The organism is Vibrio ichthyoenteri ATCC 700023, from assembly GCF_000222605.1.
Lineage (GTDB): Bacteria > Pseudomonadota > Gammaproteobacteria > Enterobacterales > Vibrionaceae > Vibrio > Vibrio ichthyoenteri.
This window is the reverse complement of record NZ_AFWF01000011.1, coordinates 1-47,499: the sequence shown is the minus strand read 5'-3', so window position 1 is coordinate 47,499 and position 47,499 is coordinate 1. Positions and strand designations below refer to the sequence as shown.

The window sequence follows — 47,499 nt, the reverse complement described above, 5'->3', positions numbered from 1 at the left end:
ACTTCGAAAGACACTTTTTGGCCTTCGTTAAGAGTTTTGAAACCTTCAGAAGCGATAGCACGGAAGTGTACGAATACGTCTGCGCCGCCGTTATCTTGAGTTAGGAAACCGAAACCTTTAGTTTCGTTAAACCATTTTACAGTACCAGTAATTGAGTTAGACATTTTATGCCCCTTATTTATTTAATTTAAGAAGAGTTCATTGTTAACAGTATGTTAACTTCTTGAATTATATCATGTTTCGCTAAAATAAAAGGGAAACGCCTAGCGACAAAAACTGTGTTTTGATACTTGAGGTTTTACTTGTACTTGATGCTGCATTTAATAACTCTTTGAACAACTGAGCGGTATAATAACGACTGCTTGTTTTTTGTATAGTCTTTTTTTTACTTTTCTTATGCTTTTCTGTTCAATAATGTTATGAATGTCTAACTTTCAACCTCCTAGAGCAATCTTTGCTCTGTTCGATCGAAAATGCATCGCTATGTTTTGCAAACTCTAAACGTTCTGTCGCAATAACAATGGAAAGTTACTGGTGTTACCGCTCTATGGCATTTCTCTTTTACCTTCTGACCTAGTTTTAACTCGCGGATTCTCCCTAGACGTCCCTCTGTAATAGGTAAGACTCAAGCTGAGTGTCAAAAGCCACGGCGAAAATTATACACAGCAGATTCGAACCACAATCCCGTTTCAGCCGAATGTTAAACCAATGGCACTACAAGTATAAATCCTGTAAATACAGTCGGTTACATTCAAGGCTAGCGACGCATATTTTGTTACCTAGCTCATAACCTGTTTACTTAACTTGAAAACTTAACTTTCACTCTGCAATTGTTTATTGTTTTTCCGCACAATCAGGATTAAATTTCGCATCACTTTTCATTTTAGATGTTTCGCCTGTGCTGCGTATTCGCCCTCAATTAGATTATCCACTGCTCGCTGCGATTTGTTTTTTAATTGCGGCTGGTAGCATTAGTGTTTGGAGCGCTAGTGGCTTTAGTGAGCCCATTTTAGAGCGCCATTTAGCCCGTGCTGTCATTGCCATTGGCGCACTTGTGGTTCTTTCTGCCGTACCGGCTAAAAAGCTGTGCGATGTCGCCCCGCCGCTATTTACCTTAACAGTATTATTGCTATTGGCGGTCGTCATCGCTGGCGATGCCACCAATGGCTCTAAACGTTGGTTAGCACTCGGCCCAATACGCTTCCAGCCTTCTGAGTTAGTGAAGGTCGCCGTACCCATGATGGCAGCTTGGCTAATTGCCAAAGATCCCGGAGCGCCAACATTTAAAAAGATTGGCCTGTGCTTAGCGCTTACCGCAATGCCTGCGGGCCTTATCGTCATACAACCCGATTTAGATGGCGCCATTTTCACCGTCATCTATTCACTATTCGTATTGTTTTTAGGTGGGATGAGTTGGAAAATCATCGCCTCTGTGATTGGCATCGTCGCCACTGCTATCCCCATTTTGTGGATCTTCTTTATGGAGAGTTATCAGAAAATGCGCGTGACACAATTCCTCAATCCAGAATCAGACCCACTTGGCGCAGGTTACCAAATTATTCAGTCGCTCGTTGCTATTGGCTCTGGCGGTATTCGTGGTAAAGGCTATATGAATGCGACCCAAGGTCAGCTGGGCTTTATTCCTGAAAGCCACACTGACTTTATCTTTTCTACCTTTGCGGAAGAATGGGGATACTTTGGTAGCGTCGCACTGATCACAACCTACCTCTTTATTGCCGGTCGTACACTGTGGCTTGCAAGCCAAAGTGACTCAGCTTATGGCCGTTTAGTCATTGGCGCATTGGCCATGAGCTTTATGCTTTATGCGTTTATTAATATGGGAATGGTGAGCGGCTTGCTACCGGTAATGGGCAGTCCACTTCCCTTTATCAGCTACGGTGGTACCGCGATGATCACTCAAGGCGCCTGTTTTGGCATCATCATGGCACTAGCGCCAAGAAGACGTAAAGCCGGAACCCCATTCTCAGCAATGGGCCATGCTAACTAAACGTCGATTCATACCTATTCAATGCCTTCTAAAGCCAGAGCCTCGCTCTGGCTTTTTCGTTCTGTTTAACTCCCCCGACAATTACAAATTCACGTCATAACGTAAAATTATCATTTTAATAATCAGTGATAATTTTACGTTTAAGCTGAATGAGCATATTGTTTCCCTCAGATTCGGGTTGTCGAGACACTACAGCCCTTTCCCATGTTGAGGTGAACGATGAAATTTCTCCATACTATGATTCGAGTTACCAATCTCGAAAAATCCATTGAGTTTTACACCCAAGTGTTAGGCATGAGTGTATTGGACCGCATGGATAATACTGAATACCGCTACACATTAGTGTTTGTTGGTTACCCAGACCAATCAGATGCAACAACGATAGAACTAACCCATAACTGGGATACCGACCAATATCAACTCGGAGATGCATTTGGTCACCTTGCATTGGGTTGTGAAGATCTCTATGCCACCTGCGATCAGATCCGCCAGTTAGGGGGCAATATCACTCGTGAACCCGGCCCACTAAAAGGCGGCGAAACGCATATCGCGTTTATCAAAGATCCCGACGGCTACGCCATCGAACTGATTCAAACCAGCAAATAAGGCCTGATCATGAAAAATGCATTGTTCCAACCGATTCAGCTAGGCTCATTAACGCTAAATAACCGCATTGTGATGCCACCAATGACCCGATCTCGTGCAAGCCAACCTGGTAATGTCGCGAATGACATGATGGCGACCTATTATGCACAACGTGCGTCAGCGGGTTTGATTGTCGCTGAAGGCACGCAAATTTCACCGCAGGGTCAAGGCTACGCTTGGACTCCTGGTATCTATTCAGCTGAGCAAATCGCTGGATGGAAGAAAGTCACCGATGCTGTTCACGCTGAAGGCGGAGCAATCTTCGCTCAGCTTTGGCATGTCGGCCGAGTCACTCACCCAGACAATATTGGTGGTGAGCAACCTATTTCTTCATCTGCTCTAAAAGCGGAGAACGTAAAAGTATTCATCGATAATGGCACTGATGCTCCTGGTTTTGTGGATGTAGTCGAACCACGAGCTATGAACCATGACGATATTAAACAAGTAATTGAACAATATCGCCAAGCGGCACTTAATGCGATTGAAGCTGGCTTTGATGGCATCGAATTACACGCTGCGAATGGTTATTTGATCAATCAATTTATCGATTCTGAAGCGAACCTACGCACTGACGAATATGGTGGTTCAATTGAAAATCGTCTACGTTTTCTTGCAGAAGTCGTTCAAGCCATGACTGATGCTATTGGGGTAGAACGTGTGGGTGTACGCCTTGCTCCTTTCACTTCATTAAATGGCACAATAGATAAAACACCGGTGGAAACCTACACCGCGGCGGCGGCACTACTCAGTAAACTCAACGTCGTTTATATCCATATTGCAGAAGTAGATTGGGATGATGCACCCGAGACACCCGCCCATTTCAAGCAAGCGGTGCGCGATGCTTATCAAGGCACGATTATCTATGCCGGCCGTTACAACACCGACAAAGCCGCACACGCTGTACAATCTGGTTTAGCTGATATGGTCGGTTTTGGTCGTCCATTTATTGCTAACCCCGATTTACCTCGTCGCATCGAAAACAACTACCCGTTAGCACAGCATGATCCGGCCACACTGTTTGGTGGCGCAGAGCAAGGGTTGCTCGATTATCCGGTGTATAACGCCAATTAATCAGCCAAGCTGAACACGGTTTATATAATCAAAAGGCGAACACTGCCCCCCAAGTGTTCGCCTTTTTTTCGTCTGCATTAACCTAAACCATGCGATGTTTTGTTTCGGCTCAGCAACGGCATTCGCCTTTATCTCACGCAACTATTTACTTAAAAACTCATAATAATTAAAATTGAATTAATTATGAGTTTTTAAGTAATCATTTTTACTGTGTTTACTTCTATGATTAGTCCTGTAGCCGAAACCTAAAAAGGAACTAAGATGAAATTTTTCAAACTCGCACCTGTACTACTTCTTGCTTCATTTGCTAGTTCAGCAATGACCTTAACCAGCCAAGACATTCAAGAAGGCTCGCGAATTGCTGATACGTTTGCTTTTAATAGCTTTGGTTGTAGTGGGGATAATTTATCGCCACAACTTAGCTGGAGCGATGTGCCTGCTGGAACAAAAAGCTTTGCGATTACCGCTTATGATCCTGATGCACCAACGGGCAGCGGCTGGTGGCACTGGGTTGCGGTCGATATCCCTGCGAACGTCACTACGCTTGAACGAGGCGTTTCAGGTAAATCAATCAAAGCAGACGAAATGAAAAATGACTATGGCTTAAAAGGCTTTGGTGGCGTTTGTCCTCCAAAGGGAGACGGAATGCACCGCTACGAATTTACCGTATTCGCCTTACCAACTGAGAAACTAGAGCTGCCACAAGGAGCATCGAATGCTCTGATTGGCTTTATGCTCAACTCAAGTGCACTCGATAAAGCGAAAATTACTGCGACATACGTCAACGAGTAACTCGTACAACGTAAAGAAACAAGGATTAGGGCATGAACAAACCACTACTGCACATCACACATTTCCAAGGTAAGCGAGAGCAGCCTTTGCACAACGTGTTCATTCATGCCCCTACCCTTTATTGGGTAGAACAAGGCCACAAACAACTTTGGTGGCAAGAGCAATCCTATGAGTTCAATCGTGCAAACTGGCTTGTGGTTCCCGCAGGTCAGTATCTCACTTTCGTTAATACCCCAATGCAGAACAGCTTCCATGCGCGGGCAGTCACTTTTTTCCAACCCCCTCCAGCAGAGTGGTTAAATCAAGAGGCATCCTCTGGCGGCAGCGCGCCGATGGTGAAAGTGAATGACGCTCTGCGCTATTGCTTTGAGATCATTTGCGACATGTCCAACAAAGATCTCTCTGTACACACTCAACAACAGTTGCTACTGGCATTCTATGCTGAACTTCGTCACATCGGTGCTCTACATCTACTTTTTCCTAATGATAATCAGCAAGTCCGCGATAAACTCGCCACTTATTTGAGTGCCGCTCCCGGTGATGATCATAAGATCGAAGTCGCTGCGCAGCACTTGGCGATGAGTCGTGCAACTCTAACTCGTAAACTTGCTGCAGAAGAGACCAGCTTTCGACATATATTGACCGAAATTCGCATGTCTCATGCGCTCGGTTTGTTGCAAAGAAAGTTTAGCCAAATGGACACTGCGCTGGCCTGTGGCTATCAGTCTGAAGTGCGCTTTACTCAGCGATTTAAAGAGCAATTTGGTTTAACACCGCGCCAATATCAGATGACACTATAGCCATCATTGAGTTGGGTAAATGCCATGTTGTTGTCCACATTCTGGCATTTTCCCCAAGCTCATCACCCAACGACTTTTCACCCACTTCTTGCTCGTTTCCTTACAACGTTTCACGCCTTAATTTGTCGCAATTCACTCGAGTTATTTACCCATTTTTAGAATAAATAATTTCGATTAAATCGATATATCAATATATAACAAAACTGTAACATCACTCACTAAACCCCAATGCCACATTACCTACGCTGTAACAGCCAGCGCTGTCAGGAAAAGGCCGTCATACGGACAAGTAAAAAGGAAGAGCTTTAACTGGCTTCATTTCAATACGAGCGACTTATAGGACCTACGTTATGATCATCTCCGCTTCTACAGACTATCGTGCAGCCGCAAAAGCTAAGTTACCTCCGTTTCTTTTTCATTATATTGATGGTGGGTCATATAACGAGCATACGTTAAAGCACAATACTGCCGACTTATCTGCGATTGGACTAAGGCAAAGGGTATTAAAAAACATGGCTGATTTAAGTTTGGAAACCGAATTATTTGGAGAAAAACTTTCAATGCCAATTGCCCTTGCTCCGGTTGGATTAACCGGCATGTATGCACGTAGAGGCGAAGTTCAGGCAGCGAAAGCCGCTGAGAACAAAGGCATCCCTTTCACTATGTCTACGGTTTCCGTTTGTCCGATAGAAGAAGTGGCACCAGCGATAGAACGACCAATGTGGTTCCAATTGTACGTTTTGAAAGACCGCGGTTTTATGCGCAATGTGCTAGAACGGGCTAAGGCAGCGGGCGTAACAACCTTAGTTTTCACCGTTGATATGCCTGTACCCGGCGCTCGCTATCGCGATATGCGCTCAGGCATGAGTGGCCCAAATGCAGCAAGTCGCCGTATGTGGCAAGCGATGTGTCATCCACGTTGGGCTCTTGACGTCGGACTACTGGGCAAACCACACGATCTTGGTAACATTTCAGCCTATCGAGGTGAACCGACAAAGCTCGAAGATTACATCGGCTGGCTGGGTAACAATTTTGATCCTTCCATCAGTTGGCAAGACCTTGAATGGATTCGCGACTTTTGGGATGGACCGATGATCATCAAAGGGATTTTAGACACTGAAGATGCAAAAGATGCGGTGCGATTTGGCGCCGATGGCATTGTGGTATCAAATCACGGAGGAAGACAACTTGATGGTGTACTTTCCACTGTAAAAGCGCTGCCAACCATTGCTGATGCAGTCAAAGGCGATCTTAAAATCTTAGTCGACTCAGGTATTCGTACCGGCTTAGACGTAGTGCGTATGATTGCTCTGGGGGCAGACTGCACCCTACTAGGGCGGTCATTCGTCTACGCCTTAGCAGCCCAAGGGCAAGCGGGCGTTGAGAATTTGCTCGATTTATACCAAAAAGAGATGCGCGTGGCGATGACACTAACCGGAGCTAAAAGCATCGCAGAACTTAATCACGACTCTCTGATTAAATAGCCCAAAAAAAAGCGAACCACATGGTTCGCTTTAAAATTGTTGTTAACTCGCGTTATTCGCCGAGCCCTGCTGAGCAATTTTTAGTTCTTGCTGCTTAAGCATGTTATCCAGTTTGTCACGTCGTGCGACAAAAGCCGGCATATCCGCTTTTGATACCGAACTCGCCATTGGGATGTTCGCTTTCATTGCATTCACCGCTCTGCCACGCACAATCAATTCATAGTGAATATGCGGCCCAGTAACACGGCCAGATTTGCCCGATAAACCAATGCGTTGACCCCGTGTTACCTTCTGACCTTTGCGTACCAATATCTTACTCAAATGCAGGTAACGCGTTTTATAAGTGCTGCCATGTTGAACAACAACATAATTACCCGCATATGGGTGGTTACGCGTCATGATAACCACACCATCACCTGTAGATACGATGGGTGTTCCTACCGGCGTAGCCCAATCAGTTCCGTTATGTGGAGAGACTCGGCCCGTCACAGGATGCTTGCGATGAGCATTAAAATTAGAACTCAGTCGATAGTTACCCGCAATTGGTTTACGCTGAAATGCGCGTTGTAAGCTATCGCCATTTTTATCATAGTACTGGCCATCTTCATGCAGATATGCCGTATATTCGCCACCTCGATTCATGATCTTAATCGCTTGAATTTCACGATTTCCCGTCAGTTGATCATCCACATACTGACGAAACTGCACTACTTCAAAGGTATCGCCTAGGCGTAAATCACGGGAGAAATTGATTTTGTCTTTCAACAAACCGACAATTTGCTCAATCTCTACATTGCCCAACCCGAGTTTATTGACTGATTGGGAGAAGCTACCATTTATCTCACCAACCAAAGCGTATTCTTTCCACACGCCCGGGATTTTAACATCGGTAAATTCGTAGTCGCCATCAACCGTGCGCGAGTACACCGCACGTTCAACAAGGCTGAACTCTAATTCCATCTTAGCAAGGTGGTTCGTTTGCTCATCACGCCAAAAGCGCAGAGTATTCCCCGGCTTTAACGTATCGAGCGCCAAGTAGTTAAGATCTGTCTCCATGATTTTCATCATGTCACTGTACGCAAAACCAAGACGATCAAAAATAGAGCTCAAATTGTCACCGGCTTGAATATGATATTCATAATCCGGCATATCGACATTCTCAACGCTGTCATTAAGAATGGTATCAACTAACTGGGTGTCATTTAGAGAAAGATCAATCGTGCGGATTTTGTTGGTTGTGCCACCAAGGGTAGTCAATACGACAATCGCTACCGCAGGTAAGCTCAAAAGCATCATTCTCTTGCGTTTCGTAAGCTCAGAAACGCGCGCTTTTATTGTTCTCGCTTGCACTGTTTGACCTTATAACAATTTAATTATTCATTAATTCATGTAATACGTTTTTATAGCCACACGTTACGTATGGGAAAAATCGCTATAAGATTACGGATTTCTGCTTCTTTTGTCACCCCATCCGACTAGGTATGCGATCAAAAAAGGCGCAATAATGCGCCTTATTTTATTCACTTGATGGGTAAGTAACCACCAACTTATTGAATTTATTATTGATACGTGGTTAGCAAACCATTGTCTTCACCAAAACCATTTGGCGTATATTGATCAGCGCTTGGGTCGTTAATCCAACGACTTTCATCAACAAGGTAACGAAATTCAAACTGTTGATCTTTTGGTAAGCGTGTTTTGAATCGATAGGATTTCGTTTTAGCTACTTTTTTCATCACGATTGGTTGCCAATCAGAAAAGTCTGCTACTAGGCAAGCTGACTGTTCAACTTGCTCTTCCGGTAACTCAAACGTTACTTCCACTTCGTCCTTGGTTTTAAAGAAACGTTTATTAATCATGTATTACTCCATTAACAACAAGAAAATTTGCTTAACCAATATAGGCAATTAATGGAATAGTCACAAGCGGAGGCTTAAGGTAATGAAATAAAATCTAATTTTTCGTCAAGACGATAATTACCAATCAAAGCATCGGCAGGTAAATCTGCATAAGACTGTTTAGCTCCATGTTGACGGTAACTCAGTTGCACTAACGAGGATGCGTAACTGAGATTATCAACGGCAATGCGATCGCCAAGTAACACCGTATCAATTAGCACCAATCGCTGACGCTTAAGATCATATTCAAAGCTGGTCAAATAGTAGAAAACTCCGCTGCCTTGATTTGATACTGTCATCACCGACACATATTGATGCTCTGCGACCTCCACCAGCCTTTGCAAGCTCACGCTAACTTGGCCGCGATCAGAACCCGAATCGTAGCGGCCTGTTGCCCAATGATTTTCCGCATCAATATGATCAACAAGGGCAAACGCATGACTTTCCGGCACGCTTATAGTCCAAGGGTTAGGCGTTGACAGGGCAAAGACTTGCTGCATCACACTATCTTGGCGCTCAGCTTGGCTTTGTGCTTGAGCAGGAAACTTGGCCAATATCTCTTCATCATCGAGACTAAAACGGTAGACACCAGCAATAATCACAACCACCAGCAATACAATAGGGATCAGAAGAATCAATGGAATAGGAAGTAGACGTCTTTTCATTTTTACGCTCAGATTGTAAATAGCTCAGCTTGGTGATAAACCTTAACAGTAGCAGTTTGTTATCTCAAGGATTGGCCATGACTCATCACAGCTTACATCACACTGTTAATCCGCTACCCACACGCATTGCGCAATGCAGTTGTGGGCAAGTCAACCTCATCTGTCACGGCGACCCGGTTCGTACTGCAATATGTCATTGCTTTGAATGTCAAAAAAGAACCGGTAGCGTATTTGGCGTTCAAGCGCGTTTTCACCGTTCTCAAATCAACCATAGTGGCGAACTCACAGAGTACTCTCGGATCAGCGATTCTGGTCATCAGGTGACGTATTCTTTCTGCCCTCGCTGTGGCACTACAATGCTATTGGCGCTTTCTTCAGCACCGGAAGATTTCGTCGTCCCTGTAGGCGTTTTCAATCAACAAGACCTTCCTCAACCCAGCTTTTCGATATACGAACAACACAAACAAGGTTGGGTGAAATTTGATTGCCAAATTGAGCAGATTCAATAGTTTGCCAACCAAGATAAAGTAAGCGTTTACCAACCTCACCTAAGCTTGATTAATTAGTTTCTCACCCTTATTGATTGCAGCAGTTCAATAAGGGACAGCGCCAACTTACAACGGCCATAATGACATTGTCTTTATCAGCAAATTTTATCGACAAGGACAATCAAAATTTAATTTAGCGAAAGATCGCGCTAACTTTCACTACCGAACTGCTCTTACCAGCGCTATAATCCACGCCTAGTTTTTGGGAGTAAATTTGTGATTTCTCGACTACCACGCTGGGTGGAATACGGAGCATTCCTACTTGCCCTTCTTGCAGGAATAGTCAACGCGATTGGCTTGCTTGGTTTTCAACACCAAGCGGTTTCTCATATCTCCGGTACAGTAACGCTGATCGGCACCAGTATCGAAGCACTTGACGGCATGACCAGCCATCTCTTCATGATTTTGTTGAGTTTCTTAATGGGTGCAACCTTAAGTGGCGCGTTTATGGAAAGCACGGCGCTTAAGTTAGGCCGTCGTTATGGCTTTGCGCTGTGTATTGAAGCCGGTTTACTGTTCGTCGCTTACTTGCTGTTAAAGCAAAACATCACTTCTGGGCAATACTTTGCTTCCGCAGCGTGTGGTTTACAAAATGCCATGATCACCACTTTTAGCGGCGCGGTAGTGCGCACCACGCACATGACCGGTATCATTACCGATCTTGGCATTATGATTGGCGCGCGACTGCGCGGTGAGCGTTTTGACTATCGTAAAGCCAAACTTTTTCTGTTTATTTTTGCCGGATTTCTATCTGGTGGTATTGCTGGCGCGAAACTGTATAGCCTCTATGCAATCGGCTCTCTGATGGCGCCAATCGCCCTCGCGCTTATACTTGCCATCGCCTATTGGTTTTATCTCTTTCAGAATCGAGCGCGTTGATTTCGCGCTCCACTTCTCATTGCAACATCTCCCCGAGCCAACTAACCTTGACTCAACGATCTGCTTTCGATGGATGATGAGATCAAGTCATTGACTTCTAAGTAACCATTCACAATTAGATTCACAAACTCGGCGTTTGCATCTTTTATTCTGTTTACGATGTATTCATAACCTACGTATCGCCATTTCTTGATCGTTACGCAGCGCAATGATGAAGCACATCGAGATATAATACCTTGTTTTACTGCTTAGAAAACATTAAATCGTGAATATTTAGCGAACATTAATGAATAGTCTTGCGATAAAAGCAGAAAACCAGTAGTCTTGCCTGCAATGACTGAATAAGGATGTTTAGTGAATATATATGCCAAGGACTCGGTGTATATTGACTAGTTGTAACATGAGATTCCTAATGAAAAACAGTACTCAAACCACCGAGACAAACAAAACCAAAGGCAACTTTTGGGTCTTCTTTATCCCATCGTTGATCGGTGTGTTCCTTTTCATGGCCCCTGTAAGCTACAACGGTGATATCACTATCCCTGTTGCTATCTTAGCGAAATCAGTTCAAGCCCTATTTGGCGATTTCCTGATTGAGATGATCACTGCCATCGTTGCTTTTATGGCAACCGCTTCTCTACTATGCCGAATTAAAAATCCAGCATTCATTGCTAACAGCCATTTTTTGAATGGGTTATTTAACCCAACCCCACTTTGGTTAGCGGTGCGCGTTCTTGGCGGTGCCGCCATCGTGATGACTTATTTTCAACTCGGTCCAAAAGCGATTTGGGAACCAAACACTGGTGGCTTAGTTCTTGAAGGCTTGCTACCAACACTGTTCTCAGTCTTTATTTTTGCGGGCTTGTTACTGCCACTACTACTTAACTTTGGTCTACTTGAACTGTTTGGTACCTTACTCGCAAAAGTAATGCGCCCTGTATTTAACCTACCGGGTCGTAGTGCTATTGACTGTATGGCCTCGTGGTTAGGTGATGGTAGTGTTGGTATTCTATTGACCAGCAAACAGTACGAAAACAAATTCTACACGGAAAGAGAAGCGGCCGTTGTTGGCACCACATTCTCAGCAGTATCGATTACTTTTAGCCTTGTGGTCATTGCGCAAGTCAATCTTGAACACATGTTCTTACCTTTTTACGGCGCGGTCTGTTTAGCCGGTTTTGTTGCAGCGATCATCATTCCTCGCCTACCACCGCTATGCTACAAAAAAGACACGTTCATTGATGGTACTAAGCCTGCACATGATGCCGATGCGATTCCTGAAGGTCACTCTAGCTTCACTTGGGGCATGGAACTTGCGCTACTCAAAGCTGGCCGCGTTAAATCTTGGAAAACCATTCTCACTGAAGGCGTACATAATGCCGTTGATATGGTGTTTGGTGTGCTGCCAGTTGTCATGGGCTTAGGTACTGTTGCCTTAATCATTGCTGAATACACTTCGGTATTTACCTTCTTGGGTCAACCGTTCGTTCCATACCTAGAATTACTCGGTGTACCGGAAGCAGCTGAAGCATCTAAGACTATCGTAATTGGCTTTGCTGACATGTTTATTCCATCAATCCTAGCAGCGTCTATCGATAGTGAAATGACTCGTTTTGTGATTGCGGCAATGTCAGTAACTCAGTTGATTTACATGTCAGAAGTAGGTGCGTTACTGCTTGGTAGCCGTATTCCTGTGAACATTTTTGAACTGTTTGCCATCTTTATTCTTCGTACGTTGATCACATTGCCTGTTATCGCTGGTGTTGCACACCTGATTTTCTAAGCAAGTCTGTGATGCCATTAATCAAACGATGGCATATCGATACAAACACAAAGGGCAGTCCATTGGACTGCCCTTTCTTTTTGCGTTGGATTTCGCCTAAGGTGTGAACTGAATCGGCGACGCCTCAGCGCACCAAGTTATCACGACGAAAGTGGTGTTATTTACGTGGTTTGATGCTGCGATAGGCAACATCGGTCAGATAGTCATTGAGACGATGAGACGCCGCAACGGCCTCTTCAGCATCGGTGTGACTCACAGCTCTTAATACTGCGGCATGCAGCGATGATGCGGCAACAAGATCTTGCCCTTCATCCTTGTAAGCAAACCAAAAACGGCGTGACAAGCCTTGCAATGGAGCCATCGCCAATTCCAGATATTCGTTATCAGCTGCTTTGACTAATAGCGTATGGATCTCTTTAAGCAATTCCGCGTATTCAAAATCGTCACGATTTTGCGCACAAATTTCTAAGTCATCGGCGAGTTGCTGCATTTGTTGCTTTTCATCCACGCTGGCGCGTGACGCAGCATAGCGAACACAGAGCGCCTCAATATCACGGCGTACTTCCAATATTTTCAATTGGCTTTCCACTGAGATCGGTGGAATTTGAATACCTCTACGTGGGTGGATTTCTGCCATACGCTCATAGGAGAGTCGCTGCAATGCCTCACGTACTGGTGTTCTTCCTAGGCCTAAATTTTCGGCCAATTGCTTTTCACTCACCATACTTCCCGGCTCTAGTTCGCGGAAAATAATCATTCTCTCAAGCTGATGATAAGCAACTTCATTCTTATTTACGGGGTTAATTTTCATTCCCTTTTGTTCCCTCGATAAATTCTTTAGTGAGCAATCTCACATTAAGGACGAAATTAATTGTACCACAAAAAATACGGGCATATATTAAAAACATACAACTGATATATCAGATGAACATCAGTCATCTATTAGCGAGGCAACAATGAAATCTTGGAACATTATCCGTCGTTTTGAATCTCTACCTGATCTGCCAATCCTGGCAGAAGCTGAGGTATTGGTTATTGGTGGTGGCCCTGCAGGTGTAGCCGCAGCGGAAACTGCTGGTCGTATGGGTAAGGACACCTGGCTGATTGAGAAATATGGATTTTGCGGTGGTGCCGCTGTAGCGGGCCTATCGGGTACTATCTGCGGCATGTACATGGCAACAGAAGACGAAAATGCACAACCAGAGCAGGTTGTATACGGCTTTACTGAACGCTTTCGTCAAGAGTTAGATAAGCGCGGTGGTGTGACGCCGCCACAAATTTACGGCAAGACCTTCACCGTAACACACGATCCGTTGGTATGGCGCGAAGTCGCCGATGACCTTCTTGAGCAAGCTGGCGTAACTACGTTATTCCATACTGCGGTTACTGGCGTGATCATGGATGGTGATGCGTTCAAAGGCGTGGTGATTGAATCAAACGCTGGCCAAAGCATCATCCTAAGCAAACAAATCATCGACGCATCAGGTGATGCTGCAGTGATTGCTCGTGCAGGCATGGACTACTACTTTGGCGACAATGGTCGTATTCAAAACCCAACTATGTTCTTCCGCTATGCGGGGGTGGATATGGATAAGTACCTTGCGTACTACGGTGAAGATACTATCTGTCCGTCAAAAGTAACCGAGAACATTCTCGCGGCGAACGCAACCGGTGACTACGATCTTCCACGTCATAAGATCTGGATTTTCCCAACCACTCGTCCTAACGAGCTTATGGTGAACGCAACACGCCTAGCGGGTCAAGATGGCCGCACATTGAACGTTATCGATCCGAAAGATTTCACGGAAGCGGAAATTTTTGGCCGTCGCCAAGTTCGTGACTACGCACGATTCCTTAATAAGTATGTTCCAGGCTGCGAAGATGCTTACGTGGTGGATACCGGAGTGGAAGTGGGTATTCGTCAAACCCGCTCTATCGTTGGTGTAGAAACGCTGACTAACGAAGATGTCGTGAACTGCCGCAAACGCGAAGATGGTATTTGTCGTACTCCTTGGCCGATCGAATTGCATTCTGGTGACAAACCTAAACTGCATTGGCTACTGAACGATTACTACGACATTCCATTCCACACACTAGTCCCTGTTATTGGTGAAAACATTATCGTCGCAGGCCGCTGCCTAAGTGCAGAGCACGAAGCTCTTGCATCAGCACGCGTGACCGCACAATGCTTTGAACTTGGCCACGCAGCTGGGGTTGCCGCGGTACAAGCAATAAATACAAATACCGCTATCCGTGACCTTGATGTGTCGACTATTCGCGCCACCATGATTGAAAACGGCAGCAAATTATAATTAGCAAGGAATTGCAATGAAATTCAATAACCTAGATCACAAACTGTTCTGGCCTGCCATAAGCTTTACGTTTTTGGCACTCGGGCTCGCTGTATTCTTCCCTGAACAATCAGGCGCGGCTGCAAATGCTGGCATGAAATGGGTAACCAACGATATCGGTTGGTTTATCCAGCTTGCTGGTTTTTCATCTTTGATGTTCCTTCTTTACCTTGCATTCAGCCGTTTCGGTAACATCAAACTGGGAACTGATTCAGACACTCCTGAATTTAGCTATTCAAGCTACGCGTTTATGATTTTCTCCGCCGGTGTTGGCGCGGCGTTGATTTTCTGGGCCGTTGGCGAACCGATGTACTACATGCAAAGTCCACCGATGTTTGCAGAGCAAGGTTCTCCTGAGGCAGCACAATGGCTTATCACCTACACGTTATTCCATTGGGGACCAACGGGATGGGCTATTTTCTGTTTACCAGCAGTTCCATTTGCCTACTACTTACACAAGATGAAACGCCGTAATCTTCGTCTTAGCCAACTACTTGTTGATATTATTGGCGAAAAACACGCTAAAGGCATCGTTGGTTACATCATCGATATCGTTGCTATTTTCGGTACACTCGGTGCGTTTTCTACCTCGATGGGACTTGCTGTAGACCTAATCGGTGCGGGTATTGAAAACCTAACCGGCATTCAAAACGGCATCGAAGTGCAAGTGGGCATTATTGTTCTCTTTATCGCTTTCTATGCGCTGGTTATGTTTGCAGGAATGAAGAAAGGTGTGTCAAAACTTGCTAATGCCTGTGTGTACGCTGCGTTTGCGCTAGGTTTGATCATTTTAATCTCTGGTCCAACAGCCTTTATTTTCTCTTACTTCTTCGACAGCTTAGGCGTGATGTTTAACAACTACATCCGAATGAGCTTCTGGACCGATCCAGTACAGAAATCTGGCTTCCCACAAGCTTGGACTATGTATTACTGGGCTTGGTACTTCGCTTACCTAGTGATGATGGGTGTTTTTCTTGCTCGTATCTCTAAAGGACGTACGATCAAGCAGTTAGTCCTAACTACTATTACTTTTGGTTCTGCAGGCTGTTCATTCTTTATTGCTATTTTTGGTAGCTACTCTGTATTTAACGAAATCACTGGCGCATTACCTATTTTACAATGGATGACGGAATCCGGCGTATCAAGCGCAATTATTCAAACCATCAAGTCTTTGCCATTTGGCGGTATCATTCTGGTGACGTTCTTAGTCGTTGAGTTCTTCCTTATGTCGACAACAATGACATCAGCAGCAATGGCTGTATCAATGATGACGACTAAAGAACTTGACCATGACGCAGATCCTGATGTTTCAGTACGTATGATTTGGGCAATTGGTATCGGTGCGGTATCAATGGCAGCATTCTTCATGGGCGGAAGCATAGATACCATTAAATCAATGTGTGTGGTTGTTGGCCTACCAATGATTGTTCTTTATTTCATGCTAGTCGTGTGTTTAATGAAATGGATTCGCCGTGACCATCCTGAGCTTTTTGCACAAACGGTTGCGGCACCAGCACAAGTAAGCGATAACGCTGTAGAACTAAATAAAGTTGAGGCATAACAATGTCTATTGCAAAAATCACCTCTGTTGAATTTATTCCAGTCAATGTTGAAGCGACAAACTGGAGTGAAAATACCGTCATCGTTAAAGTGACTGATGAGAACGGTATGTACGGTATTGGCGAAGCCGATGGCTCCCCTGAAGTAATCAAAGCCTTTGCTGAATTAGAAACCGAACACAAATGGCTTAAAAATATTAAAGAAGCGGTGATTGGCCGTGAACCAATGGCATTCCGCTCTATTTGGGAAAACATGTACGACACCACTCGATGGGTGGGCATGCGTGGCCTAGGTATGTTTGTTATTTCTGGTATCGACATGGCACTGTACGATCTTGCTGGTAAACAGCTTGGCGTCCCTGCATACCAACTGATGGGTGGTAAGAATCGCGACAAGATTACCCCTTATTTCACTCTGTACCCGAGTGTTCCGGCTGACGCTTCACTTCAGCAAATCATCGATGCTTATGCATTGCTCTTTGAGAAAGCGAAATCTGTAGGCGCTAAAGCGGTAAAAGTGTGCATCATGCCAAGCTGCCCAGCAACTGATAGAGAAATCGTATGGTATCTTCGCGAACTGCGTAACATCCTTGGGTATGATATCGACATGATGATGGATTGTTTATACCGTTGGCACGATTGGCAAGCTGCACGTTGGACATTTGAACAATTGAAAGATATCGACCTTTATTTTGTCGAAGCAGCACTTCAACATGATGATCTAATTGGTCATAAAAAGCTCGCAGCGTGCCTATCGACACGTTTATGTGGTGCTGAAATGTCGACGACTCGCTTTGAAGCACAAGAATGGTTAAACACGACTGGTATTTCAGTGGTTCAATCTGATTACAATCGCTGCGGCGGTCTAACTGAACTGTTACGTATCGAAGAGCTATGTGAATACCACAATGCGATTCTAATGCCACACAACTGGAAAACCGGTATTACCTCTGCAGCAGCGCGCCACTTTGGCGCAGCTATGAAAACAGATCACTACATTGAGTATCTGCATCAGGAATTCTGGCAAGGTGAACTGACTCAAAATCTAACCCTAAATGAGCCGCCAATCATCGACGGTATGATTGCCGTAAGCGACGCTCCGGGTTTAGGTATTGAACTAAACATGGATTACCTGAACAAAATCATCCAATAATTTCAAACTCGTTTGGAAACAAAAATAAGTTATAAGTCAAAGGCACCTTCGGGTGCCTTTTTATTTAAATCAACAATCTCGCAAAGCCAGTTCCATAGTAAGCATACAAAAAAGGCCACCCTGAGGTGACCTTCGATAATTAACGCTAGAGTGTTTACTCGTCGTCCACTTTTGGTGCGACTTTCTTCTTAGGAATGAATACTGTGTCACCCACTGCCACGTGTTGGTAGAAGCTCTTATCGCGCTTAACTGGCTTCTTCGCCACTTTCTTCGCTTGAGAGTTACCTTTATTGCGGTAATCCTTCTTGCCTTTTTCTACGGCAGGCTTAGGTGGTTTAATCCCTTTGAACTTACCTTTCAAACCTTCAAAAGTCGAGAAAGCAAGATCTTGATGCAGATACGCTTCAACACGCTTAAAGCTGTCCCAGTCTTTTGGGCCAACCAATGATATTGCATCACCTTTATTACCAGCACGGCCGGTACGGCCAACACGGTGTACATATTCTTCAGTATGCTTTGGCATATCAAAGTTAACAACGTGGGTTACGTTAGCGATGTCCAGACCACGAGACGCGATATCGGTCGTCACAAGGATCTTAAATACCGCACGCTCAAACTGGCTCATAATGGTGTTACGTTGAGTCTGAGTCAGACCGCCGCTTAGTGCCACCGCTTTCAGTTTTTGCTCGTTCAACTTAATCGTTAGACGTTCAGTATCAGCACGTGTTGCAGTGAAGATGATCAGCTGGCGATAGTTCGCTTCTTCCAACACGCGATCTAAAATCGCTTCTTTGTGGTCAAGGTGATCACAAAGGTAGAATTTTTGCGTGATATCTTGGTGTTCTTGGTTCGAGACACCAATCGCAATGCGTTTTGGCGAGTCTTGCATCTCTGCCGCAATCTCATTCATCTCTGCGTGATCAAGCGTTGCAGAGAACATCAACGTTTGACGACGACGGTGTTTTGCCGCTTTGTGAATGCGACGCAACTCAGGCGCAAAACCAAGATCAAGCATACGGTCTGCTTCATCCAAGATCAGCGTTTCTAGGCCATCAAGGAAAAGCGATTTGTGCTCAAGGTGATCCGCTAAACGTCCTGGCGTTGCCACAATGAATTTCGGGTAACGACGCAGTGCTTTTTGTTGGTCGTTAAAGTTTTCACCACCCACAACCAATGTCGCATCGTAGCTCAAGCCACCCAGCATAGAGCGTAATTCGCCATATACTTGTTTAGCCAATTCACGAGTTGGTGCCAAAATCAAACCACGAGGATCTTTTGCTGAGAAAGCTTTGCTCTTTAGGGATTTATGCAACATTGGCAGCACAAACGCTAAGGTCTTACCCGAACCTGTTTTTGATGACGCCAACAAATCTTTACCCGCGATCGCAACAGGGATCGCTTGTTTTTGAATGTCGGTCGGCTTCTTAAAGGCATAATGGTTCAAGGTCTTTAATAAGCGATTATCTAAGCCTAAATCTTTAAACTGCAAAGTCTTCTCCAGGGCAGGTGTTATTTGGCAAACGAGCTTGTGTTGCCATCAATCAAAAATTAACACGTAATGATACATCGAAGCTGACAATAGGGATAGAGATCACAGAAAATATTCATACATTACAAGTGGCAATTTTTTAGACAGCAACAGCAAAGCTTAGCTCGAAATTTAGCCAAACGAACTAAATTACTCTAAATTCTTGGATTATTTTGACTTTTCCCTAGTGTGTAAACTATATAAATCAGGCTACACTTAGGTGGTTGCTATACAACACAAGGTATAGCGCATCAATGATACTAACAAATGCAAGGAGTTCATCCATGAACAAAATGATTATCGCAGCTGCGGCATCTTCAGTTCTTCTACTAGCTGGCTGTGCATCAGGTCCAGATGAAGCAACAACTGCAAAACTTGACGAACTAAGCAACCAAGTTAGTCAACTAAGCCAAGACGTAAATGCACTTGCTGGTGGCGTTCAAGCTTCTGGCGATGCAGCAATGGCAGCTCAAGAAGAAGCAGCTCGCGCTAACGAACGTATTGACAACATCGCTCAGTCTTACACTAAGTAATTCTCGCGTGTTTGATACTATGAATTAACTCTTTGCGAGTTTAAATCATGGTTGAATTTAATCCGATACCAGTTCGCTGGTATCGGATTTTTTTATGCCTGTTGTTTATTATCGAGCATGTTTAGGATTTCAACCTGAATGACCAAAAGCATAGCGATAAAAAAACCGCTCAGTTGCCTAAGCGGTTATCGTGAGGTTTTACGATTCCCTAATGAAGCGATTTCAATGAGGAAATAACCGATGCTATTTTTCCAATGCTTTGATCAAAACAGAGGTATCCATTCGGCCTAAACCTTGCTCTTGCAACTCTGCATAGCGCTGATCAACTTGCTGAGTCAACGGCAGTTCTAGACCAACACGCTGAGCTTCTTCAAGGCAAAAACCTAGATCTTTACGCATCCAGTCGATAGCAAAGCCAAAATCAAACTTATCTTGCGCCATGGTTGTCGCGCGATTTTCCATCTGCCAAGAACCTGCAGCGCCGTGCTTGAGGGTATTCACCACTTGCTCGATATCCAAGCCTGACTTTTGTGCCAGCTGAATCGCTTCACTCAAGCCTTGCAGCACGCCTGCAATACAAATTTGGTTGACCATCTTGCAACGTTGGCCTTGCCCATGCTCGCCTAACAACGTCGCTTGCTTAGCGTACACATCCATCACTGGTGCAACTTGTTCAAAAATCGCCGCTTCACCACCACACATGATGGTTAGCACACCATTTTCAGCGCCGGCTTGACCACCAGAAACAGGAGCGTCTATGAACGCATTACCAGCTTGTTGAGCGGCTTCAGCCAGTTCAATCGCAAGGTTTGCAGACGTTGTCGTATGGTCGACTAACACAGCACCCGGTTTCATGCCCGCTAAAATACCGTCTTCACCATAAACCACGCTGCGTACGTCGTTATCATTACCAACACAAACAAAGACAATGTCACTACCTTCTGCTGCTTGTTTTGGCGTTTCACAAGCAACACCTTGGTATTCATCTTGCCATTTTTCAGCTTTAGCAAAAGTACGGTTGTACACCTTGGTGCTATAACCCGCTTTACTCAAATAACCAGCCATTGGGTAGCCCATTACGCCTAAACCAATAAAGGCCACTGTTTTCCTTTCCATAATCACTCCGATAATAAGGCCAGTTAAACCTTGAATATTCTATGGTTTAAACTCTGACATTGGATAATTTTAATTGCTTTAGTGTACCTAATTTCAAACCTCTTAATGAACCGTTTTTACAATATTTCATTAAGTTGCTCAGCGCTTTTATGTCACAATGAAGACCCCTGCATCTTATTTAGCTCTACTAAACAAATGAATTATAAAGCTGCAATCTTTGATATGGATGGCCTTCTCCTCGACACTGAACGTGTCTGTATGCGCGTGTTTAAACAAGCATGTCAAACCGTTAATCTGCCATTTTATCAAGATGTTTACTTATCCATCATTGGTCGCAATGCGGCTGGCATTGAAAAGATTTTCCGTGATGCATACGGGGATGACTTACCTAAGTTACACGCTGAATGGCGCAAAAATTACGATGCCATTGTTCGTCATCAAGCTATCCCAGTTAAAGAAGGCGTGGTTGAGCTATTGGAATGGTTAAAAGCCAATAACGTTCCTACCGCCGTTGCCACTTCAACACATAAGGAGCTCGCCTCGATTAAGTTAAAACTGGCGGGAATTGATCATTACTTCGGCAACTTAACCTGTGGTTGCGAGGTTTCTAACGGCAAACCTGACCCAGAAATCTATCTACTTGCAGCCAGTCGCTTAAACGTCGAACCTCAACAATGTATTGCTTTTGAGGACTCAAATAATGGTGTGTTATCTGCCGTTTCTGCCAAGATGCATACATTCCAGATTCCAGATCTGGTTGAGCCAAGTGAAGAAATCAAAGCTCTTGGCCATGATATTGAACCATCGATGATGGCCGTTCTAGCAAAGTTAAACGGGTAATCTGCGCCCTAAGACGCAATATCATCCGCCCATACTCAGGTCAAAATGACGCAAGGCTTAACATCATGTTAAGCCTTTTCTGATCAAAATGGTCCAGACGATTAAATTCATCAATTGATGAATTTGGTGGAATTATCTTTCTTTTCTTCTGCTTAACAAAAGCACTACTCTATAACTCATTCACTAGGGCCTAACTTATGTAATGGATCACACCCTAGAATAGCCAAACTCGCTAATCTAAGGTGAGTTATACCCATACTGAGGAATCGAGCATGCACAAACTATTTACGAGCGTACTGTTTATCTCACTCTTATCAGCTTGCTCTCCCAGTGATAAAGACAAAGCATTAGGCACGTTAGAGAGGGATCGCGTCACACTCACCGCGACGGCCAATGAGATCATCCGAGAACTCCCCATTCGCGAAGGTACGCCAGTCATCGCAGGTGACGTACTGGTTCAACTCGATACTAAAAGCCAACAGGCCGTGTTGGCACACGCCATCGCAGAACAAGCCAAAGCGGCAGCCTACCTACTTAAATTGACCAACGGGGAACGCCCTGAAGATATCGCGTCTGCCCAAGCCCGTGTTGTAAGAGCACAAGCACAGCTCACCGAAGCGCAAAAAAACTATCAACGTAAAGCCGAACTCGTCAATAAAAAGCTGATTAGCCAATCAGAAAAGGACACAGCTCTCGCAGGACGCGATTCGGCACGCGCTGAATTAGATTCCGCCAATGAAGAATTCAGCAAGCTAACGGCGGGTTCTCGACCAGAAGATATTGAACAAGCGCGAGCGGCCTTAACCGCCACCCAAGCTGATGTCGCATTAGAGCAACAAAGGCTCGATGAACTGACCATTGTCGCCACTCGCGATGGTGTACTCGATAATTTGCCTTACAACTTAGGCGAGCGTGTACCAGTCAATGCGATTGTGGCTGTCATTCAAGCCAACCAAGTCCCTTATGCTCGCGTATACGTGCCTTCGAACTATCGGGTCAATTTTGTTCCTGGCAAACAAGTTTCTGTGTTTGTCGATGGAGTTGAGCAACCCTACCAGGGAACGGTTCGCTGGGTCGCGACCGAACCTTCCTTCACTCCTTATTATGCGCTAACCGAAGAAGAGCGCTCTCGTTTGATGTATTTAGCCGAAGTCGATTTAGATCAAAGTGCGCTCACCCTACCTGCGGGGCTTGCCGCTCAAGTCGCTTTAGTTAAGGAGTAAGCATGACGGAATTTGCCATCCAAGCCAAAAACGTGGTGAAAAAATTTGCTGATTTTACGGCAATAGAAGGGATCAATCTCAACGTACCTCGTGGCAGCATTTATGGTTTTCTCGGCCCTAATGGTTGTGGTAAGTCAACCACGATTCGTGTTCTCACTGGCCTATTGAGCCCCACGGCAGGCACTGTAGATGTTCTTGGCTTGGAAATTCCACGTCAATCGGAGTTGCTGCGCTTAAAAATTGGCTATATGACACAAAAGTTTTCCCTTTATGATGACCTAACCGTTAAGGAAAACTTGCAGTTTATTGGCCAAATCTTTGGAATGTCCACACGCGAGCTAAACCAACGAATTGATCATCAACTTGATGTTTACGGCTTAGATCAACGACGTAATCAGCGAGTAAGTGGCATGAGTGGTGGGCAAAAGCAGCGGCTTTCTCTCGCGGCTGCGACCATGCATAGCCCTGAATTGTTGTTTCTTGATGAACCGACGTCCGCCGTTGACCCTGAAAACCGTCGCGAATTTTGGGAGCAGCTATTTGATCTTAGCGATCAAGGCACCACCATTTTGATTACGACTCACTATATGGACGAGGCGGAGCGCTGTCATCGCCTTGCTATCATGGAATCAGGTCTTATCCGTGCAGATGGTGAACCTGAACATCTCATGGCAGAAATGGGGGTCAATATTGTCGAGGTGAAAGCACCTAATTTACGCCAACTAAAAGCAAAATTACTGACGAAGGCGGAAGTACGCACAGCTGCGCAAATTGGTATTCGACTGCGAGTACTGATTCGCAATCAAGTAACCGAACCGATGCAATGGCTCATCGCCCACTTTCCTGAGTTACAAGGCTGCGAGATGAACATCGCCCGACCAAGTCTAGAGGATGTATTTGTCACCGTAACTGGGGAGGGACGACAATAATGATGCAGTCCATTGCTCGCATGAAAGCCATCATGACCAAAGAGATACGACAGCTGTCTCGTGATCGTATCACCTTTGGCATGGTTGTGATGATCCCACTAATCCAACTCTTGCTGTTCGGCTTCGCTATCAATACCGATGTGCGTAATATCCCAATCGCGGTGGTGGATCAAAGCCAAAGCGCCGCTGGACGAGTGATCACAGAATCCGTGCGGGTTTCACAAGTAGTAACCATCGCTTCACGTCTTGCTACTCCGCAAGAAGCCGAGCAAGCCATCCAAGATGGCAAAGTCAGAGCGGCTCTAATTTTGCCGCCTGATTTAACACAACGAATGATGCAAGGACGAGAGCTTGGCCAATGGATCGTTGACGGTTCTGATACCATGATCAGTCACGCCATTATGTCGCTACAAAGCATGCCTTTAACTGATTTCGACTTTGAGATCCGGCCACCAGCGCAAAAAACATTCGAAGTAGCGCTGTTCTACAACCCAACTCAGCGTTCCGCCGTTAACATTGTCCCTGGTCTACTCGGCGTCATCTTGACCATGACGATGATTCTATTCACGAGCGCGGCGATTGTGCGTGAACGTGAACGCGGCAATTTAGAGCTGCTCATCACCACACCGATTCACTCTATGGAATTGATGGTAGCCAAGATCGTGCCGTATATCTTCGTCGGTCTGATTCAAGTCGCAATCATACTTGGACTGGGGCACTTTATCTTCGGAGTGCCGATTAATGGCGCATTAAGCCAAATTCTATTGGGTACACTGTTGTTTATCTCGGCCAGCCTTACTTTGGGCTTAGTGATTTCCACTATTGCCACTACGCAGCTACAAGCGATGCAGATGACCGTATTTATCTTACTCCCGTCGATTCTACTTTCCGGTTTTATGTTTCCCTATGAAGGAATGCCGGTTGCTGCGCAATGGATTTCAGAGGTCCTCCCTGCGACGCATTTTATGCGCCTGATCCGCGGTATTGTGTTACGTGGTGCTGATCTCGCTGATTTATGGCGTGATAGTTTATGGTTGGCGGGCTTTACTGTACTTGGCTTGATTGTCGCCTCTAAGCGATTTAAAAAATCACTTGATTAGGTCTAGCGCTATATACCTTAAAATCCGATCGTGGTTAGGATCATGCTGTGGTCCGAACCTTGCGGCATCGAGAGGCGCTCGCGCTGGCAAATTCTACGTAAGCCATTGGCAGATTTAAGCCACAAGTGGTCAATCCCGATCATGGAAGAGGATGGCGTCGGAATAAGTTGTGTCCAATTAGGCCAACTGGCCACCGGTTCCGTTTGAAAACCGAGAAATAACTGAGTAAAGCGTATGCTTCTAGATGACAAATTAAAATCACCAATAACCAGCACTTCATCTCTAGGATACTGACGATTCAGCGACTCTATGGTTTTTATGAGTGCGTTGCGTCGATACCAGAGCGGCTTCGAACGTGGTGAAGGTGGATGGGCTGCGAATATCGTGATTGCTTGTTGCTGCCCGGCTTGCCAAGTAGTGCGGATAATACTTTGCTGGTCAGGTGTCATAAACACCGAACTATCACTGAGCAGGTATCGGCTTAAGATCATTTGTCCAGAGGGGTAACCAACCCCCTCTTGCCCACCATAAATATAAGGATAGATGTCACTTAAGCTCTGTAACTTCTCGCCAATTTGGGGAGAGACTTCTTGCAAAACCACTAGATCAGCTGGATGATTGATTAGATAGTTCACCAGTTGATTAACATCTGGATTTTGATAAAACACATTGTATTGAAGAATCGAAACACTATTTTGGCATTGGGATAGAACCGTTCGCTCCGTGACTGGTGTAAGCATAAAAAACGCCAGCGACAACAAAATGCTGATCAAACATTTAGACCACCGTCTGAATGCAAAAGAGATAAGCGCGATCAGGCTATATAGAAGCGCAAGCAGTGCTGGATAGCCTGTTATGTTCTCCAACCACCAAATGTCATCATTGAGAAAGAACGCCAACCATAGCCCTGCTGGTAGCACTATTCCAATCCAACTCACGGTTTTAATAAGCAAAACACTCTCCACTACTACCGACGTTATTGGCTAAGTATGGAAGAGTTCATCCGGAAATGTGCACTTAACCACACGTATTGAACATCCAAGCTAAACTAGTCGCCCTTTTCTCGCGCAGGATTATAATTGCACCGAGTAAGAAAATTTCACATCTATCACCCATTTCAGTTTTCACTATTAAAAGAATCAAATGAAAAACTATTTCACCAGCCCTTTTGTTGGCAAGTCTCTACAAGAACAAGTGACTAACCCAAATATTATCGTTGGCAACCACAGTTATTATTCCGGCTATTATCATCAACACAGTTTTGATGACTGTGCGCGCTACCTAATGCCAGATCGTGATGATGTGGATAAGCTGATCATTGGCAGCTACTGTTCAATCGGTTCAGGAGCCGTGTTTATGATGGCAGGAAATCAAGGACATCGACACGATTGGGCCGCAACGTTTCCATTCTATTATCAAGACCATCCCGCTTTTAGCGGAGCCAACGATGCTTTCCAGCGCGCTGGAGACACCGTTCTGGGCAATGATGTTTGGGTGGGTTCAGAAGCGATGATAATGTCAGGAGTTCAAATCGGCGATGGCGCCATCATCGCCAGCCGTGCGGTGGTGACCAAAAATGTTGCTCCTTATTCGATTGTGGGTGGGAACCCGGCGAAAGTCATCCGTCAGCGTTTTTCACCTCAACAAATTGAACAGCTGTTAGAGATGCAGTGGTGGAATTGGCCAGAGGAACAAATAGCCCAAGCAATGCCATTGCTATGCAGTGAAGAAATCGACCAACTCTATGTGCAATGGCAGCAAGCTGAGTCAACAAAGTAGATCTTTACGTCTAAATGGGCCTGACACATCATGTGTCAGTGACCTGATCGCTTACTCGCTGACTTATGCGGCGCACTTCACATCAACTTACTGATTTATCATTGAGTTGATGGCCTTTAATTCTCTATATTTCTATAAGGCATAACAATGGTGAGCGATTTATGGGACACAACCTCGACATTCAAAGTATTTATGTTTTGGTCAAAATGTATGAACTGCGCAACGTCAAGCTGGTCGCGGATGCGCTGGGTAAAACATCCAGTGCAATCAGTAAAATCTTATCCAAACTTAAGCTGCATTTTGAAGATCCGTTATTTATTCAAGGGCGGAATGGCTTTGAGCCTACCACCTTCATGGACACCAATCTTGCTCATCTTGAACATATCTTGGCGACTTTTGATTCCATCCAACATTCAGAGTTTTCACCACAGACATTAAAGCAAGAGATCATTCTTTATGGTCACGCGTTGTTTTGGGATAACTTTGGTGACAAGCTTTACCTTGCCTTACGTAAAGACGCTCCTTTAGCAAAGGTTTCGATGAGGCAATGGAGTTTAGAAGCACGCTCACGCTTGGTCGAAGGTGAGAACTCTGTATTGTTCAACACTTATGATGAAACTCTACCGCAAGTCATATTACAAAAATCGATTTGTGAAGTGTCGCCGACATTCTATGTTCGACAGGATCATCCAGCTAAAAATCTTGAAGAGTTGGCCAACTACCCGTTTGTGATTACCCGCAACCCTGGTTGGAATGACGTGCGTTATCCTTTGCTGGAAAGACTTGCCGCCGTGGGTTACCAAGTAACACCAACTGTGGAAATTGAAAATACCTTAGCGATTGAAAACATCGTCCGTAATTCCGATCACTACTCTTTTACCATGTCACGCCTACTTCCTGATAACTGCCGAGGTATTGCCCTACCAACGTTGTCTGATATTCGTATCAATTGTGTCATGAGTTATCACCGTGCTAAACAAAATGACCCTCAGAAAGAATGGCTATATAACACCTGCCACCGCGTTCTCAACCAACTAGCAGAATAAGTCAACTCCGATTTCCGCCCTTCTCTTGTTATTTTAATTAATCCAATAGGCCCTGTACGTTCAGGGCCTATTGCTTACTATCCCTTTTCGTCACAAGGCTTCGACGCCAACATAATCATTCACCCAGCATATCAATGAGACGTTAATCACATAAATTTCCAAAATGGAAATTCCGCCTTTCCTCTACATGTGATGCATATCCCAGTAATCTTATTCCTGTCGAGAGGGGAAACCCGCTAAAACAAATAAACAACAAGGTAAACACATTATGAAAAACGCATTCATCATCGCTCTATCAGTTTTCTCTGTTTCTGCATTTGCCGCTGGCGGCGCTGCTTCTAACAACGGCTTAAATGGCGATTTGATTCAACAAGCGACTAACGCTGGTCTTTCTATCGAGCAAGCAACGCAAGGTGTGGCAACTGGCCATATCACCACGGGCACAACCGCTGAGTAAATGGGTAACACGCTTCGTTAATAAAGCGCCCACGCAGCAATTAAACCTAACAACCAAATAATTAGTAAAAATATCACGACTAAAAAGGTACACATTATGAAAAACGCACTCATCATCGCTCTATCAGTTTTCTCTGTTTCTGCATTCGCCGCTGGCGGCGCTGCCTCTAACAACGGCTTAAATGGCGATTTGATTCAACAAGCCACTAACGCTGGTCTTTCTATCGAGCAAGCAACGCAAGGTGTTGCAACCGGTCATATCGGTGCAGGCATGAGCGCTGAGCAAATGCTTGAAGCGGCGCAAAACGTTAAGTAATTCGCAGCGCTCATGGATGAGCTCGCTTTTCCTTTAGACCCTCCTTACGTTACAGCACTTCTCTCTTCGTTCGTTTTACTACTTACGATCTATTTCACTCAAACTATCCGCACTCAAAGCACTAAAACTTCCAACATGTATATTTACGCAGCAACATAAAACACCCTGCATCTCCTGTTGAGCGCTCTATTTACGCGCCTAGTTCCATGTATTGCCTTGCATTCACCATTAAACATAGCGATCTAGATCACGTTAATTTCCAGAATGGAAATCTTAGCTTTCCTGTTAACGTGAGCAATATCTCATTAGTATTAATTTCATACTCGGTATCAGCCACAAACGACGGTTCAAGAATAAGGCCATACATTATGAAAAAAGTAATCATCATCGCTCTATCCGTGTTCTCTGTTTCTGCTTTCGCCGCTGGCGGCGCGGCGTCCAACAACGGCTTAAACGGCGACTTAATTCAACAAGCGACAGCTGCTGGCCTATCTACCCAGCAAGCAACTCAAGGTGTTGCTACAGGTCATATCACCGAAGGGATGAGCGCAGAACAAATGATTAACGCCGTTGGTTAATTCATTTCAGGCCAAAAGAAAGTAATAGACCAATACAAACAAGAATAAACAGCCAAAGGCAAACATTATGAAAAACGTACTTATTATCGCACTATCAGTGTTCTCTGTTTCTGCATTCGCCGCTGGTGGCGCTGCGTCTAACAACGGCTTAAATGGTGATTTGATTCAGCAAGCGACTGTGGCTGGTCTTTCAACTGAACAAGCAACGCAAGGTGTCGCTACAGGCCATATCACCACGGGTATGGGTGCAGATCAAATGCTTGAAATTACGTCAAAAATGAAATAATTCGCTATGCTCATGGATGAGCAACGTTTTTCCTATCGTTTTACTCAGTTTTCCTCCTACCTTCAAATGTGCTAATATATCGCCCCTTTCACAGCCTCAACCTTTGTTAGGTCACAAACTGGCCTGCAATAGACGAGGAAAATTCACCGCTCAGCTCAAAAATATGTCGCACTACACAGACTGATTAAACGGCTGACGACGACAAAAGCGAACACTCAATGTCGAATTTGACACAATCTGTTGATCGTAAATCAGCTGATGAAAATTACCTTGCTGCTCATCCTCCCGAACAAAGTGATGCATCAAATACGGTAAACGCCTTCTCCAGTCCAGTACTCTGGTTAAGTGGCGGATTTTTGGTTCTCTTCGTACTGCTTGCTGTTTTCGATACCCCCACTCTATCCAGCGTTATTCAAGTTGGATTCTCTAAAGTGACTCTATGGTTTGGCCCATTCTGGCAAGTGCTCTTGCTGGCTAACTTTATTATTGGTCTCTATCTCGCTTTCACTCGCACCGGTGATGTGAAGCTCGGCAATCTACAAGCCCCTGAAATCGACACCTTTAAATGGTTAGCGATTGTTCTTTGCACCCTACTCGCCGGCGGTGGTGTATTTTGGGCAGCCGCAGAGCCGATCGCTCATTTCGTTTCCTCTCCGCCCTACTATGGCGAAGCAGAAGGCCGCGCACTGGCTCTGAATGCCTTGTCGCAATCTTTCCTTCACTGGGGCTTTCTTGCATGGGCGATATTGGGCAGTCTAGCGGCAATTGTGTTAATGCATCTGCACTATGACAAAGGCTTACCATTACAGCCTCGTACCTTGCTGTACCCTATTTTTGGTGACAAAGCACTCAACGGTTGGATCGGAACGTTAACCGATACCTTCTGTATTATTGCCGTCGCCGCTGGCACCATTGGCCCAATAGGCTTTCTAGGGCTACAAATTAGCTACGCACTCAATTCGTTGTTTGGAGTGCAAGACACTCTATTTACGCAAAGCTTAGTGGTGCTCTTTGCCATCGCTATGTATACCCTCTCAGCTCTCAGCGGGCTCAGCAGAGGTATTCAGTTGATTAGCCGCTACAATATTATCCTGTCGGCAGCCCTGATCATTTTCATTCTATTGTTTGGACCAACGAGTTTCATTGTTGACGGCTATATGCAGGGCGTTGCGAAAATGGTTAATAATTTCGTCCCTATGGCTCTCTACCGAGGCGATACTGATTGGCTAAGTTGGTGGACCGTATTCTTCTGGGGCTGGTTTATTGGCTACGGCCCGATGATGGCCATCTTCATCGCTCGTATTTCTCGCGGCCGCACAATCCGCCAATTGATTTTATCAATCTCGATTATCGCGCCATTAATTACTTGCTTCTGGTTCAGTATTGTCGGAGGTTCAGGGCTTGCCTATGAACTGGCCGAGCCGGGGATCATCTCTACGGCATTTGAAGGGTTTAATTTACCCGGTGTATTGTTGGCGATTACTGCCCAGTTACCGATGCCATCGGTTATTGCTGTGCTGTTTCTCATCCTAACCACCACTTTCATTGTCACCACTGGTGATTCAATGACCTATACCATCAGTGTGGTAGTGACAGGCTCAACTCAGCCAAGTGGCGCAATGCGTGCATTTTGGGGCGTGTTGATGGGATTGGTTGCCATCGCTCTGATTTCAATGGGTTCAGGCGGGATTTCAGCCTTACAATCGTTTATTGTTATTACCGCGGTTCCGGTGTCATTTGTATTGCTACCTTCATTGTGGCAAGCGCCGAAAATCGCCAAAGCGATGGCGCAAAAGCAATTCGGTGGGGCATAACCAATCGGTGCATAATTCAACGCACTGAATATAGCAGTGATACACAACCGTGCCCAAGGATGGGCTCGGTCATTCTACTCTCTCTACTCTCTCTACTCTCTCTACTCTCTCTACTCTCTCTACTCTCTCTACTCTCTCTACTCTCTCTACTCTCTAACGAGCTTGTAACACGTCATTTCCAATAATGAAATTTATCTTTGTGATTTTAAGAATTAATAAATCGTAACAATAATGTTAAGTTACGCATCGTTGGTTACGCTGCTACAAAGTCATTCTAAAGATCGCGGATACTTTATAACAGTTTGAATAAGGATGTTGCCAACATCTCCAATTAACAATGTCAAATTGTTGCCCTTTTTCGCCCATATGATGGCTTATCGTATGGGCGCTTTTTTATCTGATTGCGGCTGATAGCGACCCGGCTTATGGTTCATCGCAATAATGATGTTGGTCGACATCGCACCTAATATTGAGAGCCCAATCAACCACCAGTCGACAATAAAAAGTGACATCACCACAATCGCACAATCCAATGCCATCTGAACTTTACCGGCTCGCAGACCAAAGCGCTCCTGAAGATACAGAGCAAGGATGTTAAAGCCACCAAGACTCATCTTGTGACGAAAAATGACCAACATGCCGGTGCCAATTAAGCCACCACCAATCAAAGCCGCGTAGAGTGCATTAATTGATTTTAATTCAATGACATAATAGAGATAGTCTACGAGCACTGATACCAGCGTAACGGCAATAAACGTATTGCAGGTAAAACGCCACCCCATACGGGTAACAGAAAGTAGGTAGAAAGGAAGATTAACGATAAAGAAAATTTGGCCAAAGCTAAAATCACTCACCTTGGTGATAAAGATGGCCAACCCTGCTGTACCGCCTGTGAGCAGGCCAACATGATTGAAGAAAATTACCCCCAAAGAAACCAAAGCACTGCCAAGTAGCAGTGCTAAGATATTTTCACGCAAGGTATGCTCACTGTCCATCATTTGTCCCCTATCCCATCACTCAATATCAGTGCTTAAGATGGCGACTAAAAAGAAACATGTCGAACTTTGTTTACATTATCATTACAAACAAGTGTAACCCTATCTGTACAGTAAATATTCAAACGCGCCCTAGAACGGTGATTCAAGCTCTTGTGGAGCGACAATCTCTACTGGCACGCCATTTTGCGCCAAAATTGCAGCACGAGCTTTTGCTTCCGACTGGTCCATGGCTTGCAACCACCAAGTTAATTCTTGTGGAATGCCAAGTACTTTTTTACTGCCGTCACTGCGAGTAAGAGGTTCATGCGCTTCAATATAAACACTACGATCTGGCTCTAAACTGATTTTTACTGGTGCATTGATCACGGTGACTTTTTCACCAAGATTGACCTGACTAAAAAGCCACTCGATATCTTTAGGCGACATACGGATGCAGCCAGCACTCACCCGCATACCAATACCAAAATCTTTGTTGGTGCCGTGAATCAAATAATCACCCGCGCCATGGGCCAATCTCAGGGCATATTCACCCAAAGGGTTATCCGGCCCTGCTGGTACCACCGCCGGTAACTCAACACCTTTTGCTAAATACTCTTTACGAATAGAAGTCGGTGGTGTCCATGTTGGGTTCGGCCTTTTTTGGCTGATTTTAGTGACCATTTCTGGAGTATCTCGCCCGATGCGTCCAATGCCGACCGGGAAAATATGCACCAAATTTTGTTCCGGAACAAAATAGTACAAGCGTAATTCAGCAAGATTAATGACCACACCTTCACGTTTCACGTCAGGAAGAATCACTTGCGTAGGAATTGTTAAGACGTAATCCACCGGAGGTAAAAATGGGTCCACCCCTTGGTTCGCCGCCATCAAGGCCAAAAAGCCCACATCATATTGCTTAGCAATATCGGCCATGCTTTCACCCTGCTTAATTTGATGAAATTGCGTACGACCAACAATATTGCTGTCTTGAGGAGGAAGATCATAGCTTCGAGCAAACACTGTGGAGCTTACACAGCAGCATAATATGAGCAGCTTACGCAGCATCATGGGAAATCCTTAGCATCTTGAAAGAGGCGTAAGGTTATCTCTCTTTCGCTTTTGTGATCAACCATTGGTTTCGGATATGACAAGCTAATGACGTTCTCCCACTGCCACGGTTGATGAATAAATTTGTTTGGTACCGCACTTAACTCCGGGACCCAATGCCTTACAAAGTCACCGTCAGGGTCGAATCGCTCGCCTTGAGCCGTAGGATTAAAGATACGAAAATAAGGCTGCCCATCGCATCCAGTGGATGCGCTCCATTGCCATCCACCATTATTGGCTGCGTAATCACCATCCACCAGCTTTTGCATAAAATACTCCTCACCGTGGCGCCAATGAAGATGTAAATCCTTAGTGAGAAAGCTTGCCACGACCATTCTCAAACGATTATGCATCCAGCCAGTTTTATTGAGTTGACGCATTGCTGCGTCCACAATGGGATAGCCAGTCTCGCCTTTCTGCCAAGCCACAAGATGCTTTTTGTCACCTGACCAATGCACTTTTTCAGTCCAAGCAACAAAATTACGTCCTTTACATAGCTTAGGTTCAAAGTGCAATAGATGTTGATAGAAGTCTCGCCAGACCAATTCACTAATCCACATCTCTCTCCCTGCGTCCAAGTGGACGTTGGTTGCAAACAGAACACGCGCAATACATTGCCGCACAGAAAGAGCTCCAATAGCCAAATAGGGGGAAAGCTGACTGGTTGCATTCAATGATGGCTTGTCGCGCTCCGCATGATAATGGCTAACCCTATCATGACAAAAGTCTCGCAACTGTTGTCGAATATCATGACTGCGCACCACATATTGTCCGCTCGACTGACGAGGGTAGGAAAAAACGCTGTTAGGTGAAAAAGTGGCCAGGCTGAAGTTGGCGATAATCTCCTCAGCCATCTTTGTCGCGGCAGCCGTTTTTACAATATCCACTCGCTGGGACGCAAGACGCGATAAGTACGCTCGTTTAAACGGAGTGAAAACTTTGAAATAACTGCCTTGTTTATTGAACACACTTCCCGGAGCAAACAAGCACTTGTCATCGAAACCTTGGACCGAAAAGACAGCACGGCTTTCAACATCGCTATCGCGTATTTGCTCATTCACTTCATATTCACGGTTAAAAACCAGCCGTTCGATGCCATGCGTTTGAGCAAAATCCATTACCGCTTGCCCGCTCTGTTGGTAATTATCAACTTCCACATACAGTAGTGGAATATTGAGTTGAGCTAAGTCACTTTGCAGCTCAGATAGGCGACGATAGATTAAGTCAGCTTGGATCGCACTGAGATGATGTTGTCGCCAAGTTGCAGGCGTAGCGACATAAAGCGCAACAACGGGTTGCTGAGTGTCAATAGCACTTTGTAATGCCGTATTATCTTCTACCCTTAAATCTCGACGAAACCACATTAATTGCATCACCGACTCCTCTATCGCATTTATCTATTAGCTTAAGCGGCCATTAAGGTCGTGATTAATGGACTGGTGGTTAATTGACTGCCCAAAGAGTGAGACAACTCTTCAATAGAAGGCAGTTGGGCTTTGGAAGGGGCTTGTGATGCATACACAGCCAACATCGCGTATTTATCTAAACCTAGGTTGGCAGATAACCCGCTTAAGTCCTCTACTCCTTCAATAAAAGAAATGCTGTAGCCTCTATCTACTAGCCCTAACGCCCATAATCGCATCTCAATCGAACCAACGGAATCATAGCTCACAAGTAAGCACTTACCGTTGCGTGCGGCCTTGTTTTCAGCTTCTAGAATCAACGTGAGTCGGGATAATAACAGCGACTGAAACATTCCGATTTGCAATGTCTGTTGACTGCGTTTGACTTGCGCAATTGAGTCAAAAATAGGCTGTAAATACCGAGACTCGATAATTTCCATCGGGTACTCTTTAAATACTAAAGACAAAGTCGCTTCCGATTTATGGCGATTGAGTTGCGCCAAAGCACCTAACGTAGTTTCAACTTCATCAAGTGGAGCGACAACATCGCTCTCCATAACCTCAGGTATTTGACCGCTTTCGAGCAGAGCCTTAACCTTGCCAATGGCAACACCTTTCTCCAACCAACCTTGTATCACTCTGATTTGCTCAATGTGATCATACGTATAAAGACGATGACCTTTTTCAGTACGCTGTGGTTGAATAATGTTATAGCGGCGCTGCCAAGCTCGCAATGTCACTGGTTTAATTCCAGTTAACTCTGATACTTCTCGAATTGCGTACAATTTTTCTTCACAGCCCATAACGTAAGCGTAGCTCCTGTGGATAAGGGTTTAAAAATTTTTGACTTTGTAGATATTCGTCTGGAAATCTTTGCATGTGATGCTTCAATAAGGTCAATGGCGCCAGTAGTGGAAGAACACCAAGACGATAATCATCAATCACCTGACAAAGCTCGGCTTTCTCACTTTTCTCCAGCGCCTTTTTGAAGTAGCCCTGAATATGCATCAATACATTGGTGTTGTTTTTACGGCTTGCTCGATTGGCCATTGCCGTCATCAAGCCCTCTCGATATAGCTGATAAAAGTCTGCAATCGGATAATGCGAAACTTGTGCAACCAATTTACCCAGCGCTTTATAAGATGCCGGATGATGTGCCATCAAGGTCAATTTGTATCGAGAATGAAAACTGACTATTTTACCGGCAGTCGGCTCACCATCCATTGATTGGTAGAAGTCATACAAACAAAATACCCGAGTCACAAAGTTCTCTTTCAAAATCGGGTCATTTAGGCGCCCATCTTCTTCAATGGGTAACCAAGGCATACGAGTCATGAGTTCTTGTGTGTACATGCCAACACCGGTTTTTTCAGCGCTGTTGTTGCCATACACCTTGACTCTTTCCATCCCACAGGTTGGTGATTTCGCACACACGACATACCCACACAGATCTTCACGCTGCAATCGTTCAATGCGTCGTTGTGAAAACTCGAGCATTCGGTCGGTATGATCTTGCGTCTCATCTCTGGTTTCAACCAAAGCGATACGTTCTTTATCTGAAATCAAACGAATCGTAGGCCTTGGTACCGGCATGCCCGACTCCACTTCAGGACAGACAGGCACAAATTGAAAGTGCTTGCCCAGCTCTCTTGTTACAAATCGGCTCGATTTATGGCCACCGTCAAAGCGTACCGCTTCTCCGAGAACACAAGCACTCACGCCAATTTTGATATCCTGTTCCATACCGTTTCCCTCTTTGATTACCGAATGCCTTTCAAATGCGTGGTAGTAAATCGCCACCGTGTGTACAAATTAATTTCATGTATAAGTATTAGCACAGAAACAAATGTTGTACAAAATTTAAATCAGTACAAGAAAATCACTCAAAGCCAAGGCAGTATGAAACTGAAACCACGCAAACGATGGACAAAACGATTGCCTTACCACTTTCAACATAAATGGTTATCAACAAGGATATTTATCCATTAGACGCGGGTTTTTGTGACCAACATCTTAAGGAGCCTTGTTATATATAGCTAGTATTGCCTCAACAGATTTATTGAGGTTCAACAGTTTTAGTAATTATTACGCTGAACTTTCCTAAGATATTGGAGTAACAACGATGGCAACCCCACATATTAATGCTCAACCTGGTGATTTTGCAGAAACTGTTTTGATGCCAGGCGATCCACTTCGCGCGAAATATATCGCAGAAACGTTCCTTGATGACGTCAAACAAGTCTGTGATGTTCGCAACATGTTTGGCTACACGGGAACCTATAAAGGTAAGCCAGTGTCCGTGATGGGCCATGGCATGGGTATACCATCTTGCTGTATCTATGTGCACGAGCTGATCGCAGAGTACGGGGTTAAAAATGTCATTCGCGTGGGAAGCTGTGGTGCTGTTCGTGACGATGTGAAGTTGATGGATGTCGTGATCGGCATGGGCGCGTCCACCGACTCCAAAGTAAACCGCATTCGCTTTAATAATCATGATTTTGCTGCTATCGCTGATTACGGTTTGCTAGAAGAGGCCGTCAATCAAGCTCGAGCTCAAAACGTACCAGTTAAAGTAGGTAACGTATTCTCAGCCGACCTTTTCTATACACCTGAAGCCGATATTTTCGCAAAAATGGAAAAGCTGGGCATTCTTGGTGTCGATATGGAAGCTGCGGGTATCTACGGCGTTGCGGCTGATTTAGGGGCTAAAGCCCTAACCATCCTAACCGTCTCTGACCATATCATTCGCGGAGAGAAGCTCAGTGCTGAAGAGCGTCAAAAATCATTCAATGACATGATGAAAGTCGCACTAGAAACCGCTATTTCTATCTAATTTCCATTTCAGCCAGTGCCTGACTGGCTGTTTTAATCACCCGAGGGGGGATTGTGGCATCTGCTTATCGGCTAAAATAAGCACCGGACTTGCAACTAAATTTTGCTAGATCAACATTTAGACTGTAAGCATAATATCGTCCTACTTCTTTGATTACATTGGCGTGTTACAACGTGGGAAGAATGATATTGGCTTTATTTAGGCTAGGTAACAGGTAAAGCCTTGCCCCCTTAATTTTAGGTACGACGTGACAAAATCCTCCGCGAATCCAAATATAACCTCAGAACTGCCTGCCGCGGTCACTGATCAACATGGTCATACATTGTGCCAACTTAATTTCTGTAAGACATTGGCCTGCGACAATTTTGGACTCAGCGACGCACATCGTTACGTTGTGCAACACGCTAACCCTAAACGCCCAGCGATGGTTTGCCGTGAATGTGGCGCGTTTCCTCCTTTGCTCAATAACCAAGATGTCTTAGATGAACTACGCCGTTTAAGACTGCAACATTGTGAAGGCTTGCCGGCATGCCGTAACAAGTCATGTGATCATTTCGGTCTATCTATCCACAGCCATAAACAGCTCTACCACGCGTTTGGCTATAGTGGTGATCGCCAACGTTATCGCTGTAAATCATGCCAATCGACATTCGTTGATAAATGGTCTGGTGCGAACCATAAACTCAATTTTCAAGAAAACCTACTTGGCTTACTTTTTATGGGCTATTCAGTGCGTGAAATTTGCCGCAAGCTCACCATCAATCCTAAAACCTTTTATGACCACATCGATCATATTGCGAGTCGCTGTCGTCGAAAATTAGCCATGTTTGATGCCCGCTGGGTTAACCACGCCGAGCAATACGAACTGGCATCCGACTATATGCCGTTACAAGCAAAAAGTAATAATGGGGTTTATTGGATAGCGACAGGCGAGGCGCATTCTGGCTACATATTAAGTCAACATGTCAACTACTCAGCCCAAGAAGAGCCGCAGGGAGATTGTGATCATGACCCATTCTCCAGTCCTGCACGCTTTGTCTCGCAAGAGCACGCTTCTGAATCACATCATGCAACCACCACGACGGCCAAAAACCTGCGGGAACGTATCGATCAGCAATATCAAACCATTCTTGCTCGCGGTAATGTAGAAGATCCTATGGGTAATTTGACAACATTCCATTACCCATCGAAAGGGGCATTAATCCGCCCCCCTTATACTTCTTATGCTCATTTCTTACACGTGTTGAGTTTGTGTCACGACGAGCGCAAAGTGGCGATTTACTTACCCCAAGAGCCTCTATTGCGCTCAGCGGCTCTAAGCGTTGCTCTCCCGCGCATTCAAGCGGCAACTGTCGACCTAATGTACGTTGAAGAAGATGGCCAATGGGGCAAAGAATTTCCGCTTGATAAAATCGATATTGTCCATATGGGATGGTGGCGCGACCGCTGGGCTATCGCACATTCCGATTCTATGGCAAAAGGCATTTGTTATTTAGCTGGCTCGCACAATAAGCCAAAATATTGGCTTCGTCATGCCTCGATACGACAAACTTCGTTTTACCAACAACGCTTCCAACTTTTGTTTGACAGTTTTATTAATGAGCCACGTCGCAAACTGCGCCCTGGAGGGCTACTTCCTGTGTTGGATATATTCAGAGCGTGGCATAATTTATGCTATCAAAATAAACACGGCATAACGGCAGCGCAGGCTTTAGGGTTGAATGACTCTCCAATGACACTGCGCGAACTGCTTTCATAATTTAATTAATGTGAAGTTCGCCATTAAACCGTCGCTCAAATAGCGCTTTTTCTAGCACACCAAAGGCAGCTATTTTTATAATACTTAAGTATGAATTCAGTAAGCGGTTAAGGGATTAGTTCATTGGATAAAAGCCAGCATTTGCTAGAAATTGAGCTAGAGCAGCTTAAATCGCGAATTGAGAGCGAGCCTGAGCAGGTACTGCTCACGGCAGAACAATGCGCAACACGAGCGAATCAGATTCTATTTCCCCAAGGTGTCATTCAAAGCCTAGTGATCATCTCTCGGTGTTATTGGGCGTTAATGGACTATCGCAAGGGTCTAAAGAGTATCCGCGAAGCCTACACAAAGCTGAGTCAAGTCGATAACGATGATGACCTTCCTGAAATTCTCCACTTACATGCTCTTCACTTCTGGGGGCAAGCCAAATATTACTCTGCTCAACAATATTGGATTCAATCGTTAGAACAATCCGCCCTGGTTGATCAAGTCGAAATTCAAATTGAATCCTTGATTGGCCTCGGCAATGTCTGGCGTGTACTAGGCGAATATCAGTTAGCGCTCTCCACCCATGAATTAGCCGTTACAGCGGCCAATAACTTACGAATCTACTGGTTAGAAGGTAAAGCGAGAATTTTGCTGGCGTGGGATAATTATCTTATCGGCAATTACATCGATATGCTCTCTATCTTAGACAGCGCTGAAGAAGCGTTGCAGCATCACCACGACCGCACTTGGCATGCTGAAATCTGGGATTTCAGAGGCTTAGCCTTGCTGGGTTTAGAACGACTTGAAGATGCCGAGCGAGCAACGAAAAAAGCACAAAAGTTGGTGGAACAAAACAACTTAACTTGGATGAAAGCCCACGCATATATTAGCCAAGCCCGTCTGGAGTTGATGCGCAAAGAACCCTCAGAAGCCTCTCAACTACTTCTTGCCGCCGAAAAAACGGCCAACAGTTTTGATAACGGCGAACTGCTATCGCAAATCTATTTTCAACAATCACGAGTCGCTGAAGAAGTGGGTGATTTTATCACTGCGCTACAAGCATTTAAAAAATACCGTACTCACGCCACTGATATGCTTCGTGAACAGACCGTGCGAGAAGGCAGTGACAAGGCGCGAGCATCTAAACGATTACTCGAACAGCGCGCGAAAAAACTGATTAAGCGTATCCGAGCACAACACGAGTACGACCCAGATAAGCACATGAGCCAAATGGTCTCAGAGACCATTTGGTGGGAACAAATGATGCTGTTTAAGACCGAACTTAAACGATCCAATCATGTGGTAATCATCATCCACCATCCCAATAGTAAATGTTTAGATATCTGTGCAGAGCTTGCGCACTCCTTTTGCAATCATCAAGATTTACTATCGCGTTTAAGCAGCGAAAAATTGGGGCTGCTTTTGGCTGAGAAAGGTGAAGAAGCCAACCGCATCTTCCAAGTGTTAACTCAGATGTTTGCAATGTACCCTTGGAAACGTAGAGGGATTAAGCAGATACAGCCTAAATTGGCATACCATGACATCCTGACCTTCCCTTTCACCTTGGAACAGTTGGAACAACTAGAACAAGAGCCGGTGGTAACTGAATTATGATGGAAGTCCTGCTAAACAAAATATCCGATGCTGGGCTTGATGCTTCTTCAGTGGCTGGAGAAGAAGCGCTGGTTTTCTGGAATCACATCCGCCAACATGTCGCGACAACAACACAGGAAAAAGCCCAGTCTTACGTTATTAGTGCTGAGTTTCGAACTTCATTAAAACAATTCCAAGAGGGGATTGAGGAGCTGCGTTCAGCACTAGATTTACTCTCTTTGCCGCATGATGCTCACCTGATTTTAGAAGTTCGAGGCTACTTAGCCGATCGCTTAGTCGATCATGGCGATTTTAACGCCGCACTCAATGAATATATCGCCTCCTCAACGATTGCGGTCGAAAATGGTTATATTGATGCCTACGTCAAAGCGGTTTTGGGGATGGGCAATTTGTGCGATGCGTATGGTGACCATGCTCGAGCCCTACGCTACTATCAAAAAATCGACAGTATCGATCATGCCATTAGTAGCCGCTCTCTTCGATTGCGTTACAAGCTCTACATGCTTGCTTGTTACATTGACCTCAAACGTATCAGTGCAGCTAACGATCTAATCAAAGAGTGCGAAGAGCTCAGTATTTTAGTCAGTGACAAAGTGCTCGCTGGACAAATTCTTCTCTACCAAGCACGATTGCTACGACAACAAGGTCTTCTTGATGAAGCAATGCGTTGTCTGGGCCATGTGCAATATGCTGCGGGCAATATCAATTCAAACTGGCTGTCGAATATGATCCGCATGGAGTTGGGGTACTGCCTCAACGATAGTGACAAAATACACCTTGCCAACTGGGTATTAGAACGCGCTCACTCAAGAATTCAAAAAGAAGGCTCGCCACTACTCAATTTGCGATTGTGTGATGCACTCGCATCCGTTTGTGAGAAACAACAAAACTACAAACGCGCGCTTGAATATCAGCATTGTGCTTATCGCATTGAAAACGATCTGATGAAAAAGATCCCAATTTGCGAGCTTGGCGCAAGCCAGTTACGCCGTCTGGCGCGCTTTGAATTACAACTAAAACTGATCCTATCAGAATTAGAAAACCGCGAACTCAAAGAAACCACAGAGCACCAAAAACACGCCGTGGCGCAGTTGCAACAAGATGTCTTTACCGATCCGCTCACCGGCCTACACAATCGCCGCTGGTTGGATATGAAACTCAAAGATCTACTACTTCACGATACGCCATTCGCGCTTTTGGTCGTGGATATTGACCACTTCAAGTCAATCAACGATGAACTCAGTCACCTAGTGGGTGATAAAGCCATTGTTAGCGTCTCTTCAGAGCTCTCGTCCTACTTCAAATTCCGTGGCGCATCCTGTGTCCGCTTTGGTGGCGAAGAGTTTTTGATCATTATCGAGCGTTACACCCTAGAGCAAGCCAAAATGCACGCTGAAAACTACCGCGAACGTATTTTCAAGTTTGGCTGGCAGGAGATTTTGGGAGAGCGCGGCCTGACGGTAAGTGTCGGTATTACACTACACCGCGAAGGAGAGAATACTCAACGAACCTTCTACCGAGCAGATAAAGCACTCTATCGAGCCAAAGCCAATGGTCGCAACCAAGTTTGTTGCGAATAAAGAGCTTATTTATACAAATTGCAACAAAAAACCGTTAATTGTCTGATTTCACTCTTATACTTAGAGCATAAAATTATACAAGGACGGTATTATGTTTCTCGATTACTTCGCACTAGGCTTGCTCATTTTCGTCGCTCTAGTGCTGTTTTACGGCATCATTGCTATTCATGACATCCCCTATGAAATAGCCAAAAGCCGTGAGCATCCACATCAAGATGCTATTCACTACGCAGGCTGGGTTAGCCTTTTCACCTTACATGTTTTATGGCCATTCCTGTGGATCTGGGCGACATTATGGCGCAAAGAACGAGGCTGGGGTTTTCACAAACTCGAAGAAGAACAACACGACCTCCACCACCGCCTTGAACACTTGATTGATCAAGTGGAATCTCTGCAACAAGATATGGCGACGTTGAAAGCAACGCAAACAAAACAACTAAATGCTCACCAACAATCAACAGAGCAACCGACCAATAATAAAGAGGAGCAGTAAGCATGGATTTATTACTGATACTCACTTATGCCGCACTTTGCATTGCTGTTTTTAAGGTTTTCCGTATTCCACTCAACAAATGGACCGTACCCACCGCGGTGCTCGGTGGCGTAGTGTTGATTGGAACACTGATTTTATTAATGAATTTTAACCACCCCTATACTCAGATCGGTAACCAAGTCTTCTCCACCACACCAATCGTATCAGGCGTTCGAGGCCGAGTAATCGAAGTGCCCGTTGAAGCCAACCAGCCGCTAAAAGCCGGGGATGTGCTGTTTAAGATCGATCCTGTCCCTTACCTTGCTGAAGTTGACAAACTCAAAGCGCAAGTCAAAGAAGCCAGTCAAGGTGCTTTAGGGTTAGAAGCTACCGTTCAAGAAAAAGAAGCTGCATTAACTAAGGCGATTGCTGAACGAGATAAAGCACAACGAGAATTCAATCGTTATCAACGCGGATACGATAAAGGCGCATTCACCGCTCAGCAGTTAGATACTCGTCGCCAAGCTTTTAAAGCCGCGCAAGCAACCGTAGAAGTGGCATCGACTAATATTGAACAAGCGGAAATCGCGTTGAATTCTGAAATCGGTGGGGAAAATACCACAGTAGCACGCTTGCTCGCGGATCTGCGAAAAGCTGAGTTTGATCTTGAACAAACGACGGTCTATGCCCCTACTGATGGCTTTGCTACTCAATTAGCGTTGCGCCCTGGCGTGATGGCCGTGCCGCTACCACTAGCTCCCGTGATGACCTTTGTCCACAGTGAAGATCTGGTGTATACCGCGGCATTTCGCCAAAATTCGCTGCAGCGCTTAAAACCAGGGTTTGATGCCGAGTTTATTTTCCGTGCACTACCGGGAAGAGTCTTCAAAGGTGAAGTCATCGATGTCTTGCCCGCCATTGGTGAGAGTCAATTTCAAGCACGTGGTACGCTCGTCGGTACCGACGCTCTGAGAACCAATGGTCGTGTATTAGTGACCTTAAAAGTCAATGACGACTTAACGCCATATGCCCTGCCTATGGGCACCGCAGTCGAGGTGGCCGTTTACTCTGACAGCTTCAGCCATGTTTCAATCATGCGTAAAGTGCTCATTCGCATGAAGAGTTGGCAAAACTATCTCTACCTTGATCACTAATCTAAAGCTGCGACCGTAGATCAAAGCACAAGTTATGAGGCTCCAATCCCATACGGAGCCTCATAGGCCCCATCATCCGCCATTATTTTACTCAGTCAGGCGGTTATCACTGCGATCCCCGCGATCATTACTCTGCATCACGGGAAATGAGTGATTACATAATTTGCTGTACATCACACTTTACGAGCGATAATTTCGCATCTAGACGTCTAGATAGTTAGCTTTCCATCATCAATATTGTTCTGTATAATGCGCCATCCACATATCCATGAGCAAAAATCGAATCAATATCGCTCACTAGGATCACTTATTTTATTTCGCTAGAACACAGGTTATCTATGAATCTTTCTGCCAAAACTGTCGTTGTCATTGCCATCGGCGCCGCTCTATATGGTATCGGCGGCCTACCTATGTTTGGTATTCCAGTTTTTGCTAATACCACTCTAAAACCAGCCATGGCGGTATTGGCTCTGTTTTCGGTGCTATTTGGCCCATTAGTTGGTTTTCTGGTTGGTTTTATTGGCCACTGGGTAACGGACCTATTTGCGGGCTGGGGAGTTTGGCTAACATGGGTTCTGGGTTCTGGCATCGTCGGCTTAACCATGGGTTTTTACTCGAGCATGACGAAACACAATCTAGATAAAGGCATCTTTAATAAGACTGACTTTGCTCTGTTTGTGCTTTTAGCTTTTGTCGGTAACGTAGTGGGATATGGCTGCTCTGCCTTCTTAGATACTATTTTGTATGCAGAACCGTTTACTAAAGTCTTCACCCAACTAACTATTATTGCAGCCGGTAACTCTTTACTGATTGCGATTGTAGGTTTCTTTATTCTCAAAAACGTCGCCAAACGCAATGCAATGAGCCGCAATTTAACTGAGGCCAAATAGGCAATGACCATCGAATTTTCTAACTTCTCTTTTAGATATCAGTCGCTGGATAAACCGACATTAAAAAATATCAATCTAAGGATAGAGCAAGGAGAGAAAATCGTCATCATCGGTCCAAGTGGTAGCGGTAAGTCTACCCTTGGGCAATGTTTAAACGGCTTAATTCCTCACGCGATCGCTGGTGAAACATCCGGTCAACTAACCATTAATGGTCAAGTGACTTCGGCGTTAGATCTGCATGCCTTTACCGAACAAGTGGGCACGGTACTGCAAGATACTGATAGCCAGTTCGTTGGTCTTAGCATTGGGGAAGATATCGCGTTTGCTCTGGAAAACCAGTGCATGTCGAATATCGAAATGTACCCATTGGTAAAAGCTACCGCGCAAATGGTCGATCTTGCAGACATGCTCGAACGTTCACCGCATGACTTATCAGGTGGCCAAAAACAACGCGTATCACTGGCTGGCATCTTAGTCGACGACGTTGACATCTTATTGTTTGATGAACCACTAGCGGCTCTTGACCCAAAAACGGGTCGTAAAACCATTGAGATCATCGACGATCTACACCGCAAGACCAACAAAACGATCGTCATGATTGAACATCGCCTTGAAGATGTTCTGCATCGCAATGTTGATCGCGTAATCTTGATGGAGCAAGGTGAAATCGTCGCTGATATGACGCCTGATGCGTTATTAGCATCGGATTTACTGGCTCAACACGGTATCCGTGAACCGCTGTATTTATCGGCATTGAAAGCGGCGCATTGCCCACTTTCAGACAATGACAAGCTGTCATCATTAGATAATATCGATGTCCAGCAGTACCAATCTGCCTTCACGCAATGGCAAGTGGAAACCACATTAGCCCCAAGTGCAGAGCAAAGCTCACCCCTGTTACAAATCCGTGATTTGACTTACTCTTATGACGGTGAAAAAAATGCCCTTGAAGCGGTTTCATTTGACGTACAACGCGGTGAGTTCGTCTCAATTTTGGGTAAAAATGGTTCCGGCAAATCTACCATTACCAAATTGATTATGGGTGTGGTTGAACCGGACGCTGGCTCGATTGATTTCGATGGTCAAGATATTGCGAACCTAAGCATCTTCGAGCGCAGCCAGAAGATCGGCGTAGTTATGCAAAACCCAAATCATATGATCTCACACCATATGATCTTCGATGAAGTTGCTTTTGGCCTGCGTAATAAAGGGCTTGAAGAGAGCGTTATTGAGCAGAAAGTTGAAGACGTTCTCACTTTATGTGGCCTAGCAAAATATCGCCATTGGCCGATAGAAGCGCTTAGCTATGGGCAAAAGAAACGAGTCACGATTGCTTCAATTCTGGTCATGGAACCACAACTGCTAATTCTTGACGAACCGACAGCAGGCCAAGACTACCGCAATTACACCTCAATGCTAAGTTTTGTACAAAAACTCAATCGAGAGATGGGCATTACTGTGGTGATTATTTCCCACGATATGCACCTAGTATTGGAGTACTCAACTCGCTCGATTGTGATTGCGGATAGCCAGCTGATTGCCGATCAGCCAATGACTCAAGTATTTAGTCAACCTAAACTGCTTGAGCAGGCCAATTTGACGACCACCAGCTTGTATGACCTTGCTGAACGCCTAAATATCGAAGACAAAATTCGCTTTATGCAAACCTTTATTGAACGTGAGAAACCGGCCGCATGAATGCCTCTAAAATGAAATTTGGTATCAGCTATGTTGATACAAAATCCCCTTTGCATGCACTGAACGGAATCACTAAGTTTGCACTTTTTATGGCGTGGGTAACCGTGGTATTGACTACGTTTGATTTGCGCCTTATCAGTGTGCTGATTATTGCGGGTCTTAGCTTGCTTAAGATGACGCGCGTACCACTGTCTGTCTATAAACCCTTGCTGATTGGTACCGCGAGTGTTTTGATGATGAACGCATTATTTATGTTCTTGCTGGCACCTCAGCAAGGTACTGAATATATGGGCTCGACTACGGTGCTATTGCCATTTGGGCACTATTCAATCACACAAGAAACTCTGTTTTACTTACTTACGGTAACACTGAAATACTTCAGCATGTTCCCTATCGCATTGGTGTTCGTCTTTACCACGCACCCAACCGAGTTTGCTGCCAGTTTGAATCGCATTGGTGTACCGTATAAAATCGCGTATGCCGTCAGTTTAACGTTGCGCTATCTACCTGAAGTAAAAAAAGACTTCGTTAACATCATGCACGCTCAACAAGCTCGTGGGCTCGATCTCACCAAGAATACGCCGCTATTTTTGCGCATCCAAAACGTGGCGAAAATCCTTGGGCCACTGATTTTCTCTAGCTTGGACCGCGCGGATCAAATCTCCAATGCTATGACTTTACGTGGATTCGGCCGCAATAACCGCCGAACTTGGTATAGCCATCGCCCACTAAACCGCATTGATATATGGATGCTCATCGGCATCGTTATTGTTGTCGTGGCGGCCATTACTAAGCGAGTCTATGAGAGTCAGCTGTTTTGGTATCCATTTTAAATATAAAAAAA

At 45.0% G+C, this 47,499-nt stretch carries 47 protein-coding genes; 34 read left to right on the top strand and 13 right to left on the bottom strand.

Features of this window, described 5'->3' with window-relative positions:
* On the bottom strand, positions 1 to 164 hold a 164-nt coding region (locus RH85_RS01760; RefSeq protein WP_006710464.1), incomplete at its 3' end, for a cold-shock protein.
* A 734-nt stretch (positions 165 to 898) separates the two neighbouring features.
* Here RH85_RS01760 and rodA point away from each other — a divergent pair.
* The 6 genes from rodA to lldD all read left to right on the top strand — a co-directional run bounded on the left by rodA (position 899) and on the right by lldD (position 6,800).
* Entirely contained in the window at positions 899 to 2,008 is a 1,110-nt protein-coding gene (gene rodA / locus RH85_RS01755) for a rod shape-determining protein RodA (protein ID WP_006710463.1), read from the top strand.
* Positions 2,009 to 2,227: 219 nt separating this feature from the next.
* Positions 2,228 to 2,614 carry a lactoylglutathione lyase gene (gene gloA, locus RH85_RS01750; protein WP_006710462.1) on the top strand — a complete coding sequence of 129 codons (387 nt, stop codon included), beginning with the start codon at positions 2,228 to 2,230 and terminating at the stop codon, positions 2,612 to 2,614.
* 9 nt (positions 2,615 to 2,623) lie between these two features.
* The gene (locus RH85_RS01745) at positions 2,624 to 3,724 is read left to right on the top strand and encodes an alkene reductase (RefSeq protein WP_006710461.1); all 1,101 of its coding nucleotides are present in this window, start codon (positions 2,624 to 2,626) and stop codon (positions 3,722 to 3,724) included.
* A 261-nt stretch (positions 3,725 to 3,985) separates the two neighbouring features.
* Positions 3,986 to 4,516 carry a YbhB/YbcL family Raf kinase inhibitor-like protein gene (locus RH85_RS01740; RefSeq protein WP_006710460.1) on the top strand — a complete coding sequence of 177 codons (531 nt, stop codon included), beginning with the start codon at positions 3,986 to 3,988 and terminating at the stop codon, positions 4,514 to 4,516.
* Between the two features lie 32 nt (positions 4,517 to 4,548).
* Positions 4,549 to 5,316 carry a helix-turn-helix transcriptional regulator gene (locus RH85_RS01735; RefSeq protein WP_006710459.1) on the top strand — a complete coding sequence of 256 codons (768 nt, stop codon included), beginning with the start codon at positions 4,549 to 4,551 and terminating at the stop codon, positions 5,314 to 5,316.
* A gap of 350 nt (positions 5,317 to 5,666) precedes the next feature.
* Positions 5,667 to 6,800 carry an FMN-dependent L-lactate dehydrogenase LldD gene (gene lldD / locus RH85_RS01730; protein ID WP_006710458.1) on the top strand — a complete coding sequence of 378 codons (1,134 nt, stop codon included), beginning with the start codon at positions 5,667 to 5,669 and terminating at the stop codon, positions 6,798 to 6,800.
* A 42-nt stretch (positions 6,801 to 6,842) separates the two neighbouring features.
* Here lldD and RH85_RS01725 read toward each other — a convergent pair whose 3' ends face one another.
* The 3 genes from RH85_RS01725 to RH85_RS01715 form a co-directional block, all read right to left on the bottom strand.
* Positions 6,843 to 8,096 (bottom strand): peptidoglycan DD-metalloendopeptidase family protein, encoded by a 1,254-nt coding sequence (locus RH85_RS01725; RefSeq protein ID WP_006710457.1) that lies wholly within the window; start codon positions 8,094 to 8,096, stop codon positions 6,843 to 6,845.
* Positions 8,097 to 8,359: 263 nt separating this feature from the next.
* Entirely contained in the window at positions 8,360 to 8,659 is a 300-nt protein-coding gene (locus RH85_RS01720; protein WP_006710456.1) for an isoamylase early set domain-containing protein, read from the bottom strand.
* A 74-nt stretch (positions 8,660 to 8,733) separates the two neighbouring features.
* Entirely contained in the window at positions 8,734 to 9,363 is a 630-nt protein-coding gene (locus RH85_RS01715; RefSeq protein ID WP_006710455.1) for a hypothetical protein, read from the bottom strand.
* A 77-nt stretch (positions 9,364 to 9,440) separates the two neighbouring features.
* Between RH85_RS01715 and RH85_RS01710 the strand changes: the two genes are divergently transcribed.
* From RH85_RS01710 to RH85_RS01700, 3 genes are all read left to right on the top strand, one after another.
* Complete coding sequence (locus tag RH85_RS01710) at positions 9,441 to 9,872, top strand: GFA family protein (RefSeq protein WP_006710454.1); 432 nt, start codon at positions 9,441 to 9,443, stop codon at positions 9,870 to 9,872.
* A gap of 255 nt (positions 9,873 to 10,127) precedes the next feature.
* On the top strand, positions 10,128 to 10,790 hold the full coding sequence (locus RH85_RS01705) for a YoaK family protein (protein ID WP_006710453.1): 663 nt from the start codon (positions 10,128 to 10,130) through the stop codon (positions 10,788 to 10,790).
* Positions 10,791 to 11,202: 412 nt separating this feature from the next.
* Entirely contained in the window at positions 11,203 to 12,573 is a 1,371-nt protein-coding gene (locus tag RH85_RS01700; protein ID WP_006710452.1) for a YjiH family protein, read from the top strand.
* Positions 12,574 to 12,730: 157 nt separating this feature from the next.
* Here the strand turns inward: RH85_RS01700 and RH85_RS01695 are convergent, their stop codons facing one another.
* Positions 12,731 to 13,384, bottom strand: coding sequence for a GntR family transcriptional regulator (locus RH85_RS01695; protein ID WP_005595225.1), 654 nt, complete (start codon positions 13,382 to 13,384; stop codon positions 12,731 to 12,733).
* Between the two features lie 145 nt (positions 13,385 to 13,529).
* Here RH85_RS01695 and RH85_RS01690 point away from each other — a divergent pair, with 145 nt between their 5' ends.
* The 3 genes from RH85_RS01690 to RH85_RS01680 are packed head-to-tail and all read left to right on the top strand — an operon-like array spanning position 13,530 to position 17,636.
* Positions 13,530 to 14,885, top strand: a complete 1,356-nt coding sequence (locus RH85_RS01690) for an FAD-dependent oxidoreductase (RefSeq protein ID WP_006710451.1) — start codon at positions 13,530 to 13,532, stop codon at positions 14,883 to 14,885.
* Positions 14,886 to 14,901: 16 nt separating this feature from the next.
* A complete protein-coding gene (locus RH85_RS01685; protein WP_006710450.1) occupies positions 14,902 to 16,485 on the top strand; it encodes a BCCT family transporter in 1,584 nt (527 codons plus the stop codon).
* A gap of 2 nt (positions 16,486 to 16,487) precedes the next feature.
* Positions 16,488 to 17,636 carry a mandelate racemase/muconate lactonizing enzyme family protein gene (locus tag RH85_RS01680; RefSeq protein ID WP_006710449.1) on the top strand — a complete coding sequence of 383 codons (1,149 nt, stop codon included), beginning with the start codon at positions 16,488 to 16,490 and terminating at the stop codon, positions 17,634 to 17,636.
* Between the two features lie 154 nt (positions 17,637 to 17,790).
* Here the strand turns inward: RH85_RS01680 and RH85_RS01675 are convergent, their stop codons facing one another.
* Positions 17,791 to 19,125 (bottom strand): DEAD/DEAH box helicase, encoded by a 1,335-nt coding sequence (locus RH85_RS01675; protein ID WP_006710448.1) that lies wholly within the window; start codon positions 19,123 to 19,125, stop codon positions 17,791 to 17,793.
* A 323-nt stretch (positions 19,126 to 19,448) separates the two neighbouring features.
* Between RH85_RS01675 and RH85_RS01670 the strand changes: the two genes are divergently transcribed.
* Positions 19,449 to 19,697, top strand: a complete 249-nt coding sequence (locus tag RH85_RS01670; RefSeq protein WP_005595213.1) for an Lpp/OprI family alanine-zipper lipoprotein — start codon at positions 19,449 to 19,451, stop codon at positions 19,695 to 19,697.
* A 243-nt stretch (positions 19,698 to 19,940) separates the two neighbouring features.
* On the opposite strand, the gene RH85_RS01665 is transcribed toward RH85_RS01670, so the two are convergent.
* The gene (locus tag RH85_RS01665) at positions 19,941 to 20,813 is read right to left on the bottom strand and encodes an NAD(P)-dependent oxidoreductase (protein WP_006710447.1); all 873 of its coding nucleotides are present in this window, start codon (positions 20,811 to 20,813) and stop codon (positions 19,941 to 19,943) included.
* A gap of 195 nt (positions 20,814 to 21,008) precedes the next feature.
* On the opposite strand from RH85_RS01665, the gene RH85_RS01660 reads away from it, so the two are divergent.
* The 4 genes from RH85_RS01660 (at position 21,009) to RH85_RS01645 (ending at position 24,905) form a co-directional block, all read left to right on the top strand.
* Positions 21,009 to 21,653 carry an HAD family hydrolase gene (locus RH85_RS01660; protein ID WP_006710446.1) on the top strand — a complete coding sequence of 215 codons (645 nt, stop codon included), beginning with the start codon at positions 21,009 to 21,011 and terminating at the stop codon, positions 21,651 to 21,653.
* Positions 21,654 to 21,925: 272 nt separating this feature from the next.
* The gene (locus RH85_RS01655; RefSeq protein WP_006710445.1) at positions 21,926 to 22,876 is read left to right on the top strand and encodes an HlyD family secretion protein; all 951 of its coding nucleotides are present in this window, start codon (positions 21,926 to 21,928) and stop codon (positions 22,874 to 22,876) included.
* Between the two features lie 2 nt (positions 22,877 to 22,878).
* Positions 22,879 to 23,805: an ABC transporter ATP-binding protein gene (locus RH85_RS01650; RefSeq protein WP_006710444.1), complete on the top strand. Its 927-nt coding sequence runs from the start codon at positions 22,879 to 22,881 to the stop codon at positions 23,803 to 23,805.
* A 2-nt stretch (positions 23,806 to 23,807) separates the two neighbouring features.
* The gene (locus RH85_RS01645; protein WP_174269558.1) at positions 23,808 to 24,905 is read left to right on the top strand and encodes an ABC transporter permease; all 1,098 of its coding nucleotides are present in this window, start codon (positions 23,808 to 23,810) and stop codon (positions 24,903 to 24,905) included.
* Positions 24,906 to 24,922: 17 nt separating this feature from the next.
* Here the strand turns inward: RH85_RS01645 and RH85_RS01640 are convergent, their stop codons facing one another.
* The gene (locus tag RH85_RS01640) at positions 24,923 to 25,858 is read right to left on the bottom strand and encodes an endonuclease/exonuclease/phosphatase family protein (protein WP_039948367.1); all 936 of its coding nucleotides are present in this window, start codon (positions 25,856 to 25,858) and stop codon (positions 24,923 to 24,925) included.
* Between the two features lie 190 nt (positions 25,859 to 26,048).
* On the opposite strand from RH85_RS01640, the gene catB reads away from it, so the two are divergent.
* From catB to RH85_RS23590, 8 genes are all read left to right on the top strand, one after another.
* Positions 26,049 to 26,684, top strand: a complete 636-nt coding sequence (catB, locus tag RH85_RS01635; protein ID WP_006710441.1) for a type B chloramphenicol O-acetyltransferase — start codon at positions 26,049 to 26,051, stop codon at positions 26,682 to 26,684.
* A gap of 161 nt (positions 26,685 to 26,845) precedes the next feature.
* A complete protein-coding gene (locus RH85_RS01630; protein WP_006710440.1) occupies positions 26,846 to 27,730 on the top strand; it encodes a LysR family transcriptional regulator in 885 nt (294 codons plus the stop codon).
* A 268-nt stretch (positions 27,731 to 27,998) separates the two neighbouring features.
* Complete coding sequence (locus RH85_RS01625) at positions 27,999 to 28,187, top strand: hypothetical protein (RefSeq protein ID WP_006710439.1); 189 nt, start codon at positions 27,999 to 28,001, stop codon at positions 28,185 to 28,187.
* A gap of 96 nt (positions 28,188 to 28,283) precedes the next feature.
* Positions 28,284 to 28,502 carry a hypothetical protein gene (locus RH85_RS01620; protein ID WP_006710438.1) on the top strand — a complete coding sequence of 73 codons (219 nt, stop codon included), beginning with the start codon at positions 28,284 to 28,286 and terminating at the stop codon, positions 28,500 to 28,502.
* 368 nt (positions 28,503 to 28,870) lie between these two features.
* On the top strand, positions 28,871 to 29,080 hold the full coding sequence (locus tag RH85_RS01615) for a hypothetical protein (RefSeq protein WP_006710437.1): 210 nt from the start codon (positions 28,871 to 28,873) through the stop codon (positions 29,078 to 29,080).
* 67 nt (positions 29,081 to 29,147) lie between these two features.
* Positions 29,148 to 29,366: a hypothetical protein gene (locus tag RH85_RS01610; protein ID WP_006710436.1), complete on the top strand. Its 219-nt coding sequence runs from the start codon at positions 29,148 to 29,150 to the stop codon at positions 29,364 to 29,366.
* 218 nt (positions 29,367 to 29,584) lie between these two features.
* Positions 29,585 to 31,180, top strand: coding sequence for a BCCT family transporter (locus RH85_RS01605; RefSeq protein ID WP_006710435.1), 1,596 nt, complete (start codon positions 29,585 to 29,587; stop codon positions 31,178 to 31,180).
* 59 nt (positions 31,181 to 31,239) lie between these two features.
* Positions 31,240 to 31,365: a hypothetical protein gene (locus RH85_RS23590; RefSeq protein WP_277422390.1), complete on the top strand. Its 126-nt coding sequence runs from the start codon at positions 31,240 to 31,242 to the stop codon at positions 31,363 to 31,365.
* A 189-nt stretch (positions 31,366 to 31,554) separates the two neighbouring features.
* Here RH85_RS23590 and RH85_RS01600 read toward each other — a convergent pair whose 3' ends face one another.
* The 5 genes from RH85_RS01600 to RH85_RS01580 all read right to left on the bottom strand — a co-directional run bounded on the left by RH85_RS01600 (position 31,555) and on the right by RH85_RS01580 (position 36,410).
* Positions 31,555 to 32,175, bottom strand: a complete 621-nt coding sequence (locus RH85_RS01600) for a DUF6198 family protein (RefSeq protein WP_006710434.1) — start codon at positions 32,173 to 32,175, stop codon at positions 31,555 to 31,557.
* A 132-nt stretch (positions 32,176 to 32,307) separates the two neighbouring features.
* Complete coding sequence (locus RH85_RS01595; protein ID WP_006710433.1) at positions 32,308 to 33,222, bottom strand: L,D-transpeptidase family protein; 915 nt, start codon at positions 33,220 to 33,222, stop codon at positions 32,308 to 32,310.
* Positions 33,222 to 34,637 (bottom strand): deoxyribodipyrimidine photo-lyase, encoded by a 1,416-nt coding sequence (gene phrB / locus RH85_RS01590; RefSeq protein WP_006710432.1) that lies wholly within the window; start codon positions 34,635 to 34,637, stop codon positions 33,222 to 33,224. The genes RH85_RS01595 and phrB overlap by 1 nt, the downstream gene beginning before the upstream one ends.
* 32 nt (positions 34,638 to 34,669) lie before the next feature.
* The gene (locus RH85_RS01585; protein WP_006710431.1) at positions 34,670 to 35,470 is read right to left on the bottom strand and encodes a MerR family transcriptional regulator; all 801 of its coding nucleotides are present in this window, start codon (positions 35,468 to 35,470) and stop codon (positions 34,670 to 34,672) included.
* Complete coding sequence (locus RH85_RS01580; RefSeq protein ID WP_006710430.1) at positions 35,460 to 36,410, bottom strand: YbgA family protein; 951 nt, start codon at positions 36,408 to 36,410, stop codon at positions 35,460 to 35,462. The genes RH85_RS01585 and RH85_RS01580 overlap by 11 nt, the downstream gene beginning before the upstream one ends.
* Before the next feature lie 379 nt (positions 36,411 to 36,789).
* Here RH85_RS01580 and deoD point away from each other — a divergent pair, with 379 nt between their 5' ends.
* From deoD to RH85_RS01535, 9 genes are all read left to right on the top strand, one after another.
* Positions 36,790 to 37,500 carry a purine-nucleoside phosphorylase gene (gene deoD / locus RH85_RS01575; RefSeq protein ID WP_006710429.1) on the top strand — a complete coding sequence of 237 codons (711 nt, stop codon included), beginning with the start codon at positions 36,790 to 36,792 and terminating at the stop codon, positions 37,498 to 37,500.
* Positions 37,501 to 37,822: 322 nt separating this feature from the next.
* Positions 37,823 to 39,259 (top strand): transposase, encoded by a 1,437-nt coding sequence (locus tag RH85_RS01570; protein ID WP_478212668.1) that lies wholly within the window; start codon positions 37,823 to 37,825, stop codon positions 39,257 to 39,259.
* A gap of 123 nt (positions 39,260 to 39,382) precedes the next feature.
* Complete coding sequence (locus RH85_RS01565) at positions 39,383 to 40,861, top strand: tetratricopeptide repeat protein (protein WP_006710427.1); 1,479 nt, start codon at positions 39,383 to 39,385, stop codon at positions 40,859 to 40,861.
* A complete protein-coding gene (locus RH85_RS01560) occupies positions 40,861 to 42,441 on the top strand; it encodes a GGDEF domain-containing protein (protein WP_006710426.1) in 1,581 nt (526 codons plus the stop codon). The genes RH85_RS01565 and RH85_RS01560 overlap by 1 nt, the downstream gene beginning before the upstream one ends.
* Before the next feature lie 91 nt (positions 42,442 to 42,532).
* Complete coding sequence (locus RH85_RS01555) at positions 42,533 to 42,934, top strand: DUF3302 domain-containing protein (protein WP_006710425.1); 402 nt, start codon at positions 42,533 to 42,535, stop codon at positions 42,932 to 42,934.
* Positions 42,935 to 42,936: 2 nt separating this feature from the next.
* On the top strand, positions 42,937 to 44,067 hold the full coding sequence (locus RH85_RS01550; protein ID WP_006710424.1) for an HlyD family secretion protein: 1,131 nt from the start codon (positions 42,937 to 42,939) through the stop codon (positions 44,065 to 44,067).
* Positions 44,068 to 44,405: 338 nt separating this feature from the next.
* Positions 44,406 to 44,957: an ECF-type riboflavin transporter substrate-binding protein gene (locus RH85_RS01545; RefSeq protein ID WP_006710423.1), complete on the top strand. Its 552-nt coding sequence runs from the start codon at positions 44,406 to 44,408 to the stop codon at positions 44,955 to 44,957.
* A 3-nt stretch (positions 44,958 to 44,960) separates the two neighbouring features.
* Complete coding sequence (locus tag RH85_RS01540; protein WP_006710422.1) at positions 44,961 to 46,655, top strand: ABC transporter ATP-binding protein; 1,695 nt, start codon at positions 44,961 to 44,963, stop codon at positions 46,653 to 46,655.
* Entirely contained in the window at positions 46,652 to 47,488 is an 837-nt protein-coding gene (locus tag RH85_RS01535; RefSeq protein WP_006710421.1) for an energy-coupling factor transporter transmembrane component T family protein, read from the top strand. The genes RH85_RS01540 and RH85_RS01535 overlap by 4 nt, the downstream gene beginning before the upstream one ends.
* Positions 47,489 to 47,499: the final 11 nt, after the last annotated feature.

Excerpts from the sequence above, each read along its gene's own strand:
- phrB (WP_006710432.1), bottom strand. The coding sequence starts at position 34,637 with ATGCAATTAATGTGGTTTCGTCGAGATTTAAGGGTAGAAGATAATACG.
- RH85_RS01680 (WP_006710449.1), top strand. The coding sequence starts at position 16,488 with ATGTCTATTGCAAAAATCACCTCTGTTGAATTTATTCCAGTCAATGTT.
- RH85_RS01620 (WP_006710438.1), top strand. The coding sequence starts at position 28,284 with ATGAAAAACGCACTCATCATCGCTCTATCAGTTTTCTCTGTTTCTGCA.
- RH85_RS01690 (WP_006710451.1), top strand. The coding sequence starts at position 13,530 with ATGAAATCTTGGAACATTATCCGTCGTTTTGAATCTCTACCTGATCTG.
- RH85_RS01660 (WP_006710446.1), top strand. The coding sequence starts at position 21,009 with ATGAATTATAAAGCTGCAATCTTTGATATGGATGGCCTTCTCCTCGAC.
- RH85_RS01665 (WP_006710447.1), bottom strand. The coding sequence starts at position 20,813 with ATGGAAAGGAAAACAGTGGCCTTTATTGGTTTAGGCGTAATGGGCTAC.
- RH85_RS01555 (WP_006710425.1), top strand. The coding sequence starts at position 42,533 with ATGTTTCTCGATTACTTCGCACTAGGCTTGCTCATTTTCGTCGCTCTA.
- RH85_RS01550 (WP_006710424.1), top strand. The coding sequence starts at position 42,937 with ATGGATTTATTACTGATACTCACTTATGCCGCACTTTGCATTGCTGTT.
- RH85_RS01695 (WP_005595225.1), bottom strand. The coding sequence starts at position 13,384 with ATGAAAATTAACCCCGTAAATAAGAATGAAGTTGCTTATCATCAGCTT.
- RH85_RS01720 (WP_006710456.1), bottom strand. The coding sequence starts at position 8,659 with ATGATTAATAAACGTTTCTTTAAAACCAAGGACGAAGTGGAAGTAACG.
- catB (WP_006710441.1), top strand. The coding sequence starts at position 26,049 with ATGAAAAACTATTTCACCAGCCCTTTTGTTGGCAAGTCTCTACAAGAA.
- RH85_RS01700 (WP_006710452.1), top strand. The coding sequence starts at position 11,203 with ATGAAAAACAGTACTCAAACCACCGAGACAAACAAAACCAAAGGCAAC.
- RH85_RS01580 (WP_006710430.1), bottom strand. The coding sequence starts at position 36,410 with ATGGAACAGGATATCAAAATTGGCGTGAGTGCTTGTGTTCTCGGAGAA.
- RH85_RS01725 (WP_006710457.1), bottom strand. The coding sequence starts at position 8,096 with ATGATGCTTTTGAGCTTACCTGCGGTAGCGATTGTCGTATTGACTACC.
- RH85_RS23590 (WP_277422390.1), top strand. The coding sequence starts at position 31,240 with ATGGGCTCGGTCATTCTACTCTCTCTACTCTCTCTACTCTCTCTACTC.
- RH85_RS01655 (WP_006710445.1), top strand. The coding sequence starts at position 21,926 with ATGCACAAACTATTTACGAGCGTACTGTTTATCTCACTCTTATCAGCT.
- RH85_RS01600 (WP_006710434.1), bottom strand. The coding sequence starts at position 32,175 with ATGGACAGTGAGCATACCTTGCGTGAAAATATCTTAGCACTGCTACTT.
- RH85_RS01605 (WP_006710435.1), top strand. The coding sequence starts at position 29,585 with ATGTCGAATTTGACACAATCTGTTGATCGTAAATCAGCTGATGAAAAT.
- RH85_RS01545 (WP_006710423.1), top strand. The coding sequence starts at position 44,406 with ATGAATCTTTCTGCCAAAACTGTCGTTGTCATTGCCATCGGCGCCGCT.
- RH85_RS01625 (WP_006710439.1), top strand. The coding sequence starts at position 27,999 with ATGAAAAACGCATTCATCATCGCTCTATCAGTTTTCTCTGTTTCTGCA.
- RH85_RS01595 (WP_006710433.1), bottom strand. The coding sequence starts at position 33,222 with ATGCTGCGTAAGCTGCTCATATTATGCTGCTGTGTAAGCTCCACAGTG.
- lldD (WP_006710458.1), top strand. The coding sequence starts at position 5,667 with ATGATCATCTCCGCTTCTACAGACTATCGTGCAGCCGCAAAAGCTAAG.
- RH85_RS01645 (WP_174269558.1), top strand. The coding sequence starts at position 23,808 with ATGCAGTCCATTGCTCGCATGAAAGCCATCATGACCAAAGAGATACGA.
- RH85_RS01650 (WP_006710444.1), top strand. The coding sequence starts at position 22,879 with ATGACGGAATTTGCCATCCAAGCCAAAAACGTGGTGAAAAAATTTGCT.
- RH85_RS01630 (WP_006710440.1), top strand. The coding sequence starts at position 26,846 with ATGGGACACAACCTCGACATTCAAAGTATTTATGTTTTGGTCAAAATG.
- RH85_RS01535 (WP_006710421.1), top strand. The coding sequence starts at position 46,652 with ATGAATGCCTCTAAAATGAAATTTGGTATCAGCTATGTTGATACAAAA.
- RH85_RS01710 (WP_006710454.1), top strand. The coding sequence starts at position 9,441 with ATGACTCATCACAGCTTACATCACACTGTTAATCCGCTACCCACACGC.
- RH85_RS01610 (WP_006710436.1), top strand. The coding sequence starts at position 29,148 with ATGAAAAACGTACTTATTATCGCACTATCAGTGTTCTCTGTTTCTGCA.
- RH85_RS01560 (WP_006710426.1), top strand. The coding sequence starts at position 40,861 with ATGGAAGTCCTGCTAAACAAAATATCCGATGCTGGGCTTGATGCTTCT.
- RH85_RS01685 (WP_006710450.1), top strand. The coding sequence starts at position 14,902 with ATGAAATTCAATAACCTAGATCACAAACTGTTCTGGCCTGCCATAAGC.
- RH85_RS01735 (WP_006710459.1), top strand. The coding sequence starts at position 4,549 with ATGAACAAACCACTACTGCACATCACACATTTCCAAGGTAAGCGAGAG.
- RH85_RS01715 (WP_006710455.1), bottom strand. The coding sequence starts at position 9,363 with ATGAAAAGACGTCTACTTCCTATTCCATTGATTCTTCTGATCCCTATT.
- RH85_RS01615 (WP_006710437.1), top strand. The coding sequence starts at position 28,871 with ATGAAAAAAGTAATCATCATCGCTCTATCCGTGTTCTCTGTTTCTGCT.
- deoD (WP_006710429.1), top strand. The coding sequence starts at position 36,790 with ATGGCAACCCCACATATTAATGCTCAACCTGGTGATTTTGCAGAAACT.
- RH85_RS01585 (WP_006710431.1), bottom strand. The coding sequence starts at position 35,470 with ATGGGCTGTGAAGAAAAATTGTACGCAATTCGAGAAGTATCAGAGTTA.
- RH85_RS01670 (WP_005595213.1), top strand. The coding sequence starts at position 19,449 with ATGAACAAAATGATTATCGCAGCTGCGGCATCTTCAGTTCTTCTACTA.
- RH85_RS01540 (WP_006710422.1), top strand. The coding sequence starts at position 44,961 with ATGACCATCGAATTTTCTAACTTCTCTTTTAGATATCAGTCGCTGGAT.
- RH85_RS01745 (WP_006710461.1), top strand. The coding sequence starts at position 2,624 with ATGAAAAATGCATTGTTCCAACCGATTCAGCTAGGCTCATTAACGCTA.
- gloA (WP_006710462.1), top strand. The coding sequence starts at position 2,228 with ATGAAATTTCTCCATACTATGATTCGAGTTACCAATCTCGAAAAATCC.
- RH85_RS01740 (WP_006710460.1), top strand. The coding sequence starts at position 3,986 with ATGAAATTTTTCAAACTCGCACCTGTACTACTTCTTGCTTCATTTGCT.